Source organism: Streptomyces sp. NPDC005931 (genome assembly GCF_042871235.1).
In the GTDB taxonomy this organism is placed as follows: Bacteria; Actinomycetota; Actinomycetes; order Streptomycetales; family Streptomycetaceae; genus Streptomyces.
Window position 1 is genome coordinate 1 of sequence record NZ_JBIAIG010000025.1, and the last position, 48,658, is coordinate 48,658.

At 72.0% G+C, this 48,658-nt stretch carries 36 protein-coding genes, 1 tRNA gene and 1 pseudogene; 29 read left to right on the forward strand and 9 right to left on the reverse strand.

Annotation, left to right across the window (positions count from 1 at the left end; genetic code table 11):
* Window positions 1-203 precede the first annotated feature (203 nt).
* From ACFYOV_RS32345 to ACFYOV_RS32380, 8 genes and pseudogenes are all read left to right on the forward strand, one after another.
* Complete coding sequence (locus tag ACFYOV_RS32345) at window positions 204-1,952, forward strand: DUF3492 domain-containing protein (RefSeq protein ID WP_389093980.1); 1,749 nt, start codon at window positions 204-206, stop codon at window positions 1,950-1,952.
* A complete protein-coding gene (locus tag ACFYOV_RS32350; protein WP_389093982.1) occupies window positions 1,949-3,079 on the forward strand; it encodes a hypothetical protein in 1,131 nt (376 codons plus the stop codon). Before ACFYOV_RS32345 ends, ACFYOV_RS32350 begins: the two co-directional genes overlap by 4 nt.
* 188 nt (window positions 3,080-3,267) lie before the next feature.
* Window positions 3,268-4,299, forward strand: coding sequence for an NAD-dependent epimerase/dehydratase family protein (locus ACFYOV_RS32355; RefSeq protein ID WP_389093984.1), 1,032 nt, complete (start codon window positions 3,268-3,270; stop codon window positions 4,297-4,299).
* Complete coding sequence (locus ACFYOV_RS32360; RefSeq protein ID WP_389093986.1) at window positions 4,287-5,024, forward strand: spherulation-specific family 4 protein; 738 nt, start codon at window positions 4,287-4,289, stop codon at window positions 5,022-5,024. The genes ACFYOV_RS32355 and ACFYOV_RS32360 overlap by 13 nt, the downstream gene beginning before the upstream one ends.
* Before the next feature lie 63 nt (window positions 5,025-5,087).
* Entirely contained in the window at window positions 5,088-6,266 is a 1,179-nt protein-coding gene (gene moeZ / locus ACFYOV_RS32365) for an adenylyltransferase/sulfurtransferase MoeZ (RefSeq protein ID WP_389093988.1), read from the forward strand.
* A gap of 884 nt (window positions 6,267-7,150) precedes the next feature.
* Window positions 7,151-7,489: an SCO0607 family lipoprotein gene (locus ACFYOV_RS32370; protein ID WP_389093990.1), complete on the forward strand. Its 339-nt coding sequence runs from the start codon at window positions 7,151-7,153 to the stop codon at window positions 7,487-7,489.
* Between the two features lie 458 nt (window positions 7,490-7,947).
* Complete coding sequence (locus ACFYOV_RS32375) at window positions 7,948-8,397, forward strand: SRPBCC family protein (protein ID WP_389093992.1); 450 nt, start codon at window positions 7,948-7,950, stop codon at window positions 8,395-8,397.
* Window positions 8,398-8,537: 140 nt separating this feature from the next.
* A pseudogene (locus ACFYOV_RS32380) lies at window positions 8,538-8,699 on the forward strand (site-specific integrase); the annotation flags it as partial.
* An 83-nt stretch (window positions 8,700-8,782) separates the two neighbouring features.
* Here ACFYOV_RS32380 and ACFYOV_RS32385 read toward each other — a convergent pair.
* The 3 genes from ACFYOV_RS32385 to ACFYOV_RS32395 all read right to left on the reverse strand — a co-directional run bounded on the left by ACFYOV_RS32385 (window position 8,783) and on the right by ACFYOV_RS32395 (window position 14,869).
* Window positions 8,783-10,270, reverse strand: coding sequence for an alpha/beta hydrolase (locus ACFYOV_RS32385; protein WP_389093994.1), 1,488 nt, complete (start codon window positions 10,268-10,270; stop codon window positions 8,783-8,785).
* A gap of 148 nt (window positions 10,271-10,418) precedes the next feature.
* Window positions 10,419-11,966: an alpha/beta hydrolase gene (locus ACFYOV_RS32390; RefSeq protein ID WP_389093996.1), complete on the reverse strand. Its 1,548-nt coding sequence runs from the start codon at window positions 11,964-11,966 to the stop codon at window positions 10,419-10,421.
* A gap of 116 nt (window positions 11,967-12,082) precedes the next feature.
* A complete protein-coding gene (locus ACFYOV_RS32395) occupies window positions 12,083-14,869 on the reverse strand; it encodes a lysylphosphatidylglycerol synthase domain-containing protein (RefSeq protein WP_389093998.1) in 2,787 nt (928 codons plus the stop codon).
* 188 nt (window positions 14,870-15,057) lie between these two features.
* Here ACFYOV_RS32395 and ACFYOV_RS32400 point away from each other — a divergent pair, with 188 nt between their 5' ends.
* From ACFYOV_RS32400 to ACFYOV_RS32425, 6 genes are all read left to right on the forward strand, one after another.
* Window positions 15,058-15,444: an MGMT family protein gene (locus ACFYOV_RS32400; protein WP_389094000.1), complete on the forward strand. Its 387-nt coding sequence runs from the start codon at window positions 15,058-15,060 to the stop codon at window positions 15,442-15,444.
* A 257-nt stretch (window positions 15,445-15,701) separates the two neighbouring features.
* Window positions 15,702-19,445 carry a UvrD-helicase domain-containing protein gene (locus tag ACFYOV_RS32405; RefSeq protein WP_389094002.1) on the forward strand — a complete coding sequence of 1,248 codons (3,744 nt, stop codon included), beginning with the start codon at window positions 15,702-15,704 and terminating at the stop codon, window positions 19,443-19,445.
* Window positions 19,446-19,573: 128 nt separating this feature from the next.
* Window positions 19,574-23,248 carry a UvrD-helicase domain-containing protein gene (locus tag ACFYOV_RS32410; RefSeq protein ID WP_389094004.1) on the forward strand — a complete coding sequence of 1,225 codons (3,675 nt, stop codon included), beginning with the start codon at window positions 19,574-19,576 and terminating at the stop codon, window positions 23,246-23,248.
* A gap of 10 nt (window positions 23,249-23,258) precedes the next feature.
* The gene (locus ACFYOV_RS32415) at window positions 23,259-24,671 is read left to right on the forward strand and encodes a dipeptidase (protein WP_389094006.1); all 1,413 of its coding nucleotides are present in this window, start codon (window positions 23,259-23,261) and stop codon (window positions 24,669-24,671) included.
* Between the two features lie 141 nt (window positions 24,672-24,812).
* A complete protein-coding gene (gene nudC, locus ACFYOV_RS32420) occupies window positions 24,813-25,766 on the forward strand; it encodes an NAD(+) diphosphatase (RefSeq protein ID WP_389094008.1) in 954 nt (317 codons plus the stop codon).
* Between the two features lie 151 nt (window positions 25,767-25,917).
* Window positions 25,918-26,088, forward strand: a complete 171-nt coding sequence (locus ACFYOV_RS32425; RefSeq protein ID WP_351238269.1) for a hypothetical protein — start codon at window positions 25,918-25,920, stop codon at window positions 26,086-26,088.
* A gap of 69 nt (window positions 26,089-26,157) precedes the next feature.
* On the opposite strand, the gene ACFYOV_RS32430 is transcribed toward ACFYOV_RS32425, so the two are convergent.
* Window positions 26,158-26,415: a mycoredoxin gene (locus ACFYOV_RS32430; protein ID WP_389094010.1), complete on the reverse strand. Its 258-nt coding sequence runs from the start codon at window positions 26,413-26,415 to the stop codon at window positions 26,158-26,160.
* Between the two features lie 208 nt (window positions 26,416-26,623).
* On the opposite strand from ACFYOV_RS32430, the gene ACFYOV_RS32435 reads away from it, so the two are divergent.
* From ACFYOV_RS32435 to ACFYOV_RS32455, 5 genes are all read left to right on the forward strand, one after another.
* A complete protein-coding gene (locus ACFYOV_RS32435) occupies window positions 26,624-28,834 on the forward strand; it encodes an ATP-dependent DNA helicase UvrD2 (RefSeq protein WP_389094012.1) in 2,211 nt (736 codons plus the stop codon).
* A 166-nt stretch (window positions 28,835-29,000) separates the two neighbouring features.
* Window positions 29,001-29,315 carry a hypothetical protein gene (locus tag ACFYOV_RS32440; RefSeq protein WP_389094014.1) on the forward strand — a complete coding sequence of 105 codons (315 nt, stop codon included), beginning with the start codon at window positions 29,001-29,003 and terminating at the stop codon, window positions 29,313-29,315.
* Between the two features lie 171 nt (window positions 29,316-29,486).
* Window positions 29,487-29,855 carry a WhiB family transcriptional regulator gene (locus tag ACFYOV_RS32445; protein WP_125504338.1) on the forward strand — a complete coding sequence of 123 codons (369 nt, stop codon included), beginning with the start codon at window positions 29,487-29,489 and terminating at the stop codon, window positions 29,853-29,855.
* Complete coding sequence (locus ACFYOV_RS32450; RefSeq protein ID WP_389094016.1) at window positions 29,852-30,175, forward strand: hypothetical protein; 324 nt, start codon at window positions 29,852-29,854, stop codon at window positions 30,173-30,175. The genes ACFYOV_RS32445 and ACFYOV_RS32450 overlap by 4 nt, the downstream gene beginning before the upstream one ends.
* A gap of 137 nt (window positions 30,176-30,312) precedes the next feature.
* Window positions 30,313-30,519, forward strand: coding sequence for a hypothetical protein (locus ACFYOV_RS32455; RefSeq protein WP_389094018.1), 207 nt, complete (start codon window positions 30,313-30,315; stop codon window positions 30,517-30,519).
* A gap of 37 nt (window positions 30,520-30,556) precedes the next feature.
* Here ACFYOV_RS32455 and ACFYOV_RS32460 read toward each other — a convergent pair whose 3' ends face one another.
* Window positions 30,557-31,930: an ABC1 kinase family protein gene (locus ACFYOV_RS32460; RefSeq protein ID WP_389094020.1), complete on the reverse strand. Its 1,374-nt coding sequence runs from the start codon at window positions 31,928-31,930 to the stop codon at window positions 30,557-30,559.
* On the reverse strand, window positions 31,923-33,137 hold the full coding sequence (locus ACFYOV_RS32465) for a TOMM precursor leader peptide-binding protein (RefSeq protein ID WP_389094022.1): 1,215 nt from the start codon (window positions 33,135-33,137) through the stop codon (window positions 31,923-31,925). The genes ACFYOV_RS32460 and ACFYOV_RS32465 overlap by 8 nt, the downstream gene beginning before the upstream one ends.
* 218 nt (window positions 33,138-33,355) lie before the next feature.
* On the opposite strand from ACFYOV_RS32465, the gene ACFYOV_RS32470 reads away from it, so the two are divergent.
* The 4 genes from ACFYOV_RS32470 to ACFYOV_RS32485 all read left to right on the forward strand — a co-directional run bounded on the left by ACFYOV_RS32470 (window position 33,356) and on the right by ACFYOV_RS32485 (window position 37,304).
* A complete protein-coding gene (locus ACFYOV_RS32470) occupies window positions 33,356-33,952 on the forward strand; it encodes a M48 family metallopeptidase (protein WP_389094024.1) in 597 nt (198 codons plus the stop codon).
* Window positions 33,953-34,087: 135 nt separating this feature from the next.
* Window positions 34,088-35,839, forward strand: coding sequence for a TerD family protein (locus ACFYOV_RS32475; protein WP_389094026.1), 1,752 nt, complete (start codon window positions 34,088-34,090; stop codon window positions 35,837-35,839).
* 11 nt (window positions 35,840-35,850) lie between these two features.
* Entirely contained in the window at window positions 35,851-36,531 is a 681-nt protein-coding gene (locus tag ACFYOV_RS32480; protein ID WP_389094028.1) for an AIM24 family protein, read from the forward strand.
* Window positions 36,532-36,548: 17 nt separating this feature from the next.
* On the forward strand, window positions 36,549-37,304 hold the full coding sequence (locus tag ACFYOV_RS32485; protein ID WP_389094029.1) for an AIM24 family protein: 756 nt from the start codon (window positions 36,549-36,551) through the stop codon (window positions 37,302-37,304).
* A 33-nt stretch (window positions 37,305-37,337) separates the two neighbouring features.
* On the opposite strand, the gene ACFYOV_RS32490 is transcribed toward ACFYOV_RS32485, so the two are convergent.
* Both ACFYOV_RS32490 and ACFYOV_RS32495 read right to left on the reverse strand, forming a co-directional pair.
* The gene (locus tag ACFYOV_RS32490; protein WP_389094031.1) at window positions 37,338-37,865 is read right to left on the reverse strand and encodes an NUDIX hydrolase; all 528 of its coding nucleotides are present in this window, start codon (window positions 37,863-37,865) and stop codon (window positions 37,338-37,340) included.
* A complete protein-coding gene (locus tag ACFYOV_RS32495) occupies window positions 37,862-39,346 on the reverse strand; it encodes a zinc-dependent metalloprotease (protein WP_389094033.1) in 1,485 nt (494 codons plus the stop codon). The genes ACFYOV_RS32490 and ACFYOV_RS32495 overlap by 4 nt, the downstream gene beginning before the upstream one ends.
* Before the next feature lie 192 nt (window positions 39,347-39,538).
* Between ACFYOV_RS32495 and ACFYOV_RS32500 the strand changes: the two genes are divergently transcribed.
* From ACFYOV_RS32500 to ACFYOV_RS32510, 3 genes are all read left to right on the forward strand, one after another.
* Window positions 39,539-40,651 (forward strand): SDR family oxidoreductase, encoded by a 1,113-nt coding sequence (locus ACFYOV_RS32500; RefSeq protein ID WP_389094035.1) that lies wholly within the window; start codon window positions 39,539-39,541, stop codon window positions 40,649-40,651.
* Between the two features lie 105 nt (window positions 40,652-40,756).
* Complete coding sequence (locus tag ACFYOV_RS32505; protein WP_389094037.1) at window positions 40,757-41,218, forward strand: molybdenum cofactor biosynthesis protein MoaE; 462 nt, start codon at window positions 40,757-40,759, stop codon at window positions 41,216-41,218.
* Window positions 41,219-41,621: 403 nt separating this feature from the next.
* Window positions 41,622-42,716, forward strand: a complete 1,095-nt coding sequence (locus tag ACFYOV_RS32510) for a PDZ domain-containing protein (RefSeq protein WP_389094039.1) — start codon at window positions 41,622-41,624, stop codon at window positions 42,714-42,716.
* 68 nt (window positions 42,717-42,784) lie between these two features.
* Here the strand turns inward: ACFYOV_RS32510 and ACFYOV_RS32515 are convergent, their stop codons facing one another.
* Window positions 42,785-43,327 (reverse strand): PPA1309 family protein, encoded by a 543-nt coding sequence (locus ACFYOV_RS32515; protein WP_389094041.1) that lies wholly within the window; start codon window positions 43,325-43,327, stop codon window positions 42,785-42,787.
* A 164-nt stretch (window positions 43,328-43,491) separates the two neighbouring features.
* Between ACFYOV_RS32515 and ACFYOV_RS32520 the strand changes: the two genes are divergently transcribed.
* The 3 genes from ACFYOV_RS32520 to ACFYOV_RS32530 all read left to right on the forward strand — a co-directional run bounded on the left by ACFYOV_RS32520 (window position 43,492) and on the right by ACFYOV_RS32530 (window position 48,587).
* Window positions 43,492-46,419 carry a UPF0182 family protein gene (locus ACFYOV_RS32520; protein WP_389094045.1) on the forward strand — a complete coding sequence of 976 codons (2,928 nt, stop codon included), beginning with the start codon at window positions 43,492-43,494 and terminating at the stop codon, window positions 46,417-46,419.
* Window positions 46,420-46,475: 56 nt separating this feature from the next.
* Window positions 46,476-46,549, forward strand: a tRNA-Met gene (locus ACFYOV_RS32525).
* Between the two features lie 223 nt (window positions 46,550-46,772).
* Entirely contained in the window at window positions 46,773-48,587 is a 1,815-nt protein-coding gene (locus tag ACFYOV_RS32530; RefSeq protein ID WP_389094043.1) for a sel1 repeat family protein, read from the forward strand.
* Window positions 48,588-48,658 lie beyond the last annotated feature (71 nt).

The following is a 48,658-nucleotide window of genomic DNA, read 5'->3' on the forward strand; positions in this document are numbered from 1 at the left end:
GGCGGCCGTGGGGGGGGGGGGGTTGTTCCCCCCCCTCCCCCACAACCCCCGCCCCGTGTGGTTTTAATACAACCACTAACACATTTTGGGGGGCCCCCCACCACCCCCCCCCCCCCCGCCACCGTCATGTCCGCATACGTTCGTCCCGCTGCGAGCCGCCGAGCCAACGGCGGCTCCCCATACGGGAGATCGGGGGTGCACACGTGCGCATCGGACTGCTTACGGACGGCGGCTATCCGTATGTGAGCGGTGACGCCAGGCTCTGGTGCGACCGGCTCGTGCGCGGACTCCCGCAGCACGAGTTCGACGTCTACGCCTTCAGCCGCAGCGAAGCCCAGGAGGACGAGGGCTGGGTCCCGCTGCCGCCGCAGGTCGCCAGGGTGCGCACCGCGCCGCTGTGGTCGGTCGAGGACGACGGCGTGACCTACGGCCGCCGCGCACGCCGACGCTTCGAAGAACACTACGGCGACCTGGCCGCCGTTCTGTGCGCGCCGGACTCGGCGGCACACCCGGCCGGCTCCCCGGTGCCCCCCGTCGACCCCCGCGACAGCACCGGGTCGGCCCCCCGCGCCGGGACCCCGGGGACTCTTGTCCCGGCTGAGGCGGACCGTTTCGCCGGTGCCCTGTACGGCCTCGCCGAACTCGCCCGGGAGGAGGGCGGCCTGGCCAGCGCGCTCCGCTCCGAGACCGCCGTACGCGCTCTGGAGCGCTCCTGCCGCGCGCCCCGCGCCCTGCGCACCGCGCGCGAGGCCCGCGTCCCGGATCTCCTCACGATCGCCGCACACCTGGAACGCGCCCTGCGGCCCCTCTCGCTCGACTGGTACGAGGACGACGGGCTCGGCGCGGTCGACCTGTGCCACGCCACCTCCGGGGGCACGACCGCCCTGCCGGGTCTGCTCGCCCACCTCCGCTTCGGCGTCCCCCTGCTGCTGACCGAGTACGGGGTGCGGCTGCGCACGCACTACCTGACCAGCCCGGACACCTCCCCCGCGGTCCGGTCGCTGCTCGCCGCCTTCCACGGCCGGCTCGCCGCCGAGACGTACCGGCGCGCCGCCCTCGTCACGCCCGGCAACACTCACGCCCGCCGCTGGCAGGAGCGCTGCGGTGCCGACCGGGACAAGCTCCGCACCGTCTACCCCGGCATGGACGCCGCCCCCTTCGCCGCGGTGGGCGAGTCCCCGCGGTGCGCGGACCCGGACACCCTGGTCTGGGTCGGCCGCGTGGAGCCGGCCAAGGACCTGGTCTCCCTCTTGCACGCCTTCACGGAGATCCGCAAGGAGGAGCCCAAGGCCCGCCTGCGGATCGTCGGTGGCCCGTCCGGCCCCGAGGGCGACGCCTACCTCGGCCACTGCCGGGCGCTGGCCGCGCAGCTCTTCCCCGACGAGGCCGACGGCCCGCACTGCGTCGGCGACAACCCGGTGTCCTTCGAGGAGATCGGCGGTCCCGAGCTGCCCACGCCCGCCGACGCCTACGCCGCGGGCGCCGTGACCGTCCTGTCCAGCGTCGTCGAGGGCTTCCCCGTCGGCCTGGTCGAGGCCATGCTCTGCGGACGCGCGACGGTGTCCACGGACGTCGGCGCGGTGGTCGAGGTCATCGGCGGGACCGGCCTCGTCGTACCCCCGCGCAATCCCCGGGCGCTCGCCGACGCGTGCGTGTCCCTGCTGCGCGACCCCGAGCGCCGTGAGCGCCTCGGCGCCGCCGCGCGTGCCCGCGCGCTCGAACTCTTCACGGTCGAGCAGAACGTTGCCGCGTTCCACGGCATGTACCTGGAGATCGTCTCGCACACCCCCCTCCGCCGCGTCCTCCTGGACGCCGGCGGTGCCCCCCTTCCCTTCGCCACCCCGGCCGAGGCCCACGTCCCCGGCCCCTGGACGGGACCGGCCCCCAGACCCCGGTCCGTCCCCACCTGGGCCGCGGATGCCCCGGTAAGCGCCACGGAGGCGGTCCGATGAGCAACCTGGGCGAACTCGACACCCCCGGACGCAGCCCCCGCCGCGGCGCGGGCGACCCGGTCAAGGCACTGCTGCACCGCCACCGGGAACTGTGCGAACGCGCGGTGGACCCCCTCGAGATCGCGGCGGGCCTCGAGGCCCACGGCGTGACCGACCGAACCGCCGCACGCTTCCGGCACCGAGACGTCTTCTCCCTCGCGGAAGAGCTCTACGCCCGCGTGCCGCGCGACGGCGACACCCCCCGGCCCGCCACCCCCACCGCGGCCCCCGAAGCACGCGCCACCTGGGCCGCCCTCACCCTCCTCCCCGGTGCCCTGTGCGCCGTCGCGCTGACCGCGGTGCGCCTCACCCACGGCGAGATGCGCCTCTACGCGGCCGCCGCCGGGACCCTCGCCGTGGCCCTCGCCCTCCGCGCGGCCCTGCGCCGGGGGCCGCTGAGCACCGCCGACCGCACGGCACCGGGCACGCCCGCCGGCCGGACGTGCTGGCTGATCGGCTATGTGCTCCTGGGCGACGGCCTCCTCGGCGCCGCGCTCGCCGGCGGGCCCGACGATCTGCCCGACGGCACCCCGCAGAGCGGCTGGCCGCTCAGCACCGCCCCGGTCCTGGCCCTCACCCTGGCCTGCGCCCCCGCGGCCTGGGCCACCCACCTCTTCACCACACGCGCCCGCCGCCGCCTCGCGGCCAGCCGCGGCCTGGAGGACTTCGCCGCCTCCGCCCGCCCCCTCCTTCTCGGCTGCTTCGCCCTGTTCCTGTGCGCCCTGACAGCCATGGTCCCCCTCTGCGCCGCGGCTCTGGACGAGCCCCTCGCCCACCCCCATACCCTCACCCTGGGCGCCCTCCTGTTCCTGGCCCGCCTCCTCGCCACCCACGGCTTCACCCACGCCCCCAAGGTGATGCTCACCGCCACGGTCACCGCCCAGGCGACCGCCCTGGCCACGGTCTTCGCCGCCCGCCTCCCGGGCTGTGCCGCCCTCTCCACCCCGGTGGAGCTCCTGACCACCACCTGGGGCCCGCCCGCCGTTCCCACCCTCACCTGCGGCGCGGCGGCCCTGGCCCTCCTGATCCACGCCACCAGGAAACTCACCCGGGCCTCGGCCCACACGCCCCCGGAGCAGTCCCGGTGACCGCACCCGGGTCCGCCCCTCACGCCATCCCGGGTGCCGCACGCACCCCACCGAGGCCGCGGTGGCGCCCCAGGCATGGACGGCGCACCCCCAGCGGACCGGGCCCCGGTTCCCGACCCGACCACGCAAGAAGGAGATCCCCGCATGATCACCCGCCCAGCAGCCTCGGACGCCACAGGAGTCGCCCGATGAGAGTCCTGCTGATCGGAGCCAACGGTTACATCGGCCGCTTCGTGGCCGACCGCCTCCTCGCCGACCCCGCCGTCCAGCTCACCGCCCTCGGCCGCGGCGACGACGCCGACGTCCGCTTCGACCTGGCCACCGGAAGCCCCGGAGCCCTCACCCGGTTCCTGGACGCCGTCCACCCCGGCGTGGTGGTGAACTGCGCCGGCGCCACCCGGGGCGGCGCCCGCGACCTCACCCGCCACAACACCGTCGCCGTCGCCACCGTCTGCGAGGCGCTGCGCCGCAGCGGCTGCGGCGCCCGCCTGGTCCAGATCGGTTGCAGCTCGGAGTACGGCCCGAGCCAGCCCGGTTCCTCCACGGCGGAGGACGCCGTGCCGCGCCCCGGCGGGCCGTACGGCGTCAGCAAGCTCGCCGCCACGGAGCTCGTCCTCGGCTCGGGCCTGGACGCCGTCGTCCTCCGGGTCTTCTCGCCCGTGGGCCCCGGTACCCCCGCCGGCTCACCGCTCGGCCGCCTCGCGGAGGCCATGCGCCGCGCCATGCAGTCCGGAGACGGCGAGCTGAAACTCGGCGGTCTCGGCGCCCAGCGCGACTTCGTCGACGTGCGCGACGTCGCCCGCGCCGTGCACGCCGCCTCCCTCTCCGCGGCGCAGGGCGTCATCAACATCGGCTCCGGCCGCGCCGTCCGCCTGCGCGACGCCGCCGCGATCCTCGCCCGGGTCGCCGGATACGGCGGCGCCCTCCACGAACTGGACGGCCCTCCCGGCCACCCCCTGCACGCGACCAGCTCCACCCACGCGGTCCACGTGACGCAGGCCGCGCACAGCTCCCACACGCCCCACCTCAGGCCCGCCATCGGCCACCCCCGCACCGACCCCGACCACACGCCCCCCGTCGCCTTCCCGTACCCCGACGGCTGCGGCAATTGGCAGCAGGCCGACGTGCGCACCGCCCGCGACCGCCTCGGCTGGCGCCCGCGGATCAACCTCGAGGAATCCCTGGCCGACATCTGGATGGAGGCCGCATGCCGTATCTGACCAGTACCGCACCGGGCACCACCTGCACCGACGTCAGCCCCGGCCTGGGTGTGCCGGGCATGGCGCACCCGCTCCTCGCCCCCGCCGAGTGGACCCAGCTCGCCCGCCCGGGCACCCCGCTGCACTGGGTCGCCCTGAACGTGGCCGACGGCCCCGGCAGCCGGCCCGATCCGCACTGCCTGGAAGCGGTGGGCCACCTGCGCAACGCAGGCGTGCGGGTCCTCGGCCACCTCCGCATGCGAGCGTTCGGCGAGGTGGTCTCGGACGCGCACCGCTTCGTCGACTGGTACCGGGTCGACGGCTTCCTCGTCGGCGGCTGCCCCGCCGACCGTGCGGCGCTCCCCGAAGTCCGCCGTACGCTCGGGGCGCTGCGCGTGATCCGTGACGATGCCCACATCGTGCTGGGCCACGGCACCCACCCGTACCCCGGCTACGCCGAGAACGCCGACCAATTGGTCACCTTCTGCGGCCCCTGGAGCGACTACCGCTGGTCGCAGGTGGCCGAGTGGACGGCCGACCATCCGCCGGAGCGCTTCTGCCATTTCGTCCACGGCGTCCCCCGCCCCCACCTGGAGGAGGCGCTGCGCATCGCCCGCTGGCAGGGCGCCGGGACGATCTACTTCACCGACCACACGGACCGCGGCGGGAGCACCGATCCGTGGGAGGCCCTGCCCGGCTACTGGGACGACATCGTCTCGAGGGTCGAAACAGGTGTCTCGGAATGAAAAAGGCCATGGCACTGTTACGGGGAGAACAACTGTAGTGATTGACCGACCAACGGAGTCCCCGTGTCGCTGCCACCCCTGGTCGAGCCGGCCCCCGAGCTCACCGTAGACGAGGTCCGCAGGTACTCCCGCCACCTGATCATCCCCGACGTGGGGATGGACGGGCAGAAGCGGCTGAAGAACGCCAAGGTGCTCTGCGTGGGCGCCGGCGGCCTGGGCTCGCCGGCCCTGATGTACCTCGCCGCCGCGGGCGTCGGCACGCTCGGCATCGTGGAGTTCGACGAGGTCGACGAGTCGAACCTGCAGCGCCAGATCATCCACAGCCAGTCCGACATCGGCCGCTCCAAGGCCGAGTCCGCCCGTGACACCGTCAAGGGCATCAACCCGTACGTGAACGTGATCCTTCACGAGGAGCGGCTCGAGGCCGACAACGTGATGGACATCTTCAGCCAGTACGACCTGATCGTCGACGGCACGGACAACTTCGCGACCCGCTACCTGGTCAACGACGCCTGTGTGCTGCTGAACAAGCCGTACGTCTGGGGCTCCATCTACCGCTTCGACGGTCAGGCCTCGGTGTTCTGGTCCGAGCACGGCCCCTGCTACCGCTGCCTCTACCCGGAGCCCCCGCCCCCCGGCATGGTCCCCTCCTGCGCCGAGGGCGGCGTCCTGGGCGTGCTGTGCGCGTCCGTCGGCTCGATCCAGGTCAACGAGGCCATCAAGCTCCTCGCCGGCATCGGCGAGCCGCTCGTCGGCCGCCTGATGATCTACGACGCCCTGGAGATGCAGTACCGCCAGGTCAAGGTCCGCAAGGACCCCAACTGCGCGGTCTGCGGCGAGAACCCGACCGTCACCGAGCTCATCGACTACGAGGCCTTCTGCGGCGTCGTCTCCGAGGAGGCCCAGGCGGCGGCCGCCGACTCCACGATCACTCCCAAGCAGCTCAAGGAGTGGATCGACGACGGCGAGAACATCGAGCTCATCGACGTCCGTGAGCCCAACGAGTTCGAGATCGTGTCGATCCCCGGGGCTCGGCTGATCCCCAAGAACGAGTTCCTGATGGGCACCGCCCTGGAGAGCCTGCCGCAGGACAAGAAGATCGTCTTGAACTGCAAGACGGGTGTCCGCAGTGCGGAAGTCCTCGCGGTCCTGAAGTCCGCGGGCTTCTCCGACGCCGTCCACGTGGGCGGCGGCGTGATCGGCTGGGTCAACCAGATCGAGCCGGAGAAGCCGGTCTACTGATCACCGGGTTCCGCTGACCAGCGGACCTGAAGAAGCCCACGGCTCTGACCAGTTCAGATGCCGTGGGCTTCTGTCGTTGTCGGTCGACGTCGGCAGACCTCGCACGGACCGGGGACGGCCCAGCCCGGCAGCCGGGCTGAGTCTCCTCCGTTGACGGGCGCCTCGTCCGCTCCCCGCCCGGGAGGGCGCTTGCGCGCCTGGGGGCGAAGTGTTTACTGGGTCAGCTGGTTTCTGCGCGGTTAAGTCGTGAACACAGCAACTGCTGACAATGCGCCAGTGATTCGCTTGCCGAGCCCTACTCTCCAAGGGCACTTGTTGATTGGCTTCCGGCAAACGACCACTTCGTCCTGTAGTAAATCGAATGTGCCCTCCGCCCTGGGCTGGAGCGTCTCTCACCAGCAGTGACGGTCCGCTGGACCGTGTGAGCCCCGGCCGTTCTGCACGAGAGCGACACGGCCCCACACCTGCGCCAAGCCTCCTCGAGGCAAACTACGGGCGGGGCGGTCGCTGAGGGCTGCTCAGCTGACCAAACGTGGGTCTGTGGTCGGTGAAAGCCGGCTGTGGTCAGGTTGGTTGCTGTACTTCGCTGCTGTACTGCAGTTCCATCGGACCCCACGAGCAAGGCGGTATCCGCCATACGATCGAGACGGCCCGCTGGTTGGCGTGGTGCAGGCCATTGAAGGGCGCCGATGGGGCAACACGGTGATCGCCTTTTGGGGCAGGCCTGGGGGCTAGAAAGGGGGTGGCGTTGCGTGACGCCCTCACTCCCGGGCCGCGGTGGGTTGAGCATCCGCGCGGGGCGCTTCTGAGTATGCGCACTCAGGGCTTGGCGGCCTTCGTCGGCAAGAGTTGGGGAAGCCGAACAACAGGAGACGGTCGTGCCCATGCCCCGCAGGATCAGCCGCCCCACCAACGTCCTGCGACCAGGTAGGTTCCAGGCCGTTGGTAGTGCACTTGCCGGCACGGCCGCGGTCGTGGCACTCACCGGATGTTCCGCCCTGAAGTACCAGGAGGACGTCTGCAGCAGAGGCAAGTACCCCGTTTTGCAGGTAAACGGCCCCGGTGGGGATTGCGTGGCGAACGGTGATGAACTCCCGGCGGGATACACGCGATACCCGGAGGGCAAGGTGCCGCAGCAGGTCAACGACAAGTGGGACGTCTATTGGCTTACCCGCACGCTCGACCAGGACGGCAACGTCATTGACCTGCCGGACGCGTACTGACTGGACGGCCCGAGCTCCGGACGGGGAGTCGTGTCGTGGACCACGGGAGGTTGGCGGAGTCTCAATGGGTGAGTCATGCTTCACCGAGTGCGATCAGGCCCGAAGAACTGAAGGGCCGGGTCTCTGACCGGCGCCCGTGTAATCGGTCAACGCTGACCTGCGACTTACTGACCTTGAACGCGTGATGTCGTCGTAACTGGATAGGTGGTTCACCGCGCGGTCGACGACGGGCTGGCAGCCACCGCCGCGGATCAAGGTCTCTGGATGTCTGCGGACCCTGCAAGGCGCCCAGGACTTCGCCGCGATCCGCACCTACCTCGCCACCGTGGCCCGCCAGGACCAGCCCATGCTCGACGTCCTCGTGCAAGCCATGCGAGGCAGCCCCTGGATGCCCGCCACCACTTGACCACGCCGGCCCCACCGACCGGCGATCAAGCACGCCCTTCTAGGATGGCCCGGTGCCGCACTTCGAGATCGTGACAGCCGTCGCCGCACCGCCGGACCGGGTGTTCGAGGCATGCCTCGACGTGGAAGCACACACGCGGTCGATGGCCGATTCGTCGGAGCGGGCGGTCGGTGGCAGGACCCGAGGCGGACTCTCACTCGGCGACACGGTGACCTTCCAGGCCCGCCACTTCGGCCTGACCTGGCAACTCACCGCCCGCATTACGGCGTATGACCCGCCCCGGTGCTTCGTGGACGAGCAGGATGCCGGCCCCTTCAAGCGATGGCATCACAGTCATCACTTCGAGCCGGACGGCACTGGCGGCACCGTAATGAGGGACGTCATCGACTTTGCCTCGCCGTTCGGCTTCCTCGGACGTGTCGCCGACCGCACTGTCCTGAGCTGGTACATGCCCCGCCTCATCAGAACCCGCAACGCTTACCTCGCCAGCGCCTTGCGCTAACGTCGAGTGCTTGTGGAGCGGGCCATAGGTGGGCTATCCCAACATGGCGCACCGTCCCAGTGGAACTCGCGCACAGGTCCACGGACTGCCCGACTCGCCATCAGCTTACGGGGCCATGATCACTCGCCTCATGGCAGCTCGCTCTGTCCGAGTACCTCGGGCACCATGACCCGGGCTTCACGCTGCGCACGTACACCCACCTGATGCCCAGCAGCGAGAAGCGGACCCGGGAGGCGGTGAACCGGGCCTTCGCGGACGGCCCGGCCACCGATGACGGCCCCACGACGGCCCAGGAAGGGTGAGGACGCGGGAAACACGCAGGTCACGCGCTATGCGTCCTGACTTGCCGGTCTACTGACCCGACCGGCCCGGACCCCCGCCGTCGTCATGAGCAGACCTTGCCGTCCCGAGGCACCGTGCCCTTCAGGACGTACGCGTTCACCGCGGAGTCGACGCAGTCGCTCCCACTGCCGTACGCGCCGTGGCCCTCGCCCTTCCAGGTGAGCACCACACCGACGCCCTCGCCCAGTTCGTCGGCCATCCTCCGGGCGCCCTCGTACGGCGTGGCCGGGTCGCCCGTGTTGCCGACCACCAGGATCGGTGCCGAGCCGGGCGCGCTCACCTCCGGCGTCCTGTGGCGACCGGGCACCGGCCAGTCGTGGCACCAGCCGGCCGTGTCCCAGGCCAGGGAGGCGCCGAAGACCGGCGAGATCCTCTCGAACTCCGGCAGCACCTTCCTCGTCTGCTCCATGGTCGGCCGCTGGCTGTCGTCCAGGCACGATATGACCCGCTGCGAGTGCGTGGTCGTGCCGTAGCGGCCCGAGGCGTCGCGCTCGTTGTAGCCGTCGGCGAGTGCCAGCAGTTCGGAGCCGTCACCCTTCTCCGCGGCCTCGAGGGCGCTGGTCAGGACCGGCCACCCGTCCTTCGTGTACAGCGGCAGGATGATGCCGGTGAGCGCCAGGGTCTGCGTCAGCTTCCGCCCGGGCGTGGACGTCGGCAGCGGGTCGGCGTCGATCCGCTGCAGCAGGTCCGCGATCTCGCGCGTACCCTGCTCGGGGTCGGAGCCCCGGGACTCGAGGTAGTTGTTCAGCGCACGCTGGAAACCGAGCGTCTGGTTGCGCGCGTGGCCCAGCGTGTCGGCGCTCGGGTCGACGACCGCGTCGAGCGTCATCCGCCCCACCTTCCCCGGGAACAGGTGGGCGTAGACGCCGCCGAGTTCGGTGCCGTAGGAGATGCCGAAGTAGTTCAGCTTCTCGTCGCCGAGGGCCTGGCGGATGCGGTCCATGTCGCGGGCGGAGTCGGTGGTCGAGACGTGACCGATCAGCTTCCCGGCGTCCTTCTGGCAGCCCTTGCCGAAGTCGGCCGCGTCGCCCAGGAACACCTGCTCCTCGGCCGAGGTGTCCGGAGTGGTGTCCACGGTCGCCTCGGCGGCCTGGATCTCCTTGTCGGCGCGGCAGCGGACGCCCTCGCTGGCGGCCACCCCGCGCGGGTCCCAACTCACCAGGTCGTACCGCTCGCGCAGCTTCGCGGCGGTGCCGGCATAGGAGGGCATCATCTCCACGCCCGAGCCGCCGGGCCCGCCGAAGTTGAACAGCAGTGAGCCCAGGCGGTCGTCTCCGGTGGCCCTGGCCCGGATCAGTGCCAGCCCGATCGTCTCCCCGCCCGGCTTCGACCAGTCCAGCGGCACCTGGAGCGTGGCGCACTGCCATTCCTCGCCGGGCGCGGGAGCATCCCCGGAGGGCTTGCAGCGCCCCCAGTCGAGTGCCGTGCCGCCGCGCTCGGCGTCGTCCTCGCCGGACGAGCCACCGGTGCAGCCGGCCGTCAACAGTGCGGCGGCCAGCCCCAGGGCCGTCCATCGATGGAACCGCGTCATGGGTCGCTTCCCCCCTCGCAGGCCGTCCGCACCGTGCCGCGGATGGCTGTCCGGCCATGGTAGGCAGATCGCGCTCGCGCCCGGGCAGCCTGTGGATAACTCGCTGACCTGCGCGTTCGCGGTGACGGCGATGCGGCGGGGTCCCGCTTCAGGAGCAGACCGTGCCGGCTGCCGGGGGTTCGCCGTCCAGGAGGTAGCCGTGCACGGCGTCCTGCACGCACTTGTTCCCGCTGTCGTAGGCCCCGTGACCCTGACCCTGGTACGTCAGCTCGACGCCCACTCCCTCGCCGAGCGCCGCCACCATCTTCCGTGTCCCTTCGTACGGCGTGGCCGGGTCGCCCGTGGTGCCGATGACCAGGATGGGCGCGGCGCCGGGCGCGCCGACCTCGGGATGGTCGGCGGCTCCCGGCACGGGCCAGTCGGTGCAGCCGAGCATGCCCCAGGCCAGGTATTCGCCGAACACGGGGGAGGCGGCCCGGAACTCGGGCAGCCGGGCTTCCACGTCCGCCGTGTCGTACCGGGGCTTGTCGTCGGCGCAGTTGATGGCGACGTTGGCGGGCACGAGATTGCTGTACTCGCCGTTCTGGCTGCGCCCGTTGAGTGAGTCGGACAGGTACATGAGGGTCGTTCCGTCGCCGTCGTAGGCCTGTTGCAGACCGTCCGTGAGGAACTCCCAGAAGTCCTGCGAGTACAGGGCCTGCGCGATGCCACCGGTGGCCGCCGTCTGTGTCAGTTCACGCGGGAAGATGCCCGGGATCGGCCGGCGGTCGAGGTCCCTCAGCAGCCTGGCGATACGGTCCTTCACGTCCTGAGCGCTGTCCCCGACCGGGCAGTCCTCGGTCCGGGACACGCAGTACCGGGCGTAGTTGTCGAGCGCCCGCTGGAATCCCCGGGCCTGGCCGAGCGAACCCTGCTCGGGGTTCTCGGTCGGATCGACGACCGCGTCGAAGACGGCGCGGCCCACGTTCCCGGGGAACAGGTGGGCGTAGACGCCGCCGAGTTCGGTGCCGTAGGAGATGCCGAAGTAGTGCAGCTTGCCGTCGCCGAGGACCTGGCGCATCAGATCCAGGTCACGGGCGGCGTCGGTGGTGCGCACGTGCGGCAGGATCCGCTGGGAGTTCTTCTCGCAGGCCTCGTTGAACTCCTTGGTGTTCTTCAGGAGTTCGGTGTGCTCGGCGCTGTCGTCCGGGGTGGCGTCCTGCTGGAAGTAGGCATCGAGCTGCTGGTCGTTCTGGCAGATCACGGGGGCACTGCGGCCGACCCCGCGTGGGTCGAAGCTCACCAGGTCGTAGCGGGTGCGCAGTTCTTCGTAGTCCTCACCGAACGCGGGCAGCGTGGTGACGCCGGAGCCGCCGGGGCCGCCGAAGTTGAAGATCAGGGAGCCGATGCGCTCCTTGGCCCCGCCGCTCGTCCTCGCCCGGATCAGGGCGAGCTCGATCGTCTCGCCCTTGGGTTCGTCCCAGTCGAGGGGTGCCTTCAGGTCGGCGCACTGCCACTCGGCGCCGCCCGGCAGGGGCGACGGCGCCGTGCCGCCGCCCTGTGCCTCGTCCGGGGCCGGGCAGTCCCTCCAGCCGAGCTTCTGTTCCGTCAGGTCCTCGTCCTCGGCGGTGTCCTCGGTGCACCCCGCCAGCAGGGCGGGCAGCAGGACGGCGGAGACGGTCAGGGCGGCGACACGCAGGCGGAAGGGGTGGGGCATGTTCCCATCCTGCGGGCGTACCGGGGGGTACGCGCGGGGCACGGGCCGTCCGAGGTAGGCGCCCGGCGCCCGGGGGCGGGCCCGTCGTGCGGTTGCCCGGCGGGGCCGTCCGCCTCCTACAGTGCTTCCTTGCGCGTGAGGTGGTTGAAGGCCAGCCAGCCCGGCAGCACGGGCAGCCACAGCGTCAGCAGACGGAAGAGCAGCACCGCGGGAGCCGCGACCTCCTTCGGGAGGCCGACGGCGATCAGACCCACCGTGAGGGTCGCCTCGACCGCGCCGACACCGCCCGGGGTCGGCGCCGCCGACCCCAGCGCGTTGCCCGCGAGGAAGACGACGGCGACGCTGGCGAGACTGATGGACGTGGTCTCGTCGCCGAACGCGCGGATCGAGGCGTCGAGGCACATCACGAAGCAGGCGGTCAGCAGCAGCATGCCGCCGATGCCGGTGACCAGCTTCTGCGGCCGTTGCAGCACGTCCAGCATGCGCGGCACGACGCCCGCGAAGAGGGACCGCACGCGCGTGACGACGAACTTCCGGAGGAATGGCACCGAGGTCACCACGAGCACCAGCACCGCCACCGTGAGCAGGCCCGCGATGACCGTGCGGGACGGCGAGAGCGACGGAGTCTTCTCGGTGCCGGTGAGATAGCCGAAGGCCAGCAGCATCAGGATGTGACAGCCCAGGCCGAACAACTGGGACGCACCGACGCTGGCCACCGCGAGACCGGGCCGCACCCCGGCGCGCTGGAGGAAGCGGGTGTTCAGGGCGACACCGCCGACCGCCGCCGGGGCGACGATCTTCACGAACGAGCCGGCGACCTGCGCCGCCACCGTCCGCAGGAACGGCACGCGCTCCGGCACGAACCCGAGCAGGGCCATGGCCGCCGCGAAGTAGCTGCCCGCCGAGAACAGCACTGCCGCGGCCACCCAGCCCCACTCGGCGTTGGAGATCAGCGGCCCGAACTCGATGTGGGTGAGCTGCGTCAGCAGGAAGTAGGCGCCGATGGCCCCCGCGATGACGCTGATCAGCGTGCGGGGCCGGACCCGCTCGAGGCGGGCCGGTTCGACCGGCGCCTGCGGCCGGATCCGGAGCACCTGGTGCCGGATCTGGGTGAGCAGGTCTTCCTCGCGTGCTTCCTCGAGGGCCTCGTCGATGGCCCGCTTCTCGGCCCGCTGCTCCGCGCGTACCGCCTTCTTGTCCGGCTTCCCGGGCGTCAACCCGGGCGTGTCGTCCGCGGCCGTCTCCGCGCGGATCTGCTTGGTGTGCCGGGAGGCCTCCAGGACGGCCTCGCGTTCGCGCTCCGCCCGCTCCCGGGCCAGTCTGCGCAGCGTCGCGCGCGTGGAGCGGCTCAGGGCGATGGGCTGGAGCATCGGCAGGCAGTCGGCCACCGCGTCGGGGCCCAGCACGCTCACCGCGGTCGCCACCGCCCGTTCGGCGCCGACCCTCAGGCCGAGCGTCACCAGCAGCTGGGAGACGTCCATGCGCAGCAGCAGGTCGCCGGCCGCGATCTCGCCGACCCGCAGGTCGGTGAGGATCACCGTGCCGGAACGATCCACCAGGATCGCGTCGCCCACCAGCCTGCGGTGCGCGATGCGCCGGGACTGAAGGGCCCTCACCTGGTGCCAGGTGTCGCGCAGCAGCTCGTCGGTGATCTCCTCGTCGGGCAGTGAGTCGAGAGTGCGCCCGCCGGTGTGCTCGTAGACGAGCATGACCGCGTCGGGGCCGAGCTCGGAGGTCGCGATCAGCTTGGGAGCGTTGGCCCCGGCCGCGATGGCCGCGTACGCCAGCAGCGCCTCCTGCTCCAGGGCCTGGCGCAGCGACTGGAGACTGCTGCGGGTGGCGAAGCCGCGCAGGGTCAGATTGCGCCACGCGCGGTAGAAGAAGCCCTGGGCCTGCTGCTCACGGTCGACCACCGTCACGTCGAGCGGTGCACCGTCCTCCAGGGTGACGAAGTAGCGGCGACCCCGGTCGCCGGTCTCCGAGGCGTCCGTCGCTTCCTCGCGAGAGGCGGTCACGGGCCGGAAGCCGACGGTCCGCAGGCCGGCCATCAGGGTCCGGCCGGTGGGGCGCACATTGGGCGAGCCGACCGCGTAGAGGGTGCCGTAGGCCACGGTCCAGCCGATCAGCACCGTCAGGATGATCGAGAACGGGGTCGTGTACCCGGTGACGAGCATCGAGAAGGCGTCGAGGAGCAGCACGACCCACAGCACCGCGCGCCATCGGGGCCGACGTGACATGCCCACGGCGGTCATATAGGCGATGACCGGCGCGAGATAGCCGTGCACCGGGTCGGTGAGGGCGTGGATGTCACCGGGGGAGGGCTGGGTGAGCGCCTCCTGGATCGAGTCCGGGGCGGCCCGGGCGACCCACAGGTCCGTGGCGAGCGTCACTCCGTGTGCGAGGACCGCCGCCAGCACGCCGTCGGCGATCCGCAGTCCGTCGCGCTTGATCAGCCGTTCGATGGCGAAGGCGACCGGTACGAGGAGGATGGCGATGCTGGAGGCGAGGCCCGCGATCTTGATGAGCAGGTCGGGCGCCTGCCCGGTGCCCTTGTTGATGTCCTGTTCCAGCCCCGAGGTGGTGCCGTGTGCGAAGGCGGCGATCGCCAGCAGCACCACGACGGCGAGCACGCCGACCAGGAGCCGCATCAGGTCCGAGGGGCGGTGCACCCGCGCGGGGAGCAGGGGTTCGTCGCCCTCGACCTCGTCGATGTGCGCCGTGTCGCCGGCGTCACCGGCCCCACTGGCATCGTCGGCGTCCAGAGCGGCTCTCCTTCCGGCCGCCTCGGTGCCGGCGTCCTTCCCGTCGCCGCCCTGTGGCGGGCGGCTGTCCGCGGTGCCGGGGCGCGACGAAGCCTCAGGGGTACCCTCGCCGTCCCCCGGGTGCGCACCCTGCTGCTTCATCGTCTCTTCTTGATCTCGTATCACCAGTCACCGCCCGCACGATGGTGGCATGCCGCGCCGCCACAAGGGGCCATCAGGGTCCGAATGCGGGCCCGCGCTGTCCGTCCCGAGCGCCCCCCGCGGGCGAGGCGGACGGGTACGCGCGCGTGGCCGTCGCGCTGTCGGTGACGTGGTGCAGGATGGGCCGGATGAGCCAGGAGAGCCTTCCGCCCGGCGTCGACCCGGAGCCCGCCGACGCCCTGCCCGAGTACGCCGAGCGCGTCTTGGAGGTGACCGAGCTCATCCCGCCCGGGCGCGTCATGACCTACGGCGACGTGGCCGAGTGGCTGGGAGAGGGGGGTCCCCGGCAGGTCGGACGCGTGATGGCGCTGTACGGGGGAGTGGTGCCGTGGTGGCGCGTGGTCCGCGCGGACGGTGTCCTGCTGCCGGGGCACGAGCTGCGAGCCCTCGGCCACTACCGCGCGGAGGGCACGCCGCTGAGGGAGGCCGGCCGGACCGCCGAGGGGCATCTGCCGCGCCTCGACATGCGACGGGCGAGGTGGGACGGCGGCGGTCGGGCGGAGGGTCACACCTGACAGCTTCCGCCATTCGACGCCCTCCCGTGTGACCCGTGATCCGTACGGGGGAAATGGGGGACGTCCGTGGCATGACGTACGTTCGTGGAATGAGGGGCTCGCGTGCCATGTGAGCCCGGAGGGAAGAAGCGGAAGTCCTGCTTCCGTGGTTCCCGTCGGCGTAGCGTCGGCTCCGAGTCTCCCCCTCATACCGCGGCCACCGCCCTGCACGCGCGGGGGGAGGCCGACCAGCACACCCACCAGGACCGGCGAACCACGTGAGCTCCTCTTCCTCCACCAGCGGCCTGTCGCACCCCAGGGTGCGGCGGGGGAATCGTGGCGCCTATCGACTGGTGCGTACCCCGCCGGCCCGCGCGAATCCCCCTCGACTGGACGTCGCACAGCGCTCCGTGGTTGACCACGCGGCCGGGCCGTTGCTCGTCCTCGCAGGTCCCGGCACGGGGAAAACCACCACACTCGTCGAGTCCGTGGCCGCGCGGATCGCCCGCGGCGGGGATCCCGAGCGCGTGCTGGTACTGACGTTCAGCCGCAAGGCGGCCGTCGAGCTGCGGGACCGCATGGCGCTGCGCATGGGAGCGGCACGCGCCCCACGGGCGACCACGTTCCACTCGTTCTGCTACGCCCTGGTCCGTGCCCACCAGGACAGCGCCCTCTTCGTCGAGCCGCTGCGGCTGCTCTCCGGCCCGGAGCAGGACGTCACCGTCCGCGAGCTGCTGGCCGGCCAGGCGGACCTGGAGCGGCTCGGCCTGGCGCACGTGCGCTGGCCGGACGAACTGCGCGCCTGTCTGACCACGCGCGGTTTCGCGGACGAGGTCCGCGCGGTCCTCGCCCGCAGCCGTGAGCTGGGTCTCGGTCCGGAAGCCCTCGACGCCTTCGCCCGCCGCATCGGACGGCCCGACTGGCGGGCCGCCTCCGCCTTCCTCGCCGAGTACCTCGACGTCCTCGACCTCCAGGGCGTGCTCGACTACGCGGAACTGGTGCACCGCGCGGTGCTCCTCGCCCGCCGCCCCGAGGTCGCCCGGCAGCTGGCCGCGCGGTACGACGCGGTCTACGTCGACGAGTACCAGGACACCGACCCGGCGCAGGTGCGACTGCTGCACGCGCTGGCCGGCGGCGGCCGCACCCTCGTCGCCTTCGGGGACCCCGACCAGTCGATCTACGCCTTCCGCGGCGCGGACGTGAACGGGATCCTCGACTTCCCGCACGCCTTCCCCCGCGCGGACGGCCGCCCGGCCCCGGTCGAGGTGCTGCGCACCTCCCGCCGCTCCCGTGCCGCCCTGCTGGCCGCCACCCGGCTCGTGACCCAGCGCATGCCGCTGCCCCGGCTGCCCGCCGAGAAGGCCCGCGCGCACCGGGAGCTCATGCCGGTGCGGGAGGGCGGCCGGGTCGAGGTGTACACCTACCCGACCCCCGGCACGGAGCTGGACAACATCGCGGACGTCCTGCGCAGGGCCCACCTCGAGGACGGCGTCGCCTGGAGCGACATGGCCGTCCTGGTGCGCGCCGGCTCCCGCACGATCCCCACCGTCCGCCGCGCGCTCACCGCGGCCGGCGTCCCCTTGGACATCGACGGCGACGACCTGCCTCTGCGCCACGAGCCGGCGGTGGCACCACTGCTGACGGCCCTCCGTGCGGTGGCGACTGCGGAGGCTGCGGAGGCCGTCCGGCGGGTGAGCCGTGACGGCGCCGGGGACACCGCTGCCGGGCCCCGGCGGAACGGCCCCGACGCGGGCGCCGACGGCGAGCCCGAGGGCGCGGCGCGGCCCGGCGGGAACACCGACGACACTGCGGGGCCGGGCGTCGCAGAGCCGGGCAGTGCCGTGCCGGGGGGTGCCGTGCCGGGCGGGATGACACCGGGCGCCGCCGAGCCTGGGGCCGTCGTGCCGGGTGCGATCCCGCCGGGCGCCGCCGTACCGGGCAGCGCCGTGCCGGGCGGGATCACGCCGGGCGTCGCAGAGCCGGGCGCTGCCTCACCGAATGTCATCACGCCGGACGCCGAGCCGGGCCCCCCGGGAACCGACGCCCACGACGTGACCGAGCCGGCCCGCGGCCGCGACGGGCGTAGCGGCGAGGTCGTGGACCCGGTCGGCAGCCCCGTCGAGGACGCCGCCCGCCCCGCGGACGACTGCTGGCTCGACACCGAGACCGCGCTCACCCTGCTCACCTCGCCCCTCGCCGGCATGGACGCAGCCGACCTGCGCCGCCTCGGCCGGGCCCTGCGCGAGGAGGAGCGGGCCGCGGGCAATCCCCTGCCGCCGCCCTCCGACGTGCTCCTCGCGCGGGCGCTCGCCGAGCCCGAGCGGCTCGCAGTGCACGACCCCGCCTACGCGCGGGGCGCCCAGCGTCTCGGCGCACTGCTGCGCAGGGCCCGCGAGCGCCTCGCCGGTGGCGGCACGGCGGAGGAGGCCCTGTGGGACCTGTGGGACGGCACCCCCTGGCCCCAGCGCCTGGAGCGCTCCGCCCGGCGCGGCGGCGCGGCCGGACGCAACGCGGACCGGGACCTCGACGCCGTGTGCGCGCTGTTCGCGACCGCCGCCCGTGCGGAGGAGCGCACCGGCGGCCGGGGCGCCCTGAACTTCCTCGAGGAGATCGAGGCCGAGGACATCGCCGCCGACACCCTCACGCGCCGGGACGCCCGCCCCGACGCCGTCCGGCTGATGACGGCGCACCGCGCCAAGGGCCTGGAGTGGAGCCTGGTCGTCGTGGCAGGCGTCCAGGAAGGGCTGTGGCCCGACCTGCGCCGCCGCGGCTCCCTGCTGGAGGCCGACCGCATCGGCCGGGACGGCCTGGCCGAACCCCTCACCCCCGGCGCGCTGCTCGCCGAGGAGCGCCGCCTGTTCTACGTCGCCGCCACCCGCGCGCGTGACCGTCTCGTCGTGACGGCCGTGAAGGCCCCCGCGGACGACGGCGACCAGCCCTCCCGCTTCCTGACCGAGCTCGGAGCCGAGCCCCGGGACGTCACCGGCCGTCCGCGCCGGCCGCTCTCCGTCGCCGCGCTCGTCGCCGAACTGCGCGCCACCACGGTCGATCCGCGCGTCTCCGACGCCCTCAGGGAGGCCGCAGCCCGCCGACTGGCCAGGCTCGCCGCCCTCGCCGACGAGGACGGACGCCCCCTGGTTCCGTCCGCGCACCCCTACCGCTGGTGGGGCATGTTCGACCCGACGGAGAGCAAGGTCCCGCTGCGCAACCGGGACCAGCCAATCGTGCTCTCCGGCAGCGCCCTCGACCAGCTCGCCAACACCTGCGCGCTCCAGTGGTTCCTGGGCCGCGAGGTGAAGGCCGACGCGCCCGCGACCGCCGCCCAGGGCTTCGGCAACGTCGTCCACGTCCTGGCCGACGAGGTCGCCTCCGGGCGCACCCCCGCCGACCTCGCCGTGCTCATGGAACGCCTCGACTCCGTGTGGAACGCGCTCGCCTTCGACGCGCCGTGGAAGTCGGCGCAGGAGAAGGAGCACGCGCGCGTGGCGCTCGAGCGCTTCCTGAAGTGGCACGTCATGGACCGCACGGGACGGACCCCGGTGGCCAGCGAGCACGACTTCGACGTCACCCTCGAGGCGGGTGACTACGAGGTGCGCATCCGCGGCCAGATGGACCGGGTCGAGGCCGACGGCGAGGGCCGCGCGTACGTCGTCGACTTCAAGACCGGCAAGCAGGCGCCCAGCGCCGCCGAGGTGGCCCGCCATCCCCAGCTCGCCGTCTACCAGCTGGCGGTCCGCGAGGGCGCCGTCGACGACGTCTTCGACGGCGTGCGACCCGAGCCGGGCGGTGCCGAACTCGTCCAGCTGCGTCAGGGCGCCGCCGGACGGGACGGCGGCGAGACCCTGCCCAAGGTCCAGGCCCAGGAGCCACCGACGGGCGAGTGGGTCGGCGATCTGCTGGCCACGGCGGCCGGGAAGGTCCTCGACGAACGGTTCACGCCGAGCAGCGGCCAGCACTGCACGCACTGTGCGTTCCGCGCGTCGTGCAGCGCCCGGCCCGAGGGACGCCACGTGGTCGAGTGACCGGAGCCGGTCCGCAGGGTCGCGGGACAGGCGTGACGCATCCCACCACCCGTGCCGACCTGCGGCTCTTCGCTCCCGGCAGGCGATGCCGGCATCTCCTGTCAGTGGTCGCCGATAGCCTCTCGGACGTGCCCGCTCGTATCACCGATCCCGATCAGCTCAAGGAGCTCCTCGGCATCCCCTTCACCCCGGAGCAGACGGCCTGCATCACGGCGCCGCCCGCCCCGCAGGTGATCGTGGCCGGGGCCGGATCGGGCAAGACGACGGTGATGGCGGCACGCGTGGTGTGGCTGGTCGGCACCGGCCAGGTCGCCCCCGAACAGGTGCTCGGCCTCACCTTCACCAACAAGGCCGCCGGGGAGCTCGCCGAACGCGTCCGCAAGGCGCTGATCAAGGCCGGCGTCACCGATCCGGACGCCATCGACCCTGACGACCCGCCGGGCGAGCCGGTGATCTCCACGTACCACGCGTTCGCGGGCCGTCTGCTGACCGACCACGGACTGCGCATCGGCCTGGAACCCTCCTCCCGGCTGCTCGCCGACGCCACCCGCTACCAGCTCGCCGCGCGTGTCCTGCGCGAGTCCCCCGGCCCCTACCCGGCCCTGACCCGCTCCTTCCCGGACCTCGTCGGCGACCTCCTCACCCTCGACGCCGAGCTCGCCGAGCACCTCGTACGGCCGGAGGACCTGCGTGCGTACGACGGCGAGCTGCTGCGCAGCCTCCGGAACACCAGGCTGACCAACGCCGATCTGCGCAAGGTGCCCGACGCCGCCGCCGCGCGGCGCGAACTCGCCGAGCTCGTGCTGCGCTACCGGGCCGCCAAACGCGACCGCGACCTGCTCGACTTCGGCGACCAGATCGCCCTGTCCGCCCGGCTCGCCGCCATCCCGGAGGTGGGCCGCGTCCTGCGCGACGAGTTCCGGGTGGTCCTGCTCGACGAGTACCAGGACACCTCGGTCGCCCAGCGCGTCCTCCTGGCGGGCCTGTTCGGAGGCGGCACCGGGCACCCCGTGACCGCCGTCGGCGACCCCTGTCAGGCGATCTACGGGTGGCGCGGCGCGTCCGTCGCCAACCTCGACGACTTCCCGGAGCACTTCCCCCACACCGACGGCCGCCCCGCCACCCGCCAGTCGCTCAGCGAGAACCGCCGCAGCGGCGGGCGCCTGCTGGACCTCGCCAACGGCCTCGCCGAGCCGCTGCGGGCCATGCACGCGGGCGTGGAGGCCCTCCGCCCGGCCCCCGGCGCCGAACGCGACGGCACGGTCCGCTGCGCCCTGCTGCCCACCCACGCCGAGGAGATCGGCTGGCTCGCCGACTCCATCGCCCACCTGGTGCGCACCGGCAAGGCGCCCGGCGAGATCGCCGTCCTGTGCCGCACGGCGACCGACTTCGCCGAGATCCAGGGCGCCCTGGTCGCCCGGGACGTCCCCGTCGAGGTCGTGGGCCTGTCCGGACTGCTGCACCTGCCCGAGATCGCCGACCTGGTCGCCGTCTGCGAGGTGCTCCAGGACCCCGGCGCCAACGCCTCCCTCGTCCGTCTGCTCACCGGCCCGCGCTGGCGCATCGGCCCGCGCGACCTCGCCCTGCTGGGCAGGCGCGCCCGACTGCTCGTGGCGCACGCGCGCGTGGCGGACGGCGACGATCCCGACCGCCGGCTCGCCGCGGCCGTCGAGGGCGTCGACCCGTCGGAGGTCGTCTCGCTCGCCGATGCCCTCGACACCTTCCTGGAGACGCCGCTCGACGGCCGCTGGGACGACGACGGGCTGCCCTTCTCGCCGGACGCGCGCGTGCGCTTCGCCCGCCTGGCCGCGGAACTGCGCGACCTGCGCCGTTCTCTGGCCGACCCGCTGATGGACGTCCTGCACCGGGTCCTCGCCGTCACCGGCCTGGAGGTGGAACTCTCCGCGTCGCCGCACGCCCTCGCCGCACGCCGCCGCGAGACCCTCTCCAACTTCCTGGACATCGCCGCCTCCTTCGCCGCCGGCGACAACGAGGCCACCCTGCTCGCCTTCCTCGGCTTCCTGCGCACCGCCGCCCAGTACGAAAAGGGCCTCGACAATGCGCTGCCCGGCGGGGAGAACACCGTCAAGGTGCTGACCGCGCACAAGTCAAAGGGCCTGGAGTGGGACGTCGTGGCCGTCCCCGGACTGGTCAAGGGCACCTTCCCCAGCGGCCAGGGGCGGGAGAAGTGGACCGCCCAGGGCAAGGTCCTGCCGCACGAACTGCGCGGCGACGCCGACACCCTGCCCGACGTCCCCTCCTGGGACGCCCGCGGCCTCAAGGCCTTCCACCAGGCCATGAAGGACCACCAGCACACCGAGGAACTACGCCTCGGCTACGTCACCTTCACCCGCCCCCGCTCCCTGCTGCTCGGCTCCGGCCACTGGTGGGGCCCCACCCAGAAGAAGCCGCGCGGCCCGTCCGACTTCCTCCGGGCCCTGTACGACCACTGCGTCGCCGGCTACGGCGAGATCGAGGCGTGGGCGGACGAGCCCGCCGAGGAAGCCGAGAACCCCGCCCTGCGCCGGGCCGCCGACGACCAGGCGTGGCCCCTGCCCCTGGACGACGCCGCCCTCAGGAGACGCCGGGCGGCCGCCGAGACCGTCCTGGCCCACCTGGACCGCATCGCCACCGATCCCGCCGCCGTGCACGACACGGACACGTACGACGACCCCGACTGGCCGCCCCCGCCGGACGACGACGACTTCCACGGCGGACCCGGCCCCGTGCCGGAGGACTTCCCGGAAGACCTCCCCATGGACTTCGCGGAGGGCTACGACGACGGTTTCCCCGACGACGTCCCGGAGGACGCCAACGAGCCCGACCACATCCCCGACCCCGACCACATCCCCCCCGACCACATCCCCCCCGACCACATCCCCGACCCCGACCACATCCCCGTCCCGGAGCAGACCGCCCGCACCGACCCCCGCTCCGAGGACGATCCCGGCGAATGGGACTCCCGGCGCCCCGCACGCCCGACCGTGCCGCACCAGGCGCCGCCCCCGCAGCCCACCCGCACGGAGCACACCCCCGGACCCCGCCCCACGGAGCCGGTGTCCGGCCGCCTCACCCCCGAGGAGGCCCGCATCGTCGCCTCCTGGGACCGCGACCTCGACGCGCTCACCGGGGAGCTGCTCCGCGCCCGGGACGCCGTGACCGACGTCCCGCTGCCCGCGTCGCTGACCGCCTCCCAACTGCTGCGCCTGGCCGCCGACCCGGACGGCTTCGCCCAGGAGCTGGCCCGGCCCATGCCCCGCCCGCCGCAGCCCGCCGCACGCCGCGGCACCCGCTTCCACGCCTGGGTCGAGGCACGCTTCGAGGAGCTGACGCTGCCCCTGCTGGAGCCCGAGGAGCTGCCCGGCGGCGACGCCGAGATCGCCGACGAACGCGACCTCGAGGCCCTCAAGGATGCCTTCGAACGCACCCGGTACGCCCGCCGCACCCCCTACCGCGTCGAGGCACCGTTCCAGCTGTCCATCGCCGGACGCGTGGTGCGGGGCCGCATCGACGCCGTCTACAAGGAGGGCGACGGAAACGGGGCCACGTACGAGATCGTCGACTGGAAGACCAACCGGAGCCGCACCGCCGATCCGCTCCAGCTCGCCGTCTACCGGCTCGCCTGGGCCGAACAGCAGAACGTCCCCCTGGACTCCGTCACCGCCGCGTTCCTGTACGTACGCACCGGCGAGGTCGTGCGCCCAGAGGCGCTGCCCGGACGCGCGGAACTGGAGCGGCTGCTGCTGGAGGGACCGACGACCGGTGAGATACCGCACTCCGAGGACACCGCCGCGGGCCGATAGGCTCCTGACCATGAGCCAGCCCGTTGACAGTGCCGTCAGCGCCGTCCGTACGTACATCGAGCAGCACAGCGCCGCCTTCCTCGACGACCTCGCCGACTGGCTGCGGATCCCCTCCGTGTCGGCCCGGCCCGACCACGCCGCCGACGTGCGCCGCAGCGCCGACTGGCTCGCCGCCAAGCTCGAGGAGACCGGCTTCCCGACCACCGAGGTCTGGCAGACCCCGGGCGCCCCGGCCGTCTACGCCGAATGGCCCTCCGACGACCCCGAGGCACCCACGGTGCTGGTCTACGGCCACCACGACGTGCAGCCCGCCGCCCACGAGGACGGCTGGAGCAGCGAGCCCTTCGCACCCGTCGTCCGGGACGGCCGCCTCTACGCGCGCGGTGCCGCCGACGACAAGGGGCAGGTCTTCTTCCACACCCTCGGCGTCCGGGCGCACCTCGCCACCACCGGCCGCACCACCCCGGCCGTGCACCTCAAGCTGCTGATCGAGGGCGAGGAGGAGTCCGGCTCCCCGCACTTCCGCACCCTCGTCGAGCAGCACGCCGACCGGCTGGCCGCGGACGCCGTGATCATCTCCGACACCGGCATGTGGTCCGAGGACACCCCCACCGTGTGCACCGGCATGCGCGGCCTCGCCGAGTGCGAGATCCGGCTGTACGGGCCCGACCAGGACATCCACTCCGGTTCCTTCGGCGGCGCGGTGCCCAACCCGGCCACCGCCGTCGCCCGCCTGGTCGCCGCCCTGCACGACGAGCACGCGCGCGTGGCGATCCCCGGTTTTTACGACGGCGTCGTCGCACTCACCGAGCGCGAGCGCGAACTCTTCGCCCAACTTCCCTTCGACGAGGAGCGGTGGCTGCACACCGCCAAGTCCCGCAGCACCCACGGCGAGGCCGGATACACCACCCTGGAGCGCATCTGGGCCCGCCCCACCGCCGAGGTCAACGGCATCGGCGGCGGCTACCAGGGCCCCGGCAGCAAGACGATCGTCCCGTCCTCCGCCATGGTCAAGCTGTCCTTCCGGCTGGTCGCCGGCCAGCACCCGGAGCACGTGCAGAAAGCCGTCCGCGACTGGGTGTCCGGACAGGTGCCCGAGGGAATCCGCTGCGAGATCTCCTTCAGCCCCGCCACCCGCCCGTGCCTGACACCGCTGGACCACCCGGCCCTGCAATCCGTGGTCCGTGCCATGGGCCGCGCCTTCGACGCACCCGTCCGCTTCACCCGCGAAGGCGGTTCCGGCCCGGTCGCCGACCTCCAGGACGTCCTCGGCAGCCCGGTGCTCTTCCTCGGCATCTCGGTCCCGTCCGACGGATGGCACGCCCCCGACGAGAAGGTCGAGCTCGATCTGCTCCTCAAGGGCGTCGAGACCACCGCGTACCTGTGGGGCGACCTCGCGGAGAACTGGCGGCCCGCACCCTGAGCACACTCCGCGCGTCCGTACCGGCCGCCCGCGCGGGGCACACTTGAAGGGCCCCGCACCGTTGCGCGCCGCCCACCCGGTCGCCTCCCGCCGTCCGTCCCGACGAACCGTCCGCCGACACAATCCGTTCCACCGGGGGAGTTGGAAGCACCCGTGACCACCAGGACCGACCACACCGACCGCCCCGTCTCGCTCACCGCCCCGAGCGGCATCGACCGCGCCGCCCACCACCGGCTCGACGAGGCCTGGCTCGCGGCGGCGTGGAGCCACCCCTCGACGCGCTGCTTCGTGGTCTCCGGCGGCCAGGTCCTCATCGACGAGACTGCGGACGGGCGTACCGAACTCGTCATGACCCCCTCCTTCGAGGCCCCGCTCACCGAGGCGCACCGCTACTTCCTCGGCATCGACCAGGACGGCGTGAGCTACTTCGCACTCCAGAAGGACTCACTGCCCGGCCGCATGGACCAGTCCGCCCGCCCGGCGGGCCTCAGAGAGGCCGGCCTGCTGCTGAATCCGCGCGACGCCGGACTGATGGTGCACGCCGTGGGACTGGAGAACTGGCAGCGCACCCACCGCTTCTGCTCCCGCTGTGGCGAGCGCACCGTCATCGCCGCGGCCGGTCACATCCGCCGCTGCCCCGCCTGCGGCGCCGAGCACTACCCGCGCACCGACCCGGCCGTGATCATGGCCGTCACCGACGACCGCGACCGTATCCTGCTCGGCCGCCAGGTTCACTGGCCCGAGGGCCGCTTCTCCACGCTCGCCGGTTTCGTCGAGCCCGGCGAGTCCATCGAGCAGGCGGTGCGCCGCGAGGTCCACGAGGAGGTCGGGATCACCGTCGGCGAGGTCGAGTACATCGCCAGCCAGCCCTGGCCCTTCCCCTCGAGCCTGATGCTGGGCTTCGTCGCCCGCGCCACCTCGACCGGCATCGACGTGGACGGCGACGAGATCCACGAGGCCCGCTGGTTCTCCCGCGAGGAACTCGACGCGGCCTTCGCCTCCGGCGAGGTGCTGCCGCCCTACGGCATCTCGATCGCGGCCCGCCTGATCGAGCTGTGGTACGGCAAGCCCCTGCCGACCCGCAGCGTGTTCTGACCCCGACGGAGCAGCCCCGCGCCCGGAAAAGAGCCCGGCGCGGCAGCCCCGCGCACAGCACAGGGGGCCGCCCCGGCAGGGACGGCCCCCTCTCACCCTTCTCGAAGACGGCGGTCAGACCCGTCGAGGAGGGGGCGCTGTGTGGGCCGTCATGCAGGAGCTGGCCATTTCAGGGCCGTATGTATTGCTGGCCTTCGTGGCGCTCTTGGCCGTCATGATGTTGTCGGCTCTGGTCATTGCGCTGAGGGATGCCGAGCCAGGGCACCGACCGGAGATCATCCGAGCCTTGGCCGAACTGATGAGCTTCTGGAAGCGGCGGTAGAAGACTCGGCGAACGAAGCGGCCCCCGCGCTCAAGGCAGAGGCGAGGGCCGCTGTGCGAAATGACGAGGTCAGACGCCGAGCGCCTGCTTCACCTGGGCAAGGCTCGGGTTCGTCATCACGACCTCACTGCCACCACTGGAGGGAACTACCTGAACAGTGGGAACGGTCTGGTTCCCACCGTTCGCCTTCTCCACGAAGGCCGCCGACTCCGGGTCCTGCTCGATGTTGATCTCGGTGTACTCGATGCCCTCGCGGTCCATCTGGCTCTTCAGCCGACGGCAGTAGCCGCACCACGTGGTGCTGTACATCGTCACAGTGCCCGGCATGTCTTCGCGCTCCTTCGGCGACTCGGGGAAGTTCTCGCAGTGGGGGAACGTGCTTGAAAGCGTCACCATTCCCGGGGCGTCCCGTGCTGTCCTGCCGACGTGAGGCCTGTCGCATGCAGACGGCAGGCCTGCCGCATTCATATGACTGCGAGGGCCTGCCTGTGGACAACCGGCTCACCCGTCTCCGGCGACCTGGCAGCATGGCGGTGTGACAGCAGCAACGCATTCCACCCTCTTCCCGCAGGTACCGGACTCGGCCGACGCGGTGCTCGAAGGGCTCGACCCCGAGCAGCGCGAGGTTGCCACCGCCCTGCACGGTCCGGTGTGCGTGCTTGCGGGCGCCGGTACGGGCAAGACCCGGGCGATCACCCACCGCATCGCCTACGGGGTGCGCGCCGGCATCCTCCAGCCGTCCAGCGTGCTCGCCGTCACCTTCACCAACCGCGCCGCCGGGGAGATGCGCGGCCGGCTGCGTCAGCTCGGCGCCGTCGGCGTCCAGGCCCGCACCTTCCACTCGGCGGCGCTGCGCCAGCTCCAGTACTTCTGGCCGAAAGCCATCGGTGGCTCCATGCCCCGGCTCGTCGACCGCAAGATCCAGCTCGTCGCCGACGCCGCGGCCGCCTGCCGCATCCGGCTGGACCGCGGCGAGCTGCGGGACGTGACCGCCGAGATCGAGTGGTCCAAGGTCACCCAGACCGTCCCCGCCGACTACGCGCTCGCAGCCGCGAAGGCCGGCCGCGAGGCCCCCCGCAACCCGGCGGAGATCGCCCAGCTCTACTCCGCCTACGAGGACCTCAAGCGGGAGCGCGCGGTCATCGACTTCGAGGACGTCCTGCTGCTCACCGTGGCCGTCCTCCAGGACCGGCAGGACATCGCCGAACAGGTCCGTGCCCAGTACCAGCACTTCGTCGTGGACGAGTACCAGGACGTCAGCCCCCTCCAGCAGCGGCTGCTGGAGCTCTGGCTCGGCGACCGGGAGAACCTGTGCGTGGTCGGCGACGCCAGTCAGACGATCTACTCGTTCACGGGCGCAACCCCCGACCATCTGCTCGACTTCCGCGTCCGCCACCCCGGTGCCACCGTCGTCAAACTGGTCCGTGACTACCGTTCCACGCCCCAGGTGGTGCACCTGGCCAACGGCCTGCTCGCCCAGGCCCGCGGACGTGCCGCCGACCACCGGCTGGAACTCGTCTCCCAGCGGCCCCCGGGGCCCGAGCCGGTCTTCACCGAGTACCCCGACGAGCCCGCCGAGGCCGAGGGCGCGGCGCGCCGCATCCGTGAGCTGATGGACGCCGGGATCCCGGCGAGCGAGATCGCCGTCCTGTTCCGCACCAATTCCCAGTCCGAGACCTACGAGCAGGCCCTCGCCGACGCCGGGGTGCCCTACCAGCTGCGGGGCGCCGAGCGGTTCTTCGACCGCCCCGAGGTGCGCAAGGCCGGCATCGCGCTGCGCGGCGCGGCGCGTTTCGGTGGCAACGACGCCCTCCTCGACGACGCCCCCGACCTGCCCTCCCAGGTGCGTGCCGTGCTCTCGGGCGAGGGCTGGACCCCGCAGCCTCCGGCCGGCTCGGGCGCGGTCCGGGAGCGCTGGGAGTCTCTCGCCGCCCTGGTCAACCTTGCCGAGGACTTCGTCGCCGCCCGTCCCGGCGCCACCCTCGCCGACCTCGTGGCCGAGCTCGACGAACGGGCCGGTGCCCAGCACGCACCGACCGTGCAGGGCGTCACCCTCGCCTCCCTGCACTCGGCCAAGGGACTGGAGTGGGACGTCGTCTTCCTGGTCGGCGTCGCCGAGGGCATGATGCCGATCACGTATGCCAGGACCGATGAGCAGATCGAGGAGGAGCGCCGCCTCCTCTACGTCGGTGTCACCCGCGCCCGGGAGCGCCTCCACGTCTCGTGGGCATCGTCCCGCGCCCCCGGCGGCCGTCCGAACCGCCGCCCCAGCCGCTTCCTCGACGGACTGCGTCCCGGCTCGGCCGGTGGTGCCGGCCGCGGTGGGGCCGGCGGCGGGGGAGGCGTCGAGCGCGGCACGGCCGGGCCGGCGGCCGCTTCTTCTCCGTCCGCCGCCCCGAGGCGCAGACAGCGAAGCCCCGCCCGCTGCCGGGTCTGCGGCCGGACCCTGACCGACGCGGGCGAGATGAAGCTGATGCGCTGTGAGGACTGCCCCTCGGACATGGACGAGGGCCTCTACCAGCGGCTGCGCGAGTGGCGGGCGGAGCAGGCGCGGCGCAGCGGGCAGCCGGCGTTCTGTGTCTTCACCGACAAGACGCTGATGGCCATCGCGGAGACCGTCCCCGAGGACGCGCCCGGTCTGGCCAGGATCCCGGGCGTGGGGATGCGCAAGCTCAACCGCTACGGGGCCGATGTTCTCGCCCTCTGCGCCGGCCGGGACGTCACCGGTGACGAAGAACGGGACTGATGCCAACTCGTCGAAAAAATAGTTTGCGCATGCCCCAGCAATCCCCATAGGTTCTTAGGCACGGGAACAGCGGCCTTCTCGGAGGCCCTGATTCCGTGTTGTACTTGCATATCCGCCGGACTGGCTCACCCCCAGTCCCCCGAAGCGCCGAGAGGAGGCGAGTCCAGTGATCAGCATCAACACCAGCTCCATCGTCAAAATGACCGATCGCTCGGCCGTCTCCCTGTGCATGCTCGGCGCTTCGCACCAGGGCACCGGTGTGTCCGGCATCCCTGCCGCACGTCCGGCGTCCTCCGTTGCTCTCGCGGGTCTTGTCGCCCGTGAGCGCGATGAGCGACCGACCGAGGCACTGGAAGCGGTAGTGGCACAGGCCGAGGCCTATGCCTTTGCGGCGACCGGTGACGGATTCCGGAAGCAGACGACGCAGCACCACCTGATGTGGGCCTTCCGTGGGCCAGAACCCTGGAGTGATCCAGCCTGATTCGATCAGGCCGGCGCCTTCAGGGCCGCGGAACCCCATCCGGGATCCGCGGCCCTTCTGTTTTCCCCGAACGGGGCACAGACCGAAGGCGCCTCGGGACAAGAAAAGAACCCGGTACCAGCCGCCACCCCGGCCAACCGGCCGGAAACGACCAGACGAGGAAGACGAACCGTGCAACTCGAAGCGCACGCCCCGTCCGTACCGCCTTCCGACACGATCCCCAAGCCCGGCTCCACGGAGGACCCGACCTTGACTCCGCTCACCGCGCTCACCGCGCTCGACGACGCCATCGAGAACCTGGGTGTACCCGTCCCGTGCCGCTCCTACGACCCGGAGGTCTTCTTCGCCGAGTCGCCCGCGGACGTCGAGTACGCCAAGTCCCTCTGCCGCACCTGCCCGCTGATCGAGGCCTGCCTCGCCGGGGCGAAGGAGCGGCGTGAGCCCTGGGGCGTCTGGGGTGGCGAGCTGTTCGTCCAGGGCGTTGTCGTCGCCCGGAAGCGGCCGCGTGGTCGCCCGCGCAAGAACCCGGTCACGGCATGAACACCCCAGGAACGATCGACCGCCCCCTCACGCACGACCCCCAGAAGCAGGCCCCGATGATGCCGTCCGCCCACGAGCCCGCAGGCTCCGCGACCGAAGACTTCACCACCAGCGGTGCGAACGACTCGCGCCAGAACAGGACCCGAGAGATGCAACTCATCCCAGAAGCCATGGCACGTGCGCATATGCACGAGCGACTGCAGGAGGCGGATCGGGAACGCCGGGCCGTGCGCCTGGTGGCCGCCCGCCGGATGCAGCGCCGGGCCGAGCGCGCCTCCCGGCGCGCTCGCCGGGCGCTCGCCATGGCGGTCATGCAGTAACGATCCGACCCGAAGCGGTGGCCTCCCGCTCCGGGAGGCCGAGTTCACCACGCGGGGGCCGGTCCGTGCCGAACGGACCGGCCCCCGCGCCGCGTTGTGCGGGGGCGGACCGCCGGGCGCGGGGATATGGTCGCCGGGTGACGAGTCATCCCGGTGACAGCGACGACGGCACCCCGGACCGGCCGGAGGCCCCGGTGTGCGCCCGCTGTGGCGCCCGGGCCGAGGGACCCACCCCGACCTGGACCCTCTCCGTCGAGAACGGCGTCCGTCGCCACTACTGCGAGGACTGCTCCAGGGAGAATCTGAGGGCCATCGAGGGGCGCCTGGACTCCGAGTGGTGGTAGCGGTCCGGTCGTCGGCGGCGGCCGGTGCCGCTCCTGCTCACGCCGGTGCCGCCGCTTCCCCCTCCGGCTCGGTCGGGTCGTCGAGTACGAACCCCGGCAGCCACTCCTCCAGTTCCTCGCGCAGCCGCACCGTCGCGCCGAGCTGGCACAGCACACCGATGGTGCTCAGCGTCACCCGGTGGATCAGCAGGTACGCCGGGGGCAGGTTGAGCTGCTTGCCCAGCTGGTAGGCGGGGGAGCGCGGGTCGGCGACACGGGCCGCCTGGCTGCGCATCCAGCCGCGGGTGAAGGTGAACTCGTCGGCCAGCGCCGGTTCGATGATGGGCAGGAGGTAGTCGAGCACCGCGTCGGGATCCAGCTCGATGGTCTCCTTGACGAAGCCCTCCGCGCACAGCATCTCGTAGACGGCTTCCGCCTCGCCGTCCAGTGTCATCCGCAGCGCCTCACCGATGGGGGCGGGCAGTCCACCCGAGAGCCGGTCGACCGTGCCGAAGTCCAGCACGCCCAGGCGCCAGTCGCCCTCGCCGCCGGGGCCGCCCGGAAGCAGGCGGAAGTTGCCAGGGTGCGGGTCGGCGTGCAGCAGGCCGGTGCGGGCGGGGCCGGAGAACAGGAAGCGCGCCAGGAGCTGGCCGGCCCGGTCCCGCTGGTCCTCGGTGCCGTCCGAGATGATCTCCGACAGCGGTATGCCGTCGATCCACTCGGTGATCAGTACCTGCTCGCTCTGGTGGACCACATCGGGCACGAGGACGTCGGGGTCGTCGGCGAACTCTTCGGCGTGGGCGCGCTGGGCCTGGGCCTCCAGGCCGTAGTCCAGCTCTTCGGAGACACGGTCCTTGAGTTCGGTGATCAGCGGCTTCACATCCATGCCGGGGATCAGCGGGCCCAACAGCCGGGCGAAGCGGCTGAGCTGGTTCAGGTCGGACAGCAGTGCCTCGCCGGCGCCCGGGTACTGCACCTTGACCGCCACCTCGCGGCCGTCGTGCCACACCCCCCGGTGCACCTGGCCGATCGAGGCCGCGGCGGACGGCTTGTCCTCGAACTCCAGGAACAGGTCGCGCCAGTCCTCCCCGAGCCGCTGCGTGAGCACTCCGTGCACGGTGCGGGTCGGCATCGGCGGGGCCGCCTCCTGGAGCTTCGTCAGCGCCGCGCGGTAGGGGCCGGCGACCTCCTCGGGCAGCGCCGACTCGAAGACCGACAGGGCCTGGCCGAACTTCATCGCGCCGCCCTTGAGCTCGCCGAGCACCTTGAACAGCTGCTCGGCGGTGCGCTGTTGCAGCTCGCGCCCGACGAGTTCCGCCGACTCGCCCACGATCCGCTTGCCGAGTCCCCAGGTCGCCCGCCCGGCGAAGCCGAGCGGGAGCGCGGCCAGCTTGGCGGTCCGGGTGACCGCCTTGCGGGGAAGATCAGACATGCGCCCTCCAAGTCCCTGCCGGCCGCTCCGCGTCCGCCTTACGGCACGCCTCCGACGGCCCCTGCACCGCCATTGTCTCGTGCGCTCGCCCGTCCTCGGAGGAGATGTGTTCCTCCTTACCCTTACCGGCCGCGCCGCACGGGCACGACGGGTGCGCCCGGACCGGACGGGCGTGCCAGTTCAGTCCCGGGAGGGCAGCCTCCCAGCGGGCTCCGGCACTCGACGGGAGCAGGCCGTCCAGGAAGGCCAGCGCGTGGGCCGCGGCCAGCCCCGCCACCGTGGTCGCCAGTGTCACGTCGCAGGGTACGGGCCGGCGCTGCCCGCCGGAGCGCCATTGGGCGACCAGCCGCGGCCAGCTCGGGTCCCGGGCGGCGCGGTCCTCGTGGAGGCAGCCCGCGCAGCTCGTCTCGCCGGGCAGGACGAGTGGTCCGACCACACCGGTTGCCTCCACGACACCAACGTAGAGATGGGGTGTCCCGGAGGCCAGGAGGTTTTCGGCGGCGGCCGGGTCGGGCGCGTGCACGCGGACGTCGTCGCGCGGGGCGAGGACCACCAGGCAGCGGCCCGGGTCGCCGGCGTCGAGCGGGGAGCGGGCCGCGCGACGCGGCGGACGCTCGGGGGCGGCCCGGCGCACGACACGGCGGGCGGCCTCGTCCCGGCGTTCGCCGATGGCATCGGCGGGCAGCCCGCCGGGCGTGACGTCCCACGGTTCGACCCGGCCGACGTCACGCACGTCGACCTCCCCCACGCCGGCCCCGGACAGCAGCGCCGCCACGGTCGCGCCCACCCGGCCCGCGCCCCTCACCTGCACGCGCATGGCTCGGCGCGCCGCCAGCCGCGCCATCGCCCCGCCCGGCTCGGAGGTGGTCAGGGTCAGTGAGGCGAGGTCGGGGAGCAGCCGGTCGAGGACCTCCCGCCTGCCGCGCAGGTCCTCGGCGGCCGGGCCGCCGCCCCGGTAGTCGTCCAGCAACCCGGCCCGCGCCAGTCTGCGCACCAGCCGGTCGACATGACCCTCGGGCAGGTCCATGCGGTGGGCCTCCTCGCGCAGCAGATCGAGGCCCCGGGTGCCGTTGAGCAGGTCGAGGAAGCTGCCCGTCGCCGTGTCGACCGGCCCGACGGTCAGCGCGTGCGCCGGCGTCATGCCGAACTGCACGGTGTTGAGGTCGCGCCATCCGCGCCTGAGCGCGGGTTTTACCTCTGGATGCATGACAGGCCCCCGTATGCCTGGATCGTCCCTGTTGTCCCGTCGGGTCCGGTCATGGTCCGGCCGACGAGTGCCAGCATGCCCGGGATGCGTCGAGTGCCGCCGAAAGTTGTCCACAGGCGGTGGAATTCGTCGTACAAATCCGGCGCATGGTGGTGGGAATCGGCACCGAACCGTCCCTGAGCCGGGACTTCCCTCGGCCCAGCGGGTACGGTCGGGGCGTGCCCGCCGACCCACTGCACCGCGCCGGAAAGCCACAGCGCAGCACGACGAGCCAGCCCACCAACGGCTCACGGGCGAGCGCGATCGAGGTCCGCAGGAGCGCCCGCCGTCGCAGAACGGTCTCCGCGTACCGCGAGGGCGATCGCACCGTCGTGCTCATCCCCGCCCGCATGTCCGAGGCGGAGGAGCAGCGCTGGGTGAGCGTCATGCTCGACAAGCTGGCCGCCCAGGAGAGCCGCAGGGCCCTCGGCGACACCGAGCTGGCCGAACGCGCCCAGAGGCTGTCGGACCAGTACTTCGACGGGCGCGCCAGGCCGGCCTCCGTGCGCTGGGTGACCAACCAGAACACGCGCTGGGGCTCGTGCACGCCCGCCGAGGGCAGCATCCGCCTGTCGCACCGGCTGCAGGGCATGCCGGAGTACGTCGTCGACTACGTCCTGCTCCACGAGCTGGCGCATCTGCTGGTGCCCGGGCACGGGCCCCGCTTCTGGAGGCTGCTGGAGGCGTACCCGAGGACCGAGCGCGCTCGGGGCTACCTGGAAGGAGTGGTCGCGGCCGCACGGCTGCCGCACCTGCCGGGTGCCGCCGAGGACTGAGCGTCGCGTCAGGTGAGCGCACCGTGGACCCCGCGCGCGTTGTGTACCGGGTCTGTACCGACTTCATCCGGTGTCCGGATTTGCCGTTAGCCTGGCGCGACGCACTCACATTCGGGATGGGGGACGGTCGTACGCATGGCCAGGGAATTCCAACGCGGCCACAAGGCCAGGATCAGTGATCTCACCGCCGGCACGGATCTGTACGTGGGCGTACAGATCTCCGGCCCCGGGCTGACCTTCGACATCAGTTGCTTCGGTCTGGACGCCGACGAGCGGCTCTCGGACGACCGGTACTTCGTCTTCTACAACCAGCCGAAGTCCCCCGAGGAAGCCATTCAGCTGCTGGGTGCGCAGGCGGGCGACACGGAGTCGTTCCGGGTGACCCTGGACCGGATCCCGCCGCAGATCAAGAAGCTGTCCTTCACGGCGACCCTCGACGGCGCGGGGCAGATGTCGCAGGTCGGACCCGGATACCTGCGCATCGTCGCGGGTGGCGAGGAAGTGGCCCGCTATCCGTTCACGGGCTCGGAGTTCTCCACCGAGCGCGCCGTGATGCTGGGCGACATCTACCTCAAGGACGTGTGGCGCTTCGCCGCCGTCGGGCAGGGCTTCGACGGCGGGCTGGACGCGCTGCTGCGCAACTTCGGCGGCGAGGTGGCCGAGGAGGAGCCCGCCGCCCCGCAGCAGGCTCAGCCCCAGCCCGGTGGTGCCGCCCCCGGCTTCGCCGCGCCCGCCCCGGCCCCCGCCTTCGGCGCCCCCGCCTCGCCGGCCCCCGCGCCCGCCCCGGCCCCCGCTGCGTTCGCACCCCCGCCGGGTGCCACGCCGCCTCCTCCGCCGGGCGCCACCCCGCCCCCGGCCCCCGCGCCGTCCGTGCACGCCGCGCCGACGATCGTCGGGCCCCTGCACACCCCGCCCGGCGGCTCCCCGGTGCCGCCCCCCGCCCCGGCGCCCTACGGCCACCCGGGCCAGCAGCCGCCGCCGTACGGCCAGCCCGCCCCGGGCCAGGCGCCCCCGCCGCCGGGCTATGCCGCCGCCCCTCCGCAGGTCCCGCAGGCTCCGGCCCCGCCGCCCGGATACGGCCAGCCGATGCCCCCTCCGGGTTACGGCCAGCAGCCCCCGCCCGGACAGCCGCCGGGGCAGCTGCCCGGGCAGCCCGCCCCCTACGGTGCGCCCCCGGGCATGCCCCAGGGAGTCCCGCAGGGTGTTCCCCAGGGTGCGCCGCAGGGCCCGGGGGTGATGGGCGCGCTCCAGCAGTTCAAGGAGACGCCCACGGGCCAGCGCTGGACGCAGCAGAACAGGAAGCTGGTCCGCGTCGACCTCGGCATCGGCGGGCAGCCCGTGCTGGCCCGGCAGGGCAGCATGGTGCTCTACCAGGGCAAGGTCGACTTCAGCTACAAGGGCGCCGGTTTCACCGGCCGCATCGTCGGCAACGCCACCGGCCAGGAGATGCAGCTGATGCGCTGCACCGGCCAGGGCCAGGTGTTCTTCGCCGAGAACTCCACGATGCTGCATCCGATCGAGCTGCAGGGCGACGCCGTGTGCGTCTCCGCGGAGAACGTGCTCGCCTTCGACGAGGGCCTCCAGTACGAGGTCCGCCGCATCGAGGGTCACGGCATCCCCGGCGGCGCGCTGTTCACGATGCAGTTCCAGGGGACCGGCACGATCGTCGTCAAGACCCATGGCGTGCCCGTGGTGCTGCCGGTCACCCCCACGACGTTCGCCGACTGCAACGCCGTGGTCGCCTGGTCGGCCGCCTCCCAGGTGGTCGTCTCCAGCCAGGTGCGCATGCGCCGCAACTCCTACCCCGGCGACACGGGGGAGAGCGTCAACCTCCAGTTCCGGGGCGCACCCGGCAACTTCATCGTCGTCCAGCCGTACGAGATCTGAGGGAGCCCGTCATGAACCAGCCACTCGCGGGCTACGCCCCCGCCCCCGTCACCGCCCGCATGGAGAACCACGGCAACCACATGCTGAAGGTCGCCATGCAGACCGGGAACGACCTCCTCGCGCGCGTGGGCTCCATGGTCGCCTACGAGGGGTTCGTGCAGTACGAGCCCAACCCGCCCGCCGTGCGCCAGATCGCCCGGGACTGGATGACCGGTGAGGGCGCGCCGCTGATGAAGTGCTCCGGCGACGGCCTGCTCTACCTCGCCGACTACGGCGCGAACGTGGTCGTGATCAACCTCAACGGCGACGGCATCTCCGTGAACGCCACCAACCTGCTCGCCTTCGACGCCCACCTGACGTGGGGCGTCGAGCGGGTGAAGGGCCTGGCGAAGTTCGCGGGCCAGGGACTGTGGAACACCAAGATCTCCGGGCAGGGCTGGGTCGCGCTGACCTCCCGGGGCAAGCCCATCGTCGTCGACTGCGGTGGCGGCGACGACGAGACCTACGTCGACCCCGACGCCCTCGTCGCCTGGTCCCCGAACCTCAAGGTGAAGGGCAAGCGCAGTTTCCGCGCCCAGTCGCTGATCGGCCGCGGCAGCGGCGAGGCCTACCAGATGGCCTTCTCCGGTCAGGGCATCGTCGTCGTCCAGCCCAGTGAGGACAGCACCGACCGTCTCCGGGTCCGGGGCTGAGGGGGAGCAACCACACCATGCAGAGCCCGCTTTTCGCCCACAACGACCTGCAGAGCCAGGAACGCTGGAGCCTGCAGAACAAGCAGATGCTCCGCGTCGCCCTCGAGGGCCACGACGACGTGCTGGCCCGCAAGGGGACCATGGTCGCCTACCAGGGCCTCGTCGAGTTCGACGCCGAGTTCCAGAGCAACAGCCAGTCACGCTCGCGAGCGCGGACCGGCGAGGGTCTGGACCTGATGCGCTGCCACGGGCAGGGCACCGTCTACCTGGCCAACCTCGCCCAGCACGTCCACATCATGGAGGTCGAGCAGGACGGGCTCACGGTCGACAGCAGCTACGTGCTCGCGATGGACTCCTCGCTGCACCACGAGGTGATCGCCGTCGACAGCCTGTACGGCATCTCCGGTTCCGGGAAGTACCAGCTCAACATCACCGGCCGCGGCAAGGTCGCCCTGATGACCTCCGGCATGCCGCTGCTGATGCAGGTAACCCCGGACAGGTACGTCAACTGCGACGCCGACGCGATCGTCGCCTGGTCCACCGGTCTGCGGGTGCAGATGCAGGCACAGACGCACACCTCCGGGGTGTGGCGGCGCCGGGGCAACACCGGAGAGGGCTGGGAGCTCAGCTTCATGGGCAGCGGTTACGCGCTCGTGCAGCCGAGCGAGCTGCTGCCGCCGCAGAACGCCCAGATCGGTTCGGGTGTCGCCGCACAGTACGGCATGGGCCAGCAAGGCGCCCGCGCCCAGAACCAGGGCAACGTCTGGAGCTGAGGGCGCCGAGGCCGGAAGGGGGTGGCGCGTGGCTCAGGCGGTCAGTCTGCTCCGGGTCGCTTCGACCAGACGGACGACGGACTCGTCGGCCACGCCCGGAACCTCGTCGTAGGCGAACCAGCGAAGATCCAGGGACTCGTCGCTGATGGCGTGCACGGCGTCCGGCGCCGCCACGGCCGCGTACTGGACGTCGAGGTGCCAGTGGCACGGTGGCGGGATGGCATGCCGGTCGAGGCGCACCGGACCGCCCGCCGCGAGGGTGAGGCCCGAGATGCCGGACTCCTCCGTGGCCTCGCGCAGGGCGGCGGCGCCGAGGGACGCGTCGCCCGGCTCGCAGTGGCCGCCCATCTGGAGCCACATGCGCAGCTTCCGGTGCAGGGTCAGCAGCACCCGGCCGCGCGACGGGTCGATCACCAGGGCGCTCGCCGTGAGGTGGCCCGCGTGGCAGGCCTTCCACATGCCGTCCGGATGCGCGGCGAGGTGGTCCAGGTAGACCTGACGAAGGGCGGGCTGGTCCTCGTACCCCTTGAGCACGAGGACCGCGTCGTCGTACAGGCTCACTCGGTGCCGTCGCCCTTGCCGGTACCCTCGCCCCGGCTCTCGCCCCGGTCCTCGCCCCGGTCCTCGGCCCCGTCCTTCTTCCGGCCGGGCTTCTCCAGGTCGGGCCGGGAGGCGGCCTCGCCGAGCATCTTGTCCAGCTCGGAGAAGTCGATCTGCTCGCGGTGCACGAAGCCGTCAGGGTCGTCCAGGTCGGTGGCCGTCGGCAGCATGTCCGGGTGGGCCCACAGGCCGTCCCGGCCGTCGACACCGCGGGCGTCGGTGAGGGAGGCCCACAGACGCGAGGCGTCCCGCAGCCGGCGCGGGCGCAGCTCCAGACCGATCAGTGTGGCGAACGTCTGCTCCGCCGGGCCGCCCGAGGCGCGACGGCGGCGCAGCGTCTCGCGCAGCGCGTCGGCGGACGACAGCCGGGGCTTCGCCGCCGCGTGCACGACCGCGTCCACCCAGCCCTCGACGAGCGCCAGAGCCGTCTCCAGACGGGCCAGGGCGGCCTTCTGCTCCGGCGTGTCCTCCGGCTGGAACATGCCCTGCTGGAGGGCCTCCTGCAGCTGCTCGGGATTCTGCGGGTCGAACTGGCCGACCACGTCCTCCAGCTTCGCCGTGTCGACCTTGATGCCGCGCGCATAGCCGTCCACCGCGCCGAACAGGTGCGAGCGCAGCCACGGGACGTGCGCGAAGAGGCGCTGGTGGGCGGCCTCGCGCAGGGCGAGGTACAACTGCACCTCCTCCTGCGGCACGCCCAGGTCCTTGCCGAACGTCTCGATGTTCACCGGCAGCAGCGCGGCCCGGCCCGCCGGGCCGAGCGGCAGGCCGATGTCGGACGAGCCGACGACCTCGCCGGCCAGCACGCCGACGGCCTGGCCGATCTGCGTGCCGAACATCGCGCCGCCCATCGAGCGCATCATGCCGATCAGCGGGCCGGCCATGGCCTGCATCTCCTCGGGCAGGACGTCGCCCATGGCGTTCCCGACGCGCTCGGCGACCGGGTCGACGAGCTCGCGCCAGGCGGGCAGGGTCGCCTCGACCCACTCCGCGCGGCTCCACGCCACCGCGGAGTGCGCGCCGGACGGCAGGGAGGTGGCGTCGTCGAGCCACAGGTCGGCCAGGCGGACGGCCTCCTCGACGGCCCGTCGCTCGGCGGGGCCGACGCTGGAGTCCCTGGTGCCGTCCGCGGTGCCCTGGGAGACCGTCTGGCGGGCGATCTGCTTGGCCATGTCCCAGTTCACCGGGCCGCCCTCGTAGGAGAGCATCTGGCCGAGCTGCTGGAACGCGGCGCCAAGGTCGGTGGGGTTCAGCGACCCGAACATCGCGGCGAACGGATTGTCCGCGCCCGGGCCGCCAAAGCCTCCGGCTCCGGGCATGCCGAAGCCGAACGGGTTGGCCGGGCCCTGACCACCGCCGCCCTGCGGGTCCTTCTTCTTGCCCTCGTCGCCGTCGTCCGGCTCCTCCGGCGGAAGGCCGAATCCGAATGGGGTGTCACTCACGGGATTCCTCGGCTGGTTAGGCCGCCGGTTCTTTCCGGCGGCACGGCTGCCCGACAACACCACCCAGCGTAGACACCTCGGGCGGTTCGGGCCTCGGTGCTTCGCCGACAGTCGGCCTGCGGCAGGATGGATGCCACCTGGTACGTACGCGTCACGTGCGCTCGTACTGAAGACAACCGCTGGAGACGCCCGGTGAGTTCCCCAGATCCGCAGGTTCGCGCAGCGCGAAACCAGTCAAACAGTCCCGCGGCGCGCGGGCCCGTCGTCGCGGTCACCGGCGCCGCGTCCGGCGTGGGCGCGCTGCTCACCGAGCGGCTCGCCGCCTCGGAGGAGATCAAGCAGGTCATCGCCATCGACGAGCGCCGCGGCGAGTGCGCCGAGGCGCGGTGGCACATCCTGGACGTACGGGATCCCGCCATCGCCGACAAGCTGCGCGGGGCCGACGTGGTGGTCCATCTGGCGCTCGACCTCGACCTGGAGACCGACGCCGCCGCCCGGACGGCCTACAACGTGCGGGGCACGCAGACCGTGCTGACGGCCGCCGCGGCCGCCGGGGTGCACCGGGTGGTGCTGTGCACCTCGACGATGGTCTACGGCGCCCTGCCGGACAACGAGCTTCCGCTGTCCGAGGACGCGGAGCTGCGGGCCACGGCCGAGGCCACCGGGGTCGGCGACCTCCTGGAGATCGAGCGGCTGGCGCGCCGGGCCCCGCGCGCCCACCCCGGCCTCAATGTCACCGTGGTGCGCCCCGCCGTGCTCGTGGGAGGCACCGACACCGCCCTGACCAGGTACTTCGAGTCGCCCCGGCTGCTCGTCGTCGCGGGTTCACGGCCGGCGTGGCAGTTCTGCCACGTCGACGACCTGTGCGGGGCCCTCGAGTACGCCGTCCTGGAGAAGGTCGACGGCGAGCTGGCCGTCGGGTGCGAGGGATGGCTGGAGCAGGAGGAGGTCGAGGAGCTCAGCGGGATACGGCGCATGGAACTGCCGTCGGCGGTCGCCCTGGGGGCCGCGGCCCGGCTGCACCGGATCGGGCTCACGCCGTCCCCGGCGGGGGACCTGGCGTACACGATGTATCCCTGGGTGGTCAGCGGCAGCCGACTGCACGACGCGGGGTGGCGCCCGACGTACACCAACGAGGAGGTGCTGGCGGAGCTGCTGGAGGAGGTCGCCGGGCGCCATACGGTCGCCGGACGGCGGCTGGGACGCAAGGACGCGACGGCGGCGGGCGCCGCGGGCGCGACGGTGGCGCTGCTGGGCGCGGCGGCGGTGGTGCGGCGGGCCCGCAGGGCGCGGCGGCGGATCTGACGCCGGAGCCGTGGAGGTGTCCTGGAGGAGGCTCCGGCCGGCACGCGCGCGTGCCGGTCGACGGCGCGATTACGCGTTGTCCTCCGTGTGGGGCACGATGGTGGTATGGCATCGACGAGCGATCACCCGGGTGAGCAGGCCGCACAGGATCCGATCAAGCTGATCGGGATCCGGGACACGCCGCTCTCCGTGGACGAGATCTTCCGGGTCGTCGGCGACGACGCGGCCGGCGGCACCGCACTGTTCGTGGGGACGGTGCGCGATCACGACGGCGGCGTCGATGTCGAGGAACTGGGCTATTCGTGCCATCCCAGTGCCGAGGACGAGATGTGGCGGGTGGCCGAGAAGGTCGTTGCCGAGTACCCCGTGCGGGCCCTCGCCGCGGTGCACCGCGTGGGCGATCTCAAGGTGGGCGATCTCGCCGTCGTCGTCGGCGTGTCGTGCCCGCACCGGGGAGAGGCGTTCGAGGCCTGCCGGAAGCTGATCGACGACCTCAAGCACGAGGTGCCGATCTGGAAGCACCAGAGGTTCTCCGACGGCACCGAGGAATGGGTCGGCGCCTGCTGAGGCGACCGCTTTTTCCGGCCTTCCGGGAACCGGCCCTCCGGTTGCGTAACCCCACCCCTGCCGTGAGCGTTGTCACTGCGGATGGTTAATCTGCTGATCAGTCAGTCGCGGACGCTCAATGGGGTTGGGAGGTCGTCATGGCGGCGCTTGCCTGGTTGCTGATTCCGCTTGTGGCTGCGATCGGCGCGGGACTGTGGGGGAGCTGGGCCAATCGGACCCGAAAGGTCCGCGGCGACGGCCCGGAACTCATCGGTTACGCCCGCTTCCGCGAGGCCATGGAGAGGCCCAGGCCGGGTAGCTGACGACTGGGAAACAGCAGGTCAAGGATGCACGACGCGGTCGGGGCCGCCCGGACGGGCGGCCCTGACGGTGCGCTGACAGAACCGTCCCGTACTGTCGATGCATGCCACGCCGCACCGCGACGATGCTCGCCTCCACCCTGATGCTGATCGCGCTCCTGTGCGCGGGAGTCTTCATCCGTGTGCCGTACGCGGAGATGTCCCCGGGGCCGACCGTGAACACCCTGGGCGAGCACGACGGCGAGCCGGTGCTGCAGATCTCCGGGCGCAAGACCTATCCGGCCGACGGTCACCTGAACATGACCACGGTACGCGTCACCAGCGCCGACTACCGGATGAACCTCGTCGAGGCCGTCTACGGCTGGCTGGCTCACGACAACAAGGTCGTGCCGCACGACACCCTCTACCCGGACGGCAAGACGGAGGAGGAGTCCACGCAGGAGAACGCCGAGGAGTTCAGCCAGTCCCAGGAGAGTGCCAAGGTCGCGGCCCTGAGGGAACTCGACGTCCCGGTCAAGTCCTGGGTGATCGTCTCGACGGTCGTCAAGGACTCCCCGGCCCACGACAAGCTGCACGCCGGTGACGTGATCAAGGCCGTCGACGGCAAGGCGGTGAAGCGGCCCGCCGACGTCGCCGAGCTGGTGACCAGGCACAAGCCCGGCGAGGACGTCGTCTTCACCATCGTGCCCGCCGAGGAGCAGGCCGCCGCGGAGAAGGCGAAACGGACGCCGACCCGGACCCAGGACGTCACCATCACCACCACGACCTCCGACGACAGCGGCGAGAAGCGCGCCGTTGTCGGGATCTCCGCCGGGACCGACCACACCTTCCCGTTCACCATCGACATCAAGCTCGCCGACGTGGGCGGCCCGAGCGCCGGCCTGATGTTCGCGCTGGGCATCTACGACAAGCTCACCCCGGGGAACCTCACCGGCGGCACATTCGTCGCCGGCACCGGCACCATCGACGACAACGGCAAGGTCGGGCCGATCGGCGGCATCGAGATGAAGACCGTCGGCGCACGCGCCAAGGGCGCCGAGTACTTCCTGACGCCCGCCGACAACTGCCCGGCCGCCGCCAAGGACACTCCCGACGGCCTCACCGTCGTGAAGATCGGCACCATCGACGACGCCCTCGGTGCGCTGGAGGACATCCGCTCCGGGGACACCGCCGGCCTGCCGAAGTGCACGGCGTCCTGACCGCCACGGCCGCCGCCCGGCGGGACCTGATCAGGAGGCCGCCGCACACGGCCCCCTGACCGGGCCGGCTACTCCTCGAACGTCGCCTTCAGCGCCTCCGCCAGCCCCGGCACCAGGTCGGAGCCCGTGAGAACCTCCGTCGAGGAGTCCTTCTCGCGCAGCCGCAGGGCCGACTCGCGGGTACCGTCGCGCAGCACCGCGACCGTCATGCGGACCTCCTGACGCTCCGGGTGCCCGGCCACCCACTTCGTCAGCGCGGCCTCGTCCAGATCCTCCGGAACCTGCGCCTCCGCGGACGGCGGCAGCATCAGGCGCTCCACGCTCAGAGCGCATCCGACGACCGCGTCGGGCCAGGCGATCGTGCCCAGGAACTCGTCGAGCGGCTTGCCCGTTGGAAGTTCGTCCTGCTCGATCGGGGTGAGGGCGGCGCTCTCCTGCTCCGCGCCCAGACCGAGCCGGTCCGCGAGGGAGGGCTGCTCGGCCCTGAGCCGTGCGGTGTCAACGAGGGCGAAGAGACGGGCGGGCTGGTCCCAGCCGAGGCCGGAGACGTACTCGTCGATCTCGAGCACGGCCCGGGTGAGCGGGTTCGCCGCCATGGGTGTGTTGGACATGGTCACAATCCTCTCTCGTTCCCGGCCGGAATCGGGAACCGAGTAAAGGGTGAGTAAGTTGCATAGGTGTGGGACCGCGATCACGGGGGACCACACACGGTCCACGAACACGCGGGCCTGACCAATCGACAGCGAACTTCGAGGTGCCTACCTTGGCTTTCCAGATGCCGGACCGCGGCGGAGGCCCGACGGGGCCACGGATCAGAGTGGGCCGCCCGTCCCGGCGGGTCCGGACCCTGCTCATGACACTGGGCGTCCTGGCCGTCCTCGGCATGGTGTTCACCATGTTCGCGGGGTTCTGGACCGACTGGCTGTGGTATCGCTCGGTCAACTACTCGTCGGTGTTCACGACGACCCTGGCGACCAAGATCGGCCTCTTCTCGGTCTTCGGTCTGCTGATGGCCCTCGCGGTCGGCCTCAACATCTGGCTGGCGCACCGGCTGCGCCCGCCGCTGAGCGCCATGTCGATGGAGCAGCAGAACCTCGACCGGTACCGGATGGGCATCGCCCCGTACAAGAAGTGGCTGCTGCTCGGCATCACCTCGCTGGTGGGCCTGATCGCCGGCGCCTCGGCCGCGAGCCAGTGGCGCACCTGGCTGATGTGGGTCAACGGTGTGTCCTTCGGGCAGAAGGACCCGCAGTTCAAGCTGGACGTCTCGTTCTACGCCTTCGACCTGCCCTGGTACCGGTTCCTGCTCGGCTTCGGTTTCGCCACCGTCATCCTGTCGGTGATCGCCGCCGCGCTCACCCACTACCTGTACGGCGGCCTGCGCGTCACCAGCCCCGGCGCACGCGCCACGGCGGCGGCCACCGGACACCTGTCCGTCCTGATCGGCGTCTTCGTCGCCCTGAAGGCGGTCGCGTACTGGCTCGACCGGTACGGCCTCGCGGTCAAGTCCAGCGACTTCAAGGCGACGGACAACTGGACGGGCCTGAGGTACGTCGACGCCAACGCCTACCTGCCGGCCAAGACGATCCTGTTCTGCATCGCCGTCATCTGCGCGCTGCTGTTCTTCGCGACCCTGTGGCGGCGCACCTGGCAGCTCCCGGTGATCGGCTTCGGCCTGATGGTCCTGTCGGCGATCCTCATCGGCGGCCTCTACCCGGCGATCGTGCAGAAGTTCCAGGTCCAGCCCAACGAGCAGGCCAAGGAAGCGCCGTACGTCGAGAAGAACCTCAGCGCCACGCGCGAGGCCTACGGCATCGACGACTCCCAGGTCACCGACTACCCGGGGACGAGCCAGACCGAGGACAGGACGCAACTGCGCGACGACGTCTCCTCGGCGGCCAGCATCCGGATCATGGACCCGAACATCGTCTCGCCGACGTTCCAGCAGCTCCAGCAGATCAGGAACTACTACGCGTTCCCGACCAACCTCGACGTCGACCGGTACAGCAAGGACGACAAGGAGCAGGACACGGTCATCGGTCTGCGCGAGCTGAACTACAACGGCATCCCGAAGCGGAACTGGATCAACGACCACTTCCGCTACACCCATGGCTACGGCGTCGTCGCCGCCGAAGGCACGAGTGCCGACGAGGGCGGCCGTCCGGCGTTCACCGAGTCCGACCTGCCGTCCAAGGGCGACCTGGGGACCTACGAGCAGCGCGTCTACTACGGCGAGCGCACCACCACGTACTCGATCGTCGGCGGTCCCCAGAAGGAGATCGACTACTCCGACGACAGCGGTGAGAAGACCTACAGCTACCAGGGCGACAGCGGGGTCAACCTCGACAACCCGGTCAACCGGGCCGCCTACGCGGTGGCGTTCAACGAGCCGCAGATCCTGTACTCGGGCGCCATCGGCGAGGGTTCGCGGATCCTGTACAACCGCACGCCCAAGGAGCGCGTCGAGGCCATCGCACCGTGGCTGACCATCGACGGCGACGCCTACCCGGCGGTCGTGGAGGGTCGGATCCAGTGGATCGTCGACGCCTACACGACCACCAACGGATATCCCTACGCGTCCCGGACGACGCTCGGCGACACCACGGCCGACTCGCTGACCGCCACCAACGACAACCGCGCGGTGGTGGCCCAGCAGAACCAGGTCAACTACATCCGCAACTCGGTGAAGGCGACCGTCGACGCGTACACCGGCGAGGTCAAGCTTTACCAGTGGGACACCAAGGACCCGGTGCTCAAGACCTGGATGAAGGCCTTCCCGGACACGGTGGAGCCGCGCGGCGAGATCTCCGAGGCGCTGATGGACCATCTGCGGTACCCGCAGGACCTGTTCAAGGTCCAGCGCGAGCTGCTCACCCGCTACCACGTGAAGGACGCCACGACGTTCCTCAGCGGCAGCGAGGTGTGGCAGGTGCCGGACGACCCGACGAACAGGACGGGCGACGCGGTGCCGCCGTACTACCTGAGCATGAAGATGCCGGACCAGAAGGCACAGACCTTCTCGCTCACCACCACGTTCACCCCGAACGGCCGTGACAACCTCAGTGCCTTCATGGCGGTGAACGCCGATCCGGGCACCCAGGACTACGGCAAGATCAGAATCCTGAAACTGCCGACGAGCACCACGGTCTCCGGCCCCAAGCAGGTGCAGAGTCAGTTCAACTCCCAGCAGGACATCGCCGAGACCATCCGGCTGCTGCGAGGCGGTGACTCCGAGGTCGAGTACGGCAACCTGCTGACCGTCCCGTTGGACGGAGGACTGCTGTACGTGGAGCCGGTCTACGTACGCGGTGGTGGACTGAAGTACCCGCTGCTGCGCAAGGTGCTGGTGACCTACGGCGGTCAGACCGCCTTCGAGGACACCCTCGAGCAGGCCCTGGACAAGATCTTCGGCGGGGAGGGCGGGACCACCGAGCCGCCACCGGGCGAGGACGAGGGAACCGGTGAGGACGAGGGCACCAAGCCGCCGCCCGCGACCGACAACCCCACGGTCCAGGAAGCCCTCAACGACGCCCAGGACGCCTTCGAGGCCGGACAGGAAGCCCTGAAGAAGAACGACTGGGAGGCCTACGGCCAGGCTCAGAAGGACCTGGAGGAAGCGTTGCGCAAGGCCGAGGAGGCCCAGTCCGCCGAAGGGGGCGGCGGAGACGGCAGCCCCAGTCCGAAGCCCAGTCCGAGCAGCTAGCGAGCACGCTGGTTCATCAGTCCGTCCCGCGCCGTGCTACGGTTGCAACGCAACGGCGCGGGGTGGAGCAGCTCGGTAGCTCGCTGGGCTCATAACCCAGAGGTCGCAGGTTCAAATCCTGTCCCCGCTACTGGCGTCGCGACGTCGCGACTCACAAGGCCCGGATTCCTCAAGGAATCCGGGCCTTTGTGGTGTGCGAACGCATGTACCCGGGGCAGACGACGGCCGTGCCGGCGCCGGGAGTTGGCCGATCTGTGTTTGACTTGTCTCTCTGTGGGCATGTCGACAAAACGCTGAAGTGACCTCACTGACTGCGGTATACCAGGTGTACCCAGGTTGCAGGTGGTGCGACGATGGACGTTATGGGGGACAAGGCAACTCTGTTCGAGACAGGGCGTTTTGTGCAGCCTTCCCTTCGGGAGGAGACCCGCGACGGGGGAGCCGCCGACGAGGCCGCCGAGGAACTGCGGCAGCGACTCGCGGCGGAGGCCGGCGACGTCGAGGCGATGAGCGTCCTCGGCGCCATGCTGCTGCGGCGCGGTGATCTCGACGGAGCCGAACCCCATCTGCGTGCCGCCACCGCCGCGGGCGACCGCGCCGCGGCCAACAACCTGGGCGTCCTGCTGCACCAGCGGGGCTACGCCGACGAGGCCGCCGGATGGTGGCGCGTCGCCGCCGTCGCCGGATCCGCCGCGGCGGCGCACGCGCTCGGCCGGCACCACCGGGAGCGCGGTGACGAGCCGGCCGCCGAGTACTGGCTGCGCCAGTCCGCCGAGCAGGGCCACACCCTGGGCGCGTACGCCCTCGCCGACCTGCTGGAGCACCGCGGGGACGGGGCCGGCACCGAGCGCTGGATGAGGGTCGCGGCCGAGCGGGGGCACCGGGAGGCGGCCTACCGGCTGGCGCGTGCACTGGACCGCAGGGCCGCGCGGGAGTCCGGCGACGACCAGGGCGTGCCGCTGGTGGAGGAGGCCGAGCAGTGGTACCGGCAGGCCGCCGCGCGGGGTCATCGCAGGGCGGCGCTGCACCTGGGCGCGATCCTGGAGAAGCGCGGTGAGCTCAAGGAGGCCGGCCGCTGGTACCTGACGTCCGCCAAGGACGGGGAGACCCGGGCCGCCTGCGCCCTCGGCTTCCTGCTGCGTGACGCCGGCGACACCGAGAACGCGGCCGTGTGGTGGCTGCGGGCCGCACAGGAGGGTGACGGCAACGCGGCGAACGCGCTGGGCGCGCTGCACGCCGAGCACGGCGAGACCCAGACCGCCGAACGCTGGTACCGGGCCGCGATGGACGCCGGTGACGTCAACGGCGCGTACAACCTCGGGCTGCTCTGCGCGGAGCAGGGCCGTACCCAGCAGGCCGAGCAGTGGTACCGCCGGGCCGCCTACGCCGGTCACCGCGAAGCGGCCAACGCGCTGGCGATCCTGCTGCTGGGGGCCGGGGACGAGACGGGTGCCGAGCCGTGGTTCTCCAAGGCGGCCGAGGCCGGAAGCGTGGACGCCGCCTTCAACCTCGGCATCCTGCACGCCAAGCGGGGGGAGGACGAGGCGGCGCTGCGCTGGTACGAGCGCGCCGCGGCCGCCGGGCACACCGAGGCGGCACTCCAGGTCGGCATGGCCCGGCTGCGGGCCGGGGACGAGGGCGAGGCGGAGCGTTTCCTGCGGTGCGCCGCGGGCGGGGGGAGCGCGGAGGCCGCGTACCGCCTGGCGACGGTGCTGGACGCCCGCAGGCCCCCGGAGCCCGCGCACGAGCTCGGTGAGCCGGTGCACCGGCGCAGCGAGTGCGAGGAGTGGTACGAGCGCGCGGCATCCCAGGGGCACCGCCGGGCCCAGGTGCGGGTCGGCATGCTCGCGGCGGCCCGCGGAGACCTGGTGGAGGCGGCGCGCTGGTACCGCGAGGCCGCTGAGGCCGGTTCCCGCAACGGCGCGTTCAACCTGGGCCTGCTGCTCGCCCGTGAGGGCAGTGAGCCGGAGGCTGCCGTCTGGTGGACCCGCGCGGCCGACGCCGGACACGGCCGTGCTGCCCTGCGCCTCGCCCTGGTCTACGCGCGGCGAGGCGAACTCGCGGAGGGCCAGCGCTGGGCCGACCGCGCGGCGGTCCTGGGCCCGGAGGCGGTGACGGAGCGGGCGACCCGCCTGCGGGACGCCCTCCGTCAGGAGCTGTCCGCCTGACCCGGCCGTCCGACCTCCGCCCCGCGGGGCGGAGGTCGGACGGCCGGGTCAGGCGGACAGCTCCTGACGGA

What these genes read in the sequence shown, in the direction of transcription:
- ACFYOV_RS32350 (WP_389093982.1), top strand. Translation starts at nt 1,949, where the DNA reads ATGAGCAACCTGGGCGAACTCGACACCCCCGGACGCAGCCCCCGCCGC.
- ACFYOV_RS32355 (WP_389093984.1), top strand. Translation starts at nt 3,268, where the DNA reads ATGAGAGTCCTGCTGATCGGAGCCAACGGTTACATCGGCCGCTTCGTG.
- ACFYOV_RS32360 (WP_389093986.1), top strand. Translation starts at nt 4,287, where the DNA reads ATGCCGTATCTGACCAGTACCGCACCGGGCACCACCTGCACCGACGTC.
- ACFYOV_RS32370 (WP_389093990.1), top strand. Translation starts at nt 7,151, where the DNA reads ATGCCCCGCAGGATCAGCCGCCCCACCAACGTCCTGCGACCAGGTAGG.
- ACFYOV_RS32385 (WP_389093994.1), bottom strand. Translation starts at nt 10,270, where the DNA reads ATGACGCGGTTCCATCGATGGACGGCCCTGGGGCTGGCCGCCGCACTG.
- ACFYOV_RS32390 (WP_389093996.1), bottom strand. Translation starts at nt 11,966, where the DNA reads ATGCCCCACCCCTTCCGCCTGCGTGTCGCCGCCCTGACCGTCTCCGCC.
- ACFYOV_RS32395 (WP_389093998.1), bottom strand. Translation starts at nt 14,869, where the DNA reads ATGAAGCAGCAGGGTGCGCACCCGGGGGACGGCGAGGGTACCCCTGAG.
- ACFYOV_RS32400 (WP_389094000.1), top strand. Translation starts at nt 15,058, where the DNA reads ATGAGCCAGGAGAGCCTTCCGCCCGGCGTCGACCCGGAGCCCGCCGAC.
- ACFYOV_RS32415 (WP_389094006.1), top strand. Translation starts at nt 23,259, where the DNA reads ATGAGCCAGCCCGTTGACAGTGCCGTCAGCGCCGTCCGTACGTACATC.
- ACFYOV_RS32425 (WP_351238269.1), top strand. Translation starts at nt 25,918, where the DNA reads ATGCAGGAGCTGGCCATTTCAGGGCCGTATGTATTGCTGGCCTTCGTG.
- ACFYOV_RS32430 (WP_389094010.1), bottom strand. Translation starts at nt 26,415, where the DNA reads ATGCCGGGCACTGTGACGATGTACAGCACCACGTGGTGCGGCTACTGC.
- ACFYOV_RS32450 (WP_389094016.1), top strand. Translation starts at nt 29,852, where the DNA reads ATGAACACCCCAGGAACGATCGACCGCCCCCTCACGCACGACCCCCAG.
- ACFYOV_RS32460 (WP_389094020.1), bottom strand. Translation starts at nt 31,930, where the DNA reads ATGTCTGATCTTCCCCGCAAGGCGGTCACCCGGACCGCCAAGCTGGCC.
- ACFYOV_RS32465 (WP_389094022.1), bottom strand. Translation starts at nt 33,137, where the DNA reads ATGCATCCAGAGGTAAAACCCGCGCTCAGGCGCGGATGGCGCGACCTC.
- ACFYOV_RS32475 (WP_389094026.1), top strand. Translation starts at nt 34,088, where the DNA reads ATGGCCAGGGAATTCCAACGCGGCCACAAGGCCAGGATCAGTGATCTC.
- ACFYOV_RS32480 (WP_389094028.1), top strand. Translation starts at nt 35,851, where the DNA reads ATGAACCAGCCACTCGCGGGCTACGCCCCCGCCCCCGTCACCGCCCGC.
- ACFYOV_RS32485 (WP_389094029.1), top strand. Translation starts at nt 36,549, where the DNA reads ATGCAGAGCCCGCTTTTCGCCCACAACGACCTGCAGAGCCAGGAACGC.
- ACFYOV_RS32505 (WP_389094037.1), top strand. Translation starts at nt 40,757, where the DNA reads ATGGCATCGACGAGCGATCACCCGGGTGAGCAGGCCGCACAGGATCCG.
- ACFYOV_RS32510 (WP_389094039.1), top strand. Translation starts at nt 41,622, where the DNA reads ATGCCACGCCGCACCGCGACGATGCTCGCCTCCACCCTGATGCTGATC.
- ACFYOV_RS32515 (WP_389094041.1), bottom strand. Translation starts at nt 43,327, where the DNA reads ATGTCCAACACACCCATGGCGGCGAACCCGCTCACCCGGGCCGTGCTC.
- ACFYOV_RS32520 (WP_389094045.1), top strand. Translation starts at nt 43,492, where the DNA reads ATGCCGGACCGCGGCGGAGGCCCGACGGGGCCACGGATCAGAGTGGGC.
- ACFYOV_RS32530 (WP_389094043.1), top strand. Translation starts at nt 46,773, where the DNA reads ATGGACGTTATGGGGGACAAGGCAACTCTGTTCGAGACAGGGCGTTTT.